Raw genomic sequence first — 49,179 nt, forward strand, 5'->3', positions numbered from 1 at the left:
CGCTTGAGCAGACTGCCGTTGACCAGCGACCATTCGGGAAAAACGATTGGCTGCGGATTTTCACCCACAGTTCTTAGGGAAAGGGCATCTCCATGCACGATATTTCGCTTGAGAATATAGCGCACCGTTTCGCGGCACTGCTCCTTGGTTTTTTCCTTGAAAAGCCGCGTGTAGGCTTCATCGAAAACCGCAAATAGCCTTTGTCGGCACTCCTGGGCGTTGTCTTCCAGAATCTCGATCCCGTAGAGGGACGAAACGGCCAGGACGGCGTAGCGCTCGTATTCCAATTGGCTCTTGCCGTAGCGCTTCTCAACGACTTTTAACTTGCGTTCTAGAATTTCCGTGAGAAAGTTGCCTGTCCCGCAGGCCGGTTCCAGAAAACGCGAGTCAATCCGCTCAGTTTCCTGCTTCACCAAATCGAGCATGGCATTGACAATGGGCCGCGGCGTCAGAACTTCACCGTAATCGGCTATACGTTGCTTTGATTTTATTTGGGGATTCATGACGTTTGAATATCCTTTTCACGAGGGCTAGCTGACTGCTCAGCGTTGCCATCAAGAACCAGCAGTGGCCGAATGGATAATTAAGTGGATAATTAAAAAATTTAGCCCATTTGCTGGTTGCTTCCTTTTGAGGTCCTAGGATGGGACTGTTGGGGACCTACGGCCTTTCTTCATGCCGCTCAACTTTGATCCATAGCGTCGAGGTTGATTTTCTAAGGACCCATACTGACTTGACGAGGACTTTATATGGTCAGCTCTCCTCCCTGTCCCACCCCACTCACCGAGGATATCCATGCTTTTGGTCTTGCTCGCGCCACAATTCAAGGACAGCCACTGAGTGCTGCTGAAGTTGAGGCCATGGATGCCTTCTTCCGCGCCTGTAACTATTTAGCAGCGGGCATGATCTATTTGCTGGATAACCCCCTGCTTAGGGAACCTCTCAAGCCTGAACACATTAAAAAACGTCTTCTCGGTCACTGGGGCTCCAGTCCTGGCTTGGCCTTTTGCTATTTGCATCTCAACCGCATTATCAAAAAGTATCAACAGGAGGTTATTTTTTTAGCAGGACCGGGTCATGGTGCCCCAGGCGTGTTGGCGCCAGTTTACCTTGAGGGTAGCTACAGCGAGATTTACCCCAACATCAGTGAGGATGCCGCCGGTCTCAAAAAATTCTTTAAGCAGTTTTCCTTCCCCGGCGGCATTGGTAGTCACTGCACCCCCGAAACCCCCGGCTCAATTCACGAAGGGGGAGAGCTGGGGTATGTGCTCTCCCATGCCTGTGGGGCGGCCTTCGATAATCCAGACTTGATTGTGGCAGCGGTTGTCGGCGATGGTGAAGCAGAAACAGGCCCCTTGGCGACCTCGTGGCACATCAATAAGTTTCTGAACCCGGCACGGGATGGGGCAGTACTGCCTATTTTGAACTTGAATGGCTACAAGATTAACAATCCCACTATTCTAGCGCGCATTTCCCATCAAGATTTGGCAAGCTACTTCCGCGGCTTGGGCTATGAGCCCTGTTTTGTGGAGGGCTCCGATCGCCCCTCTATGCACCAAGCAATGGCAGCAACCTTGGATGACTGTTTAACCAAAATCAAGGAGATTCAGCGGGCCGCCCGTGAGGAGGGTGTGACCACCCTTCCCCGTTGGCCGATGATTATCCTGCGCACTCCCAAGGGTTGGACTGGCCCGGCAGCAGTTAACGGCCATAGGATCGAGGGGTCGTGGCGATCGCACCAAGTTCCGCTGGCGGATGTGCACACCAATCCCGAAAATCTCCAGCTTTTGGAAAACTGGCTGCGCAGCTACCGCCCTGAGGAACTCTTTGATGAAAATGGCACCCTGCGTCCTGACCTCAAGGCTTTGGCGCCCACGGGTCACTACCGCATGGGCATGAATCCCCACGCCAATGGTGGGCTCTTGCGCAAAGATTTGAAAATGCCTGATTTTCGTCAATACGGTCTTACATTTGACAAGCCGGGGCAAATCGAGGCGGAAAATACCCGTCCCTTGGGGGTCTTTCTGCGGGATGTCATGCGCAACAACCCCACGAATTTTCGCATCTTTGGTCCCGATGAAACCACCTCAAATAAGCTCAATGCGGTTTATGAGGCCAGCAAAAAGTTTTGGATTGCCGAGTATTTTGATGAGGATGCCGATGGCGGTGAGCTGTCCCCGGAGGGGCGCGTCATTGAAATGCTGAGCGAGCACACGCTGGAGGGGATGCTGGAGGGCTATCTGCTCACGGGTCGCCATGGCTTTTTCGCCACCTATGAGGCGTTTGTCCATGTGATTGATTCGATGTTCAACCAGCATGCCAAGTGGTTGAGCATTTGCAATGAACTGTCGTGGCGGGCAGATATTTCCTCTTTGAACTTGCTGATTACCTCAACGGTGTGGCGGCAGGATCACAATGGCTTCACTCACCAGGATCCAGGATTTCTGGATATTGTCTGCAACAAGAGTGCCAAGGTGACCCGCATTTACCTGCCTCCCGATGTGAATTCGCTGCTGTCGGTGGCAGATCACTGCCTGCGAAGCAAAAATTATGTAAACGTGATTGTTTCAGACAAGCAGCGCCACTTGCAGTACCTGACGATGGATCAGGCCATTATTCACTGCACGAAAGGTGTGGGCATTTGGGACTGGGCCAGCAACGATCAAGGCTACGAGCCGGATCTGGTCATGGCCAGCGCTGGCGATATTCCCACCCAAGAGGCGTTGGCGGCGATCGCCCTCCTACGGCAGGAGTTTCCGGAGCTCAAGATTCGCTACATTAATGTGGTGGATCTCTTTAAGCTGCAACCGGAAACCGAACACCCCCATGGTCTGAGCGATCGCGACTTTGATAGCCTATTTACCCTCGATCGCCCGATTATCTTTAACTTCCATGGCTACCCGTGGTTAATTCACCGCCTTGCCTACCGCCGCCACAATCACCGTAACTTGCACGTGCGGGGCTACAAGGAAAAGGGCAACATCAACACCCCCTTGGAATTGGCCATCAATAATGAGATTGATCGCTTTAGTCTGGCCATTGATGCCATCGATCGCCTCCCTGAACTTCAGGTGGCGGGTGCCCATGCCAAGGAAAAATTCCGCAACATGCAAATTGCCGCCCGCAGCTATGCCTACGAGTATGGTGTGGACAAGCCAGAGTTTAGCCACTGGACATGGCCGTTCTAGCTGAATGCCCTAGCCCCTCTCTGGCTGGTTGAGGGAGGGGTTCTGCTTGGCGCACGGGCACTTGGTGCTGATGTAGATAGTCCTTGATCTGAGCGATCGTCAGTTGGCCGTAGTGCAGGAGCGAGGCTAAGAGGGCCGCCTCTGCTTTCCCTTCCACAAGGGCAGCGCGAATATGCTCACAGGTGCCTGCCCCCCCAGAGGCAATCACAGGAATCTCCACTCGCTCGGCGATCGCCCGCGTCAATTCAAGGTCATAGCCCGCCTGGGTGCCATCGGCATCCATACTGGTCACCAATAGTTCCCCAGCGCCCCGCTTGGCCATTTCCACGGCCCACTCTACGGCATCTAGACCCGTGGCTTCTCGTCCGCCGCGCACATAGACTTGCCAGCGGGGATTGTCAGGAGCACAATGGGCTTCGCGTCGAGCATCAATGGCAACAACAATACATTGGGCACCAAAGCGATCGCTGGCCCGATTCACAAGATCAGGTTGCCGCACTGCCGCCGAATTCAGGCTGACTTTATCTGCCCCGGCCCGCAATAGATCCTTGATCATCGTCAGGGACTGAATGCCACCCCCCACCGTTAGGGGAATAAACACCTGATCCGCGGTGCGATAGACAACATCAATGAGGATGTTGCGCTCTTCGTGGGTAGCTGTAATATCTAAAAACACCAGTTCATCGGCACCCGCTGCATTGTAGGCCTGAGCCAGTTCTACGGGATCGCCAGCATCCCGCAGGTTAACAAAGTTCACCCCCTTGACCACCCGCCCCGCCTTCACATCCAGACAGGGCAAAATTCGTTTGGCAAGCATCATCCCTCCTTGTGGCTACTGCACAGTAACACGGCGACCACCGCCACTGACAAAGACAATGGGACGCCCCTCCCCCATCGGTTCCCAACCCACATCAAAACCACTGCGCCAAGCAATCCCACGGGCAGCTCGAAAACAATCAAAGCCATCGGGACGCACAAAGAAAACCAAGGAATACCGCGCTGGTGAGAGGCGATCAAGAACACGGCGAAAGTTGGAGCTGGGCTTTTCCAGCGTGTTGAAAAACTCCCCACCAAGGCGATCGCGGGGCTCAAAGCGGGTTTGCAGAATGGGTTTCTCTCCTTGGAGAACCAGACTCAGGCGTACATCGTAGTAGCGGGTACTGTAGCGAAAGGACGCCAGTTCTTGCTGAATTTGATCGGGGGATGCAAAGGGGTTGTCACTAACGTGCCTTAGGTGGCGATCGATGGCCTCACTGGCTTGATCTGCCTCAAGGGGCAGGACGCGATTTTCGCGGCACTCAAAGAAATACACCTCCTTGCGGGTTTCGCGGGCAATGGGGGTGCGCACAAGAGCAGGAGATACTGCTGCCGTCAAGCTAGCAAAGAGGCAAACGAAGATCATCACCCCCACAGTATTCGTGAGGACATCGAGGAATGAGTCCAGATTTTGACTGGGGGCTTGGACTTGGGGACGGGGGCGCGATCGCTTCATGCAGCCGCAATACTTCAACTTCTTCTAGGTTATAGGTTATCGGAATTCTCCAACGCTGGTTTCAGCCCATCTGATAGAGTGGCAATTGAATAGACGCAGTGATCAACTCCTCCTGCCTATGGCAATGCTAAAACCACACCCCACTCGTTCCCTCACCTACCCAGCCTACGATCGCGGGGTTGGCAAACAGGGTCGAGTCTTGGTGTTGCTCTCAATCATGACGGTATTTTTGCTGGGGGGCATTGGCAGTCGCTTGGCTTACCTGCAAATTGTTGAAGGCGATCGCAACCGCCAGATGGCCGATGAAAACCGCATTCGCCTGATTCCCAAACCGCCGGAGCGGGGAAAGATTCTGGATCGCAAAGGGCGGATCTTGGCCGGAAATAAGTTCTCCTACTCCGTCTTTCTCTGGCCCCTTGCTGCTAAAAAGCCGGAGTGGCCGCAGACGGTGAGGATTCTCTCGCGGGTGCTCAATATCCCCGCCAGTGAGATCGAGGCGCGGGTCAAACAAGCGGGGGTGAATTCCCCTTCGTTGATTCGCATTGCCCAAGGGATTAACCAAGGGCAAATTGTTGCTCTCGAAGAACACCGCAATTTGCTGACGGGGGTCGAAATTGACCGTGAAGCCCTGCGCTTTTATCCCCATGGTGAAACGGCGGCCCACATCATTGGCTACATTGGGGAACTGAATGAAGAGGAACTGGCGGCGCGGCGAGATCAGGGCTATCGCCTTGGGGATGTTATAGGCAAAATGGGCGTGGAAGCCACCTATGAAAAAGTACTGCGGGGAACTTGGGGCGGTCAGCAGGTGGAGGTGGATGGCCAAGGCAAAGTCATTCGCATTCTTGGGCAAAAGGTGGCCCGCCCGGGGAATGATATTATGCTTTCGGTGGATTTAGACCTGCAAAAAGCGGCGGAAGCGGCCCTAGGGAGTCGACCGGGGGCGATCGTGGCGATGAATCCCCGCGATGGTTCGATTCTTGCTCTGGCCAGTTACCCTGCCTTTGACCCCAATTGGTTTGCTCGCCGTATGACCCAAGAGCAATGGGATGAGCTCCAGCGGCGGCAATTTCCCTTTGTCAACCGTGCCCTCCAAGGGTTTCCCCCCGCGAGTACGTTCAAAATTGTAACAACGGTGGCGGCTCTAGAGTCTGGGAAGTTCCGCCCTGATACTGTTCTCATGACCTATCCTGCTCTTTATACAGGGGGCTTTGCCTTCCACGATTGGAATCGGGCAGGCTTTGGGCCTTTGGGCTTTGCGGGCGCCTTAGCTTGGAGCAGTAACACCTTTTTTGGTCAAGTTGCACGTGCCATTGGTCCTGAAACGCTGATTGAGTGGGCACGGCGCTTTGGCATGGGCACCAAAACGGGCATTGACTTACCGGGAGAAGCAGCGGGCTTTGTCCCAGATCCCCAGTGGAAGCGGAAAACCTTTGGCGAAGGCTGGTACGACGGCGACACCTTAATCACGGCCATTGGCCAAGGGGCGTTGCAGGTGAGTCCGGTTCAAGCGGCGGTGATGTTTGCCGTGCCTGCGAATGGGGGCTACAAAGTGCGTCCGCACCTGATTGCTTCTGAAAATCCTGATCGCTGGCGACAGTCATTGAATTTGAAGCCTTCTACCGTACAAGTGCTCCGCCAAGGCTTACGACAGGTGGTGACCAATGGTACAGGAGCGGCTCTGAATATTGCCGAGGTGGCGATCGCCGGCAAAAGTGGTACAGGGGAAGATCCACCTCGGCCTAACCACACCTGGTTTGGCGCCTATGCCCCTGCCGAGAACCCGGAAATTGTTGTTGTGGCCTTTGCCGAAAACTCAGGGGGTGGCGGTGGGTCTGTCTGTGGCCCCATGGTCCTCAAGGTGATTCAGGCCTATATGCGGATTCGCGATCGCTAGAAGATTGTCATTCCCCAAGGTTGCGCCTAGAATTTGAAAGAATGGATGTGATGGGATGAATCATGATCGAGCAGCGCGTCATTGCCCTTGGGCTGACACTGGGTCTATTGACAGCGACCTGGGGAACTCGCCAGAGTGTTGCCGAAACTGTGCCAGTCGAACCAGAAGCGGCTGCACCGATCCTTGTGAATCCTGTTCAACCAGTGGATAGTGAGCCTCTTGTGTTCTCCACAGAACCCGTGGATCCACCCCCCGGTAGTGAACCCCTCGAAAACCTTCAGCCCACCCGCGCCATTCCCATCGTGATCCAAGAACGCTCCACAGGCTGTCAAGCCATCGTTAGCGAGAGCATTCCCCACAACATTTGCCAAGCCCCAGGTCCTCAACCCCCCACCACCCCTGCCACCCGCCAACCCTCTGCTCCAGTCTTCCATCGCCCTGTGGTTGCTGCCAACCCAAGAAATGTTTTGCCATCTGCCCAAGCGGCTGCGCCCGCCTATGTACGTCAGCCTTTTCCAGGAGCGAATCCCTTGCGTTGGCTGACCGTCAACCGCGGCCAACTGCTCTTTCCCTTGCCGTTTCCGGTGCCCATTACCTCAACCTTCGGCTGGCGCATCCATCCCATTTTTGGCGATCGCCGCTTCCATTCAGGAACAGATTTGGGCGCTCCCCAAGGAACACCCGTGCTGGCGGTTTTTGATGGCCGCGTGGTTGAGTCCAACTGGCTAGGGGGCTATGGCCTCACCGTCATTTTGCAACACCCGCCAGAACCGCACCAAACCCTTTATGCCCATCTCTCCCAGACTTTTGTCAATCCTGGCCAATGGGTGAAGCAGGGGGATGTGATTGGCCTGGTGGGAAGTACAGGCAACGCCACAGGGCCGCACCTTCACTTTGAAATTCAGGAAATGACCGCCCAAGGGTTGGTTCCCGTGGCTCCCGAAGCGCGGTTAGAATTGGCCTTAGCCCAATTAAAGCGGGCGATCGCCCAAGCGCGTCAGCAGTCGAATCGCACCTAGGTAGGACACCAATGGTTATTGCGACCTCCCCTCACACCGAGAATCCCCTATTGCGGGGCGATGGTTTTCCCCCCTTTGATCAGATTCAGGTGAGCCATGTTGAGCCCGCCCTGCGCCAACTGTTGCAGGAACTCACCCAAGAACTAGAAGCCCTTGAGCAATCCTTTACCCCCACGTGGGAAGGGTTAGTGGAACCCCTAGAACGCCTCAGCGATCGGTTGGATTGGACCTGGGGTATTGTTAGCCATCTTACAGGGGTCAAAAACAGTCCTGAGCTGCGTCAAGCCTACGAAGCAGTTCAACCCCAAGTGGTGGAATTCTACACCCGTCTGGGACAATCGCGCCCCCTCTATGAAGGCTTTAAGGCACTGGCTGCCAGTCCAGAATTTCAGAGCTATCCCCCCGCCCGCAAACGCATCGTTGAAGCAGCCATTCGCAATGCCGAACACAGTGGGGTTGGCCTCACCGGTGCCGCCAAGGAGCGCTTCAATGCCATTCAACTGGAACTGGCGGAGCTATCTACCCAATTCTCCAACAACCTTTTAGATGCCACCAAAGCCTTTCGCCTCAAGCTCACCCAACCCGATGAAGTGGCTGGACTTCCCCCCAGTTTACTGGCGCTGGCTGCCCAAACCGCTCGCCAAGATGGCATTGACACCGCAACTCCAGAAACAGGGCCATGGCACATTACCCTCGACTTCCCCAGCTTTGGCCCCTTTATGCAGCACAGCCAGCGGCGGGACTTGCGGGAACAGCTCTATCGTGCCTACATCTCCCGTGCCAGCAGTGGTGAGTGGGATAATCGGCCAATTCTTGAGCGCATCCTTGCCCTGCGCGTCGAAGAGGCCCAGCTTTTAGGATTCAACACCTATGCTGAACTCAGCCTTGCCAGCAAAATGGCAGACAGTGTGGCCAGTGTGGAACAACTCCTTGAGGAACTGCGCCAAGTCAGCTACAGTGCTGCTGCGCGGGAACTGGAAGAACTCAAAGCCTTTGCTGCTGCCCAAGGGGCACCCGAAGCCAATGCTCTGCAGCACTGGGATATTCCCTATTGGGCAGAACGTCAGCGGGAAGCCCGCTTTGACTTCAAGGACGAGGAACTACGCCCCTACTTTCCTTTACCTCAAGTGCTTGAGGGTCTATTTGGCTTAGTGAAGCGGCTCTTTGGGGTGACGGTTGTGCCAGCCGATGGCCAAGTCCCCGTTTGGCATCCCGATGTGCGCTTTTTTGCGATTCTAGATGAAAACAATCTAACGATCGCCCACTTTTACCTTGATCCCTATAGCCGTCCTGGCGAGAAACGCGGTGGTGCCTGGATGGATGACTGCCTGGGTCGCGCTAAATATCGCCTGCAGGGAGAATGGCGTACCCGTTTACCCGTTGCCTACTTAATCTGCAATCAAACGCCGCCTGTGGATGGCAAGCCCAGCCTGATGACCTTTAGTGAAGTGGAAACCCTCTTCCACGAATTTGGCCATGGTTTGCACCACATGCTGACACGGGTGGACGAAGCGGGCGCTGCCGGCATTAACAATGTGGAGTGGGATGCCGTCGAACTCCCCAGTCAATTTATGGAAAATTGGTGCTACCATCGCCCGACCCTTTTTGGCATGGCACGCCACTATGAAACCGGGGAACCTCTGCCAGAACACTACTACGAAAAACTGGTTGCCGCCCGTACCTATCGTGCAGGGAGTGCCCTATTGCGGCAGTTGCACTTTAGCTTGTTGGATTTGGAGCTGCACCACCGCTACCGACCAGAAGGGGGAGAAACCCCGCAACAGGTGCGCGATCGCCTAGCACAGACAACAACAATTTTGCCCCCCCTGCCAGAGGATGCTTTTCTCTGTAGCTTTAGCCACATTTTTGCCGGGGGGTATGCTGCGGGTTACTACAGCTATCTTTGGGCAGAAGTTCTCAGTGCCGATGCCTTTGCTGCCTTTGAAGAAGTCGGCCTAGACAATGAGCAGGCCATCGCTGAAATGGGACGACGCTACCGCGAAACCGTGCTTGCCCTTGGCGGCAGCCAACCCCCCCTGGAAATTTTCAAAGCCTTCCGAGGCCGCGCACCGAGCACCGAACCCCTACTCCGGCACCGCGGATTATCACCTTAGTAAGGAATCAACCGACTTGCGAATCTCTCGGATGTCGCCAATCACAAGGGTTTGCACCTCGGTATTCTTGAGGTTGGAAACAAGTCTTATCGTCAGCTTATGCTGCCTATCCTTGATTTGATTATTCAGCTTTGCCGATACAATGCCGATACAATTAAGCCTTTGCCTGGCTTCGTTTCAGGGTTTTCAACAAGGATTCACGTTGGTCACTTTGTTTATGTAAGATGAAGAGCTTATGTAAAAGGTGCGACTCATCCCGTATCTGAAGCTAGGGGCTTGCAGCGGCCTGTTTTTACTCAATCCGGTGGTTCTGTAACTGCTCCTGTGAGTGTCTGAGTCAGGAGCGTGATCTGTGCTAACTTCTGCTTGGCAAAGCTCAAAAAAGCTCAAAACATGATGCAATGGTTCCGGCAGGTTGGTTCCTCGCGTCACATCGTAGGGGACAAATTGCCAAGAAGCCGACGGCTGGAGGCACAGGTTAGTCATTGTCTTTTGAATGTCTTTTGAATGCCTCCAGTGTTGACAACACCGAGTCCGGGTGAATTTTCCAGAGGTTGCAGGCATCCTATGGGGTGCGCAAAGTGGATAAATCTTGAGTAGTCTTACCATGCTGCTTAGGATTAAGATATGGGGGCATGACTTGCAAAGGGGATGGAGGCATGAGAATTCTAATCGTAGAAGATGATGATCGCATTGCCAGATCCTTAGCTCGGGATTTACGCCACCAGCACCATATTGTTGATGTTGCTCGAGATGGGCTAGAAGGCTGGAGCTATGCTGAGGCGGGCAATTTTGATTTGATTTTGCTAGATCTGATGTTGCCAAAATTGGATGGCGTGACTTTATGCAAGCGCCTACGCCAAGCCCACTCTCCTGCATTGATTTTGATGCTCACAGCCAAGGACACAACGGAAGATAAGGTGATTGGCCTCGATGCCGGAGCCGATGATTACTTAGTGAAGCCTTTTACCTTAGAAGAACTCTCTGCCCGCATTCGCGCCTTAGCCCGTCGCTACCGTGAGCTGGCTCCCCCCTGTCTTGTGTATGGGGACTTGGTGTTGAATCCTGCGGCTCAACGGGTAACGGTACAGGGACAGCCCTTACATCTTACTCCTAGGGAATATGTTCTTTTAGAGTATTTTTTGAACCATCCCCACCATGTGGTGAGTCGTTCTGTCTTGAGAGATAAGCTTTGGGAATTTGACGAAGAGTCAGGGGAGAATACCATCAAAACTCACATTACCAACTTGCGCCACAAGCTCAAAGCTGCTGGTTGTAAGGCGATCGCCATCAAGAATGTCTATGGCATGGGGTACTGTTTAGAATTCCTAGATTAGGCGCAATAGCCATGTTTCGTTCCCTCCGCTGGCGCTTGCTGTTATCTAATTTACTGACCTTGGCGGTGGTGTTAGGCAGTTTTGCTGCAGCGGTGCGCGTTGCCTTTTGGCAGAGCCTACGCCAACAACTGACCGATCGGCTAACTGCACTTGGCCAAGGGGTCATGGCCAATGTTGAAATCGAAGATCGTCATTTTAAAGTAACAGATGATCTAGACTTGGCGCAGTTGCAGCGGCAACAACAAGCATTGCAGTGGTTTGATTTACGGGGTCGTTTAATTGCGCAGCAGGGAATCAACGTGCTAGCCTTGCCCCTCGATCCCAAGGCGACCGCGCAGACGCAAGTAGGAGATCCAGGCATTCAGGCAGTCACCCTGCCGATCCTCAATCCTGACACCGGTCAACAGGTGGGATATGTGCGCATCAGCCAATCGTTAACGGCCTTCGAGGATACCATGAGGCGCTTGGATTGGGGCTTAGGGGTGGGGGTAATGGTGAGTTTGGCCGTGAGTGGTTGGGGGATTTTGTGGCTGACCCGCCAAGCTATGGGACCCATTGAGGCCAGCTTTGAGCAACTGAAGCAGTTTACAGCCGATGCTTCCCATGAGTTGCGCAGTCCCCTAATGGCGATCGCCAGCAATGTGGAGGTTTCTCTTAAGTACGCTGAGGGGATGCGCCCAGAAGACCGTGAGGCGTTGATGGCTATTGGTAGCGCAACCCAACAAATGACTCGCTTGGTAGAAGATTTGCTGCTGTTGGCCCGTGGCGATCGCAATGCACCTCTCCCTACCAGTTCTGTGAATCTCTCCGATTTAGTGAGAGAACAAGTCGCTTTTTACCAGCCGCAAGCCGCAAGCCGTGGTCTGGTCTTAACCGCAACTATTGCCCCCAATTTGCAGGTGCGCGGTGACCGAGAACAGTTAGGGCGCGCTTTTGCGAACCTCCTGCAAAACGCAATTCAATACACACCTGCTATGGGACATGTCTACGTCGAAGTAAGGAGCGATCGCCACACCGTTTACATCCTAGTCAAGGACACTGGTATTGGCATTGCGGCTGAGGATCTGCCGCAGATCTTCAACCGCTTTTGGCGGGCAGATACAGCCCGGCACTACGATGAAGGCGGCTCTGGATTAGGTCTGTCCATCACTCAGGCCATTGTACAGCGTCATGGCGGCACAATTACTGTCAGTAGTCAACTGCAACGGGGCAGTTGCTTTACTGTGAAGCTTCCAAGACAGCAGAAAGTTCTGGACTGATTCCACCTACATAGCTATCACTCTTGATCCTCATGTTCCTCTAATGCCTGAGGCTGGCTGAAGTCCCTTTGCGAATGTTTGCGCCGCCGGTACCGTGTAGAAACAATTAAAAGAATGCCTAGCAACCCCAGGGTAACCAAAGAAGCAATGCTGCGGGATAAACTCAGCCCCCCCTGAGTAAGGGGCTTCGTCAGGAAATCACCAAAGGTGGCCCCAAATGGTCGGGTCAAGATAAAAGCTAACCAGAATAAAACAATATCATTAACCTGAGTGAAGTAATGTAATGCCATGATTACACCAATAATCGCCGCGGTTAGCATGGCACCTGACAGGTAACTCAGTCCTAGATTAGTGGTGAGATAATCTCCAAAAGCTGTACCCAAGCTATTGGAAAAAATAATGCATAGCCAGTACATTAACTCAATGTCTTGCCTGACAATGGGATAATAATTCAAATTGCGTTCCCGAAAGTACCAAATGCCAAAAGTCACTAGTAAACCCGTCACTAGGATGAAAGACCCCTTGGCATAGCCAAGACCAAAGGAGCGATCCATTAAATCAGAAACTTCAGTGCCAGCCGTTGTTGTTCCCACGATCGCTGCCCAATAAACTGCAGGATGATATTGCCTGAGTATGGATATTTGCAACCATAAAATGATTGCCAAAATTGAAAAGGTAATGGCAAAGCTTGTGTAATAGCCCAATCCAAGGGACATAGAGAGATAATCGCCAGCAGTTTCCCCCAGAGTCGTGGCCAAAATTTTCATGATCCAAAAATAGAGATTGACCTCGGCAACTTTATTGTGTTGTCTCATCACGGTTTCTCCGAGAATGATCTGAGTTTAACAATAAAGCAAAGAAAAGAGAGGAAAGCATCAGAAGCAAAAACTCTTTTCCTCTCTTCTCTCTTACTTGAGTAGCCTAGTTATTCTGCGGCACCCGAATACTGCCTGTGGGGGCAGTGTCGTGTGCAGCTTCCTGACCCAATGGCTCCGTCTCTAATACGCGGCCATTGCCGGCATCAACCATGACTTCCCGCTGGCCAATGATCACCTTGTAAACGACGCTCCCATCTTCGTTGTCTAGGGAGATACGACTCACATTGCCAGGAGTCACCTGGCGGGCGATCGCCTCTGCCTGTTGCGGGGTAATTTTGGCTAGGCTTTTCAGTTGAGCGTCTTCTTGTTGTTCTTTACGGGCCTCCTCCATTTCCTGATCTTCACCGCGCCCCAGTTGTGCAGTCATTGCTTGCGGCAAGGTTGCCATCTGGGGGTGGTTTTGGCGGGCAAGGACTTTAGTTGCCGCCATACCAGTTCCTGAAAGACCCAGCAAACCGAGGGTAAGTAAAGCGAGTAGCTGTTTCATGGGAATGATTCTCCAGTAGATCAACTTCAGCCTTCCTTAGAGAAGGTAAGCCTACTCTAGAAATCAAGTGTCAAGAAAGTGTCAAGATGCCAGACCAACTAGAGGGGCGATCGCTGATTGACCGCTCGTTAATCCTAATTCATGTTGCCTGAGATACAAATTTTCAAGTCACTGCAATAGAGCCACCTTGCCTAGAAATTATATTGTCCCCTGAGGGGGGATGTTCTAGGGGTCTCAATCTAGTTAAGGTAAGAAAGATGTTTTATCAATGGGGTGTACAAAAACAGAATTGGTAAATCTACTTACGATCTTGCTTAAAAGTTGGGATCTCCAGATTTCCTTAGACAAGCGGCGACAATCTGATCCAGCTATCTCCTGGTACGACCACTGCGAAGCGCCCAGTATGAGCGGTCTGGCTTGTTAGTTAGTCCCTGTAATCAGTTTACTGAGCAATTCGTCGGTAACGTCGTATTTTTTTTAGTAGGTTCAGGAGAAAGGCATGAATCGCGAGCTGTTGCTACAAAAAACTGTTCAACCCATTGACATTAAAACGTTGGATGTGGTGCCCTTAGTGGAGGCCATGAGTCACATGGCCTTCCAAGCACGCAACTTGGCACGGGCTGCCAAAATCTATGACGAAATGCTACGTGATCCGGATTGCGCGATTATCCTCTGTCTGGCAGGTTCTTTGTTTAGTGCAGGTCTAAAGTTAGTGGTCTATGATTTGATCTGCCATAACATGGTGGATGTGATTGTTTCCACTGGGGCCAATATTGTTGATCAAGATTTCTTTGAAGCATTGGGATTTTATCATTATGTGGGTGATCCGCTGGCGGATGATGAGCTGCTGCGCCAACACGGCATTGATCGCATCTATGACACTTACATTGATGAACATCAACTGCGGGTTTGCGATATGACCATTGCCGAGATTGCCGAATCGCTGGAAAAGCGCCCTTATTCTTCACGGGAATTTATCCAAGAAATGGGACGCTACCTGGAACAAGGCGGCACTGATACGCCCTCAGTGGTATTGGCGGCTTACCGGCATCATGTGCCCATTTTTGTTCCAGCCTTCAGCGATTGTTCCGCAGGTTTTGGCTTAGTTCATCACCAGTGGAATTCTCCGGATGCTCATCTGACGATTGATTCAGTGCGCGATTTTCGCGAGTTAACCCAATGTAAACTGGCGAGTCCATCCACGGGTTTGGTCATGATTGGCGGGGGAGTTCCCAAAAACTTTGCCCAAGATACGGTGGTTGCGGCGGAACTGCTGGGGTTCGATGTGACGATGCACAAGTACGCGATTCAGGTGACAGTTGCCGATGAACGCGATGGGGCGCTGTCTGGTTCAACCTTGCGGGAGGCCCATTCCTGGGGCAAGGTGAACAAGAATGTTGAGCAGATGGTTTTTTCGGAAGCAACGATTGCCTTCCCTCTGATTGCGGGGTATGCCTATGGCAAAGGTGGTTGGCGCGATCGCCCAGCCCGGCAGTTTGCCCAATTATTTAGCCAGCCGTCCGCCAATCTATTAGCTCTGTAGCAGTCCCCCGCGCTAATGCTATGGATATAGCAGAGGACCTCCAGCAGTTCCTCTGCTTTTTGTATAGTAAGAATAATTATTATTTTCACTACACGACTTACGCCGCGATCGCGACATGCTGACCGCCTCCCAACCCTTGCCTGACTCCCTTGAGCGGATTGTCCAGCGCTGCCAGTAGATGGCGGAACCGAAGCGGCGCTATGAATATTTGCTTTCGTTTGCCAAGCGCCTACCAGTGTTTCCCAATGAGCAAGCAGAAAATAAGGTCCCCGGCTGTGTGTCTCAGGTGTATCTGACTGCCAGTTTGCAGCAGGGAAAGGTGTTTTTTTGAGGGCGACTCCGACTCGCAACTAACCACGGGATTACTGGCGCTGTTGGTCGAAGGATTAAACGGGTTGGCTCCCGCAGAAATCATCCAGTTAAAGCCTGATTTCATTCGACAAACTGGGCTGGATATGAGCTTGGCTCCTTCTGGTGCCAATGGTTTTGACAATACTTTTCAAACCATGAAACAGAAAGCACTGGTCGATCATCTGGCTGAGACTTGCTCAGCAACTTGAGGATTTATTATCTCCAACCCAGTCATGTAGGTCTATCCAGAATTTAGTGGGCCTTTCTCAGCGTCCTATTCCTGTGCCACTGAAAAGTGCAGGGGAAACTTAGGCGGGCAGGGCAGCAATGACAATCTAAGACAATCTAAAGATGGGGGGAGTTTGAACAAATACTGCATTATTTCCTGAAACGGGGGCAAGGCTGATTGCCATGTTCCACAGTCTGCCCTTAAGATAATTAAAAAAGATATCGCGTTTGTAAATTTTTATTACGATGCCTCAACAACTTCGGCGCTGGTTTTGCCAAATTGGCTTGGTCGTGGTGCTTATTAGCTTCTGCTGGTTGGGGGCGATCGCTCCTGCCCATAGCTTCAACAATCCAGAGTTGTTGCCCGCTGAGCCTACCAATGTCGTTGACTTAGCACAGATTCTGACACCCGTTCAAAAAGAACACCTTGACAGCGAACTGGCAGAATTTGAAGCACAGACGGGCTGGAAATTGCGCGTCCTCACCCAGTACGATCGCACCCCCGGCTTGGCAGTGCGAGATTTTTGGGACTTAGACGATCGCAGTATTCTGCTAGTGGCCGACACGCGGGGCGGCAATCTCTTGAACTTCAATGTTGGTGACACTGCCTACCGCGTCCTCCAGCGCACCTTTTGGGTCGAATTGCAAACCCGCTTTGGCAACCAATACTTTGTCCGCGACAACGGCGAAGATCAGGCCATTCTACAATCTCTCCATGCCATTGAAACCTGCCTTGCCCAGGGAGGCTGTCGTGCTGTGCCGGGATTGCCCCAAGAGCAATGGCTCCTTACCCTCGCCACCTCGATCTTTGGCGGCATCATTTTGGGATTTGTGGCTCGTCCCCGCCGTGCCGATGCAAAAGTGGCTTGGAAATGGATTCTCCTCTTTTCGCCGCTGTGGGGGATGCTGTTCTTTGCCTTTGGCCTTGGTCCTGTTTTGGTGCGCACCCAAGAATGGCTACCCGTTCTGCGCAATGTTGCCGGTTTTGCCTTAGGTGCTATTGTTGCCTTTTTGATTCCTGCGCCCAGTGGGCCACCGCTAGTACCTGAGGAATAGGCACCTTTCAGTATCTGGATTGGAAAATCGCGTAGGATTGGGGTTAGCTACACTGCAATCTTGGTTGGGGAGCCCATCCTGTGCCATGAACAGTCATCATTCCTCGCGTCATCATCATATTGTCGGCATTGTCAAAGGCCCTGGCGACAGCGGTAACGAATACGTCTTTATTACTGCTGATATCCAGCCGGTGCGAATCGGTGAATTTGTCTATTACGAGCTGAGCCACTCCCCCAGTGCAACCTCAAACTCCCATGATGGTGCTGTTCGCCAAGTCTTGGGTAAAATTACTGGCTGCCGTCTGATTGAGCATCTGCCGGATCGGATGTTTGCCGATCACGAACTGAATCCTGGTGCTGTGGCTGCTCTCATTGGTTTTACCTGTGAACCGTCGGAACTCTATGAGATGACCGTAGAAGTTATCGGCGAATTTCATAAGGTCTTTGGCTTTAATAATTTGCGGCGGCTGCCCCTGCCCGGTGCCAAGGTCTATTTAGCGGAAGATCAACTGCTACAGGATGTCCTCAACAAGAAAAAGCCAGAGATGCCGGGGGCCGCTCATATCGGGTCGCTCTTGTTGCGCGAGGAGGGTGCGGTTCCCATTGCCCTTGATGTCAAAGAACTGGTGAGTACCCATGTGGCCATCCTTGCAGGGACAGGGTCAGGAAAATCCTATACCGCAGGTGTGTTGGTGGAGGAATTGCTGTCCCCCAAAAATCGGGCAGCGGTGCTGATCCTTGACCCCCATGGGGAATATGACACCTTGACCCAAATGAGGGGAAACTCAAAGTTTCAAGGGGAAGATGGCTATCAACCCCAGGTGAAGATCATTAGACCAGAAAACATTAAAATTCGGGTCTCCTCCCTTGAGTTTTACGATATTCTCACCCTCCTTCCCCAGATGAGCGATCGCCAGCAGGCCATTCTCAAAAAAGCCCACGATGAAGTACGCCGCCAGTATCCCGATCGCCATTGGAGTACCCAAGATTTGATTGCAGCGGTCTATGAGGTGGATTGCGTTGAAGATGAAGAGGGCAAGGTCAAGCACGGTTCCTCTGCCGATGCTTTGGCTTGGAAGCTGGAAAAAATGCAGCGCTCCGACTATTTCCATGCCTGGGAACACTTACCACCAAAGGAGTTATTCACCCCCGGCCAAGTGACTATTCTGCAAATGAATGAGATTCCCCTTGAGGAGCAGCAGGTCATTGCCACAGCAATTTTGCGCCAAACCAACCATGCCCGCATGAATACCCAAAAAGGCCGGGTCTGTGAAGACGATGAGCAATACCTACCTTACCCAGTGTTTATTTTGATTGAGGAGGCCCATCGCTTTGCCCCTGCCCATGAACCTTCGCAATGTAAGCGGGTGCTGCGCATGATTCTCAGTGAAGGCCGTAAATTTGGCCTGGGGGTGGGACTGATTACCCAGCGTCCGGGCAAACTCGATAGCGATGTTCTCTCCCAGTGTATGAGCCAGTTTATTCTGCGGATTGTCAACCCCGTGGATCAAGAGAGCCTCAAGCATGGCGTCGAGGCTGCTGGTCGAGATTTACTCAGAGAACTGCCCGCCCTCAGTAAGGGGCAAGTGATTATTGCGGGGGCCTGTGTGAATACCCCCGTCCTCTGCCGGGTACGGCAACGCTTGACGACTCACGGGGGTGACACGCTGGATGCTCCTGCCCTGTGGCAACAGTATTTTGATAAACACAAACAGTTGGAGCGTACAGTGGCCACAGCAGGCGCAGCACCCCGTCCTAAACCGCAAACCGCTGGCAGGAGGTCACTCGAATAACTAATAACTACCCGTTGTCAACTCTAAAAGAATGCGCTAGCTTAAAAGTAGCTCTTGCCAAGGGGCTGAAACGGCTTCGACGTCCTAGTGAAAGTTGGGCTGTGATGCAGGTCGAGAGTGGACTATCTCTCGTTAATCCAAAGTCCAACCTAAAAGTAACTGCGAACAATATCGTTCCTTTCGCTCGTAAAGCTGCTGCGGTAGCCTAAGACCTCTAAACAGGTTCGAGCACTCGTTGTCCGACTCCGTTAAGGGCAGCGGGTTAACCCCAACGGATGCGCTAGGCAGTTCTCTCTGGTGGACTGTTTAGCAAAGACTCTACCAGAGTATCCTACTGTTCGGGATAAGGAACAGTCCCCGCCTGAGGGTCAAAAAGGCTAAGCCTGTGAAGGAGCAGTCGATGAATAGCTAGGGCGGACACGGGTTCGACTCCCGTCAGCTCCATCATCTCCCATTCAAAAAATTCAGAATACCTTGGGCGATCGCCCGTGCCATTTGGGTTCGCCAGGTTGGATTCTGGAAATTGGCAGCATCCTCTGCGCCCGTCACAAACCCTGTCTCGACAAGGGCAGAGTCCATTGAGGTATTGCGGATAACGTAGAATCGGGCTGAGCGTACCCCGCGATCGCGAATATTCAAGGAACTGAGAATACTGTTGTGAATGGCAACGGCGAGGCGGCTGGAGCGTCCGGGGGCAAAGTAGGTTTCCAATCCACTCACATCGGAGCGAGCGATGCTAATGGCATTGGCGTGAATACTGACAAAGGCATTTGCTCGTGCCCGCTCGGCAATGGCCACCCGAGGCGCCAAGTCTAAATCAATATCTGTAGTGCGGGTCATAATCACCTGAACACCTTGCTGCTGCAAAAATTGCGAAACTTGCAGGCTGATATCAAGTACAATATCCTTTTCGCGAATGCCGCCAATGCCAATGGCGCCGGGATCGCTGCCGCCATGTCCAGGATCAATGACCACCACAAAACGACCCCGAGGTACGGGCTGACTGGGGGGCTGGGTTGTGGTTGTGGGGGGGATATCAATGGGTGTTGGGGCACTGGTGGGCGAGTCATTCACCCCTTGGATTTGCACCACAAAGGATTCCGCAGAGAGGGGACGAGGTCCAAGGATGCGAAAGTTGGGCGCTGGTGTCAGGAGAATAGAAACCGTTTGATCATCCTCTTGGCGAAATTCAATATTGCTCAGGGGGCTACCGGTGACAACCCGAGGTTCGCGCAGGTTACCGTCCAACTGTGCTTGCCGTAGGCGAATGCGATAGCGATTGCCTTCCCAGCCCACGCTATAGAAAACGGTGCGATCGCCCTGAATCAGCAACTCTCGTCCTCCCAAGTCAACGCGCTGGATGGTTGTGACCGGGGTTTGCGCACTGGCCGCCGGAATCACACTAGGTCGTTGGGGGCGTGGCGGAGCCGTCGGCGGGGTAATTGCCGTGCTTGAGGGCACAATCACGAAGCCATCATGACGGGGAGTCACTTGCCAATCGGCATCTTGGGCGTCAATATCGAGGGTGATTTGGACTTGGCGATTGCTCTGGGCACGGATTTCGGCGCGGATGCGATCCCCACCAAAGCGGCGCAGTTCCAAGCGCCGAGGACTAAAGTTGCGAATGAGTTCACTATTGCTAAGGAGGATTTCCATGCGATCGCGCCACGGCCGGCGAATGGTGTAACTTCCTTCCGCCAAGGGGCGATCGGCAAACACTAGAAAACCTATTCCATCGGCACGCCAACTCCGAATTTGCAGGGGCTCTGTGGGCGGTACCGAAGGGGTGGAAGGGGAAGACGGTGGGGGCGGCGTCGGTAGCGAAACGGGTTGTTGCTGGGGTGTGGGCAGTTGCACCAACCAGTTATTGGCTGTGACTCCCCGAAAGCGCACCTGCTGTGGGTCAATTGTAAAACCCGCCGCATATTCAACCACAATCCGCGTGGTTTGGGGGTCAAACTGGGCAACCCGCACTTGGCGAATGGCACCACCGTAGTTTTGACTGATTGGGGGGCTACCGAGAACGACACCAGGCAAGTCAATGACAAGGCGGGTTGGGTTATAGACCAACTCAGCACGGGGCTGAACAGCGCGTTCGGTGCGAATTTCCAGTTGATTAGTGGCAGGGTTGAGGCGCCACAATTGCAGATCCCTGGCTGTAGCTGGCTGAGCCATAACCCATGCGGCGGTGGGTGCCCATAGACAACTCACCACAGCTCGAAATTGCCAAGAATGCCACGGTTGCTCCATTCCCTTTCCTCCACCAGCGATGCGCAATCCCACGGTTCAGTTGGCTCGCCAACCCATGCCCTCAAACGTGCTCAGCATACCTGATCGGGGATAGGTGTGTGAACTGGCATACCCTGCGATTTAGTTTTGCGCGATCGCCCTGCATCAAATTCAAATTTCAGCCTAGTTGCTTCAAGCTCACTTAGACGCACACCGTCCTCAATAAGTTCTGCTATTGCATGATCCAGCGTACCTGTCCGTAGTTTCTCAGGGAAAGTGTGTTCGGAGGAGTGGATGCCCAGTGGTCGCACCCACGATCGCCTGACATGGATCGTTATGCCAATGGTTGGCTTTACAGTCAGTGCCCTGACCCGCGATTGGGTTTGGGGGGCAATTGCCAGTAGCAGCTTTGGCATTGGCGGCTTTCTCCTCAGCCCTGATCTAGATACAGTCTCATTACCCTACTACCGTTGGGGCTGGCTACGGATAATTTGGCTGCCCTATCAAAAGATGTTTTGCCACCGCTCCCTTTGGACCCATGGCCCAGTAGTGGGAACCCTTATTCGTTTGCTGTATCTCAGTTTTTGGCTGGGGTTAGGGCTGGGACTGATTGCTGGCGTAGCCGCCTGTACGGGTCATCTCACGGGACTACAGGAATGGCTGCATCACTGGTGGCGAGTGGATTGGCGCTGCGGAGTCGCGATCGCCCTTGGCCTAGAGCTATCGGCACTACTCCATGTCACAAGCGATTTGGTGGTTTCCCAGTGGCGACGCTGGCACCGCTAGTGGTGGTGTGTACGGCAGGGAGGTGGACTAATCGAGCGATCGAGCCAACCCACTGCCTGTTGGAGATGCGCCAGTGCCTCAGCATCATTTTCCTTGAGAAGATAGACCAGAGCGGCAGCCGCTTGTTCGAGGGCACGGGCACGGCGATTGCCTTTGAGGCGATGCCAATCTTCGGGAGCAATCCTAACCGCGTCAAAAAGAGCAGTAGCCAGTTCTTTTGTACTGAGAGTGGTTTGCACGATGACTTAAACGATATCCAAAGAGACAACTATTAGTTTAACTAGTTTAAGTTTAACTAGTTTAAGGAGTTGTCCCCTGCCCCTAACGCCCCTGGAAATGGAACCTTACCCTTGAATGGTCACGTCTAAAATAAAGGCAGGTGCATCCCGCCAAGGAGAGATCGTGATGGTAGCAAAAGTCACCCGCTCCCGCCCCGCATTGATTGTGCTGGCTGTTATTGGCCTTGCCTCGGCTAGTACAGCGGCATGGCTAACCTTGAATCCTCCTCGGCAGGGAGATCCAGTTCTCAATTCGGCGGAAGTTGCCCAGCAGCAGGAAACTCAAATCTTTTGGGTTAAAAATGAAGGGGACACCTTCATGTTAGTGCCTACAACAGTACGGATTAATACCTCGGCAACACGGCCAGAACTCTCTATCCGATCGCGTCTGGAGCGGCTTTTGGCGGGGCCTGCCAATCAAGATGTCACCACCGGCATTCCGGAAAATACCCGTGTCAATTGGGTAGAAGTCAAAGCCGATGGCATCCATATCGATCTCTCCCCAGAGTTTACCAAGGGCGGGGGGAGTGCTTCGATGCAAGCGCGCTTAGGGCAGGTCTTGTACACAGCAACGGCAAGTGATCCCAAGGCACCGGTTTGGATTTCCATTGGTGGTGAACCGCTCCGTGTCCTAGGGGGTGAGGGGCTAGAGGTGACGCAACCGATGACCCGTCAAGACTTTCAAACGGCCTTTGCCCTCCGCATCCAGTAGTGCCAAGCAAGTCCAAGAAGCATGAGATCACACCCCGCTACCCCCACTTGCACTTCGACCCAAAAGACCAGCCCGAGACAGCCAAGTAAACCCACAACCGCAAGCCAGCGGGGGAATTGTCGCTCCTTCAGTTGCAGTGCGGCAAGGTTGGTAAGGGCGTAGTCAATCAGCATGCTAAAGGGACTAAAGGACCATGTAGTTTTCACATTGCCAATGGGGATCAATAAGCCAATCCCCCCACTCCCAGTGAGAATGGCAGCGACAGGTTGTTTGCCTTGGGGTGGCATCTGAGCTCAAAAGGAGAATCCCCAGATTCACTTGAGCCGATCGGCGGAGCCCCAAAACCACCACGCCGGTCAAGACCGCCAGTAGCCCCAGAGCAGCCATCACTTGCCAGCGCCTGCTGCTGTCTTTTAGGCCCAACCTTGGAGGAGATAAGCCACAGACCCAAGGGCGGCAGTGCCGAGGGAACCGATTTGGCCACTAAAAACATCCACCCTGCTGTAAAGCCGAAAAGGGGAGTGGTACCCATAGTCGTCAGTGCCCCCCACTCACAGGATGGGAGACAGCCAATTGGGCACTCCTGAGGCCGTTACACAATCGCTGCTGCTAGGATGAGGGCTATCAACACCCAAGAGCCACTGAGGTCGGTGGCGATGCCTAAACTGACAAACAGGCCCGTACCAATCATTGAGCCTGGACCGTTAAAATTGCGCCCCAAAGTCCCAGTTCGCGTTTGAGGATGGAGGTAGCTTGAGAACTAACGAACGCCTTCTAGCCTAGAGGATAGGGACGGCGATCGCTATAATTGGAGCAATTCTTAGCACTCCCACAGGTATCCGGATCATGGCCAGTCCAGAATCCCCTAGCAACCAACCCGACGACCTATTAGAGAGCATCATCAGTGATTTGGGTGAGGTGGACGGCCCCCCTGCACAGGGTATTGATCTCAACTCCCTGACGGCTGAATTGGAGTCCCTCACCCTTACTGCACAACAGCGGGCGATCGCCCACAACCAATCCCTACAGGCGCAAATTAGCGAGCTCACTGCAGAACTCAACAATGTTCAACAGCAACGAGATCAACTGAGCCAAGACCTGGAGCGCCTTCAGCAGGCGCATGAAGCCCTCTTGGCTAAGATGAACGAACTAGGGGCACAGGTAGCAACCCCAGCGATAGAAACAGCCCCTCTAGAGGCGGAAATTGCCCGTCTTCGCGAAGAAAATGACACCTTGAGCGGCCTGCGGCAAAATCTTGAACAGGAACTGGCACAGGCTCTCATTCAGCAGGACGAACTGCAGCAGCAACTCGCGACGTTGCAACTTCAAGCCTCCCAAGTACAGGAACTGCAAGCTCAGCTAACTGCCCTGCAAACCGAAAAGGCGGCTCTGGAACAGCAAGTGCAAACTCTCCTAGCTGCTGCCCCAGCGGCGCCTTTGGAGGATACGGCACTCTTAGGGAAGTCTCCCAATGCAGACCTTGCTCAACGCTTGGTGGAGGTGACACGGCAACTCACCCAAGTGGAAGAAGAGCGCGATCGCCTGCACGAGGAACTTTCTCAAGTCCAAAACGAACTGCAGAGCCTACAGCAGGATTTAGAAGGATTGCGCAATCAATCCTCAACCGTTGTGCCCACCGACCTCACCCTTGCTGCCCAGGAAAATCACCGCCTGAAGCGACAACAACGGCGACGCGACACAGTGCTTTGGATCAGTGGCATTGCAGCAACTGTGGTTTCTGCCTTGAGCGTCAGCTTAAATCTCCCTCAACCCCTTGGCCGCATTCTTCCCCCTGTTGCTGCCTTAGCGGTTCCTGTGATCACAATGCTGGCCGGTGGGTCAACCCCTAGGGAAAAGACTGCTTAGGCGATCCCCCTCTGGGCTAAAATTTTAGGGCAGGGACGCTTTGCTTAGGAGTTTAGATTACCGTGGCCAATCTCAAAGCTATTCGCGATCGCATCAAAACAATTAAAGATACCCGCAAGATCACTGAAGCTATGCGCCTTGTGGCGGCAGCAAAAGTTCGCCGTGCCCAAGAGCAAGTAATGGCGAGCCGTCCCTTTGCCGATCGCTTGGCCCAGGTGCTCTACAGCTTGCAGACTCGACTGCGTTTTGAGGACGTGGACTTACCGCTGTTGGCAAAGCGCCCTGTGAAGACGGTGGCGTTGCTGGTGGTGACGGGCGATCGCGGGCTATGCGGTGGTTACAATACCAACGTCATTCGCCGAGCCAAGGAACGTATCCAAGAACTCGAAGCTGAGGGCCTCAAATACACCTTAGTGATTGTTGGTCGCAAGGCAGCTCAATATTTCCAGCGCCGCGACTATCCCATTGATGCAGTCTATTCTGGCCTAGAGCAGATCCCCTCCGCCAGTGAAGCCGGTCAAATTGCCAGTGAACTGCTCTCCCTCTTCCTTTCGGAAACGGTGGATCGGGTGGAGCTCATCTACACCAAGTTTGTCTCCCTCATTAGCTCAAAGCCGGTTGTCCAAACCCTGCTCCCCTTAGATCCTCAAGGGCTGGAAACCGCCGATGATGAAATTTTCCGCCTGACAACCCGGGCCTCCCATTTGGAAGTCAACCGCGAGAAAGTGACCTCGACCCTGCCTGCTCTACCCCCCGATATGATTTTTGAGCAGGATCCGGTGCAAATTCTCGATGCCCTACTGCCCTTGTACTTGAATAACCAGTTGCTACGGGCACTGCAAGAGGCCGCCGCCTCAGAATTAGCAGCACGGATGACGGCAATGAACAACGCCAGCGATAATGCTCAAGCCCTGATTGGTACCCTGACCCTCTCCTACAACAAAGCGCGTCAAGCCGCCATTACCCAAGAAATTCTCGAAGTGGTGGCCGGTGCTGAGGCTCTGCGCTAGGAGTTGACTTTTGAAGCTCCTTTTTGTTTCCACTTCGGTTGGCCCCCTAGGCACAGGAAAGGGGGGCGGCGTTGAATTGACGATCCTCAATATGGCTCAGGCCTTGGGCGATCGCCAGCACACCCTACACATCCTTGCCCCCAAGGGTTCTCACTTGCCAGTAGCGGCAACCATTGAAGAAGTAGCGGGAAACCTGCAAGTGCCAGCGCAGCATCAAACCCGCGATCAACCGATTCTCCTGCCCCCCAATAGTGTCTTAGCCAATATGTGGGCACGGGTGCGGCAGCTTCAACAGGACTTTGATGTCATTGTCAACTTTGCCTACGATTGGTTGCCCTTTTACCTGACACCGTTTTTAAGCCGTCCTGTGGGGCATCTGGTAAGTATGGCCTCAGTCTCCGAGGTCATGGATCAGGCGATCGCCAGTGTCATTGACAAGTATCCGGGAACCATTGGTGTCTATACCCGTACCCAAGCGGCCACCTTCCCCTTTGGCGATCGCTGTGTGTGTTTAGGCAGTGGCCTTGATCTTTCGCTTTATGACTTTTGTACAGAACCAGAGGATGCCCTTTGCTGGCTGGGGCGGATTGCTCCCGAAAAGGGACTCGAAGATGCGGTTGCCGCTGTCAATGTCACTCGCACCCCCTTAAAAATTATGGGACAGTTGCAGGATATAGATTATTGGCAGCGCATCCAAGCTGACTACCCCAATGCCCCGATTGAATATCTGGGATTTTTCCCCACCCGAGAAATGCAAGCCCATCTGCGGCGGTGTCGCGCCCTGTTGCTCACCTCCCGTTGGGTTGAGGCCTTTGGCAACGTGGTCATTGAGAGCCTTGCCTGTGGCGTTCCCGTCATTGCCTACAATCGTGGTGGGCCGAGGGAAATTATCCGCGATGGCCAAACGGGGTTTCTCATTACCCCAGATTCTGTTGAGGCTTTAATTGCCGCCATTGGCAAGATTGATCAAATTGAGCGGGCCGCCTGTCGGCAGCAGGCAGAGCAGGAGTATAGCTTAGCTGTTTATGGGGATACGGTGGAGCAATGGCTCCAGCGGATCGCAGCTTCCTTCCGTCCTAAATCAATAAATGTTGCATAGCAAATTCCGTGCTCCCCTATACAATAGGCAAGGTGCTAGCGGAGATGACACCTGAATGAGCTGGGTTCTGTTCCAAGGGACAAAACGGGGACGCTCACCCTTGCTCATTTCCTTTACGATGGCCACGATCGCCAGTGGGGGTCTGGGAGTCTGGTTTTTGCGGAGTTTATCACCGACACCTATTGCGCTGTCAGAACCAATGCCTTTACCGAATGCCGTTCAGCTCGAACGACCGCTACCCCGGCGGATTTTGGATGGCCGCGATCCCCTACTGGCAACTGTCCCGAAGACAGCCCCTCAGCCACCGATGGCTGCCTCTACCCATGCCAAGGCAATGTTGCCCCCAGTGGCTTTGCAACCCGTGCCTCCGAGCCAAGGCCCTGCCCCTCAAGTACGGGTGGCGATCGCCCGCGATCAAAGTCAACTCATTGTTGGCACCGCAGTCGCCACTACCGTCACCAATGATCAACAGCAGGTGATAACGCACCTTGCTCCTTCCCAGGGAGTTGTGGTAACGGCCCGCGAGGGTATGTTGCTCTGGAATGGTCAACCCCTTGCCCCCTCCCTGTGGCTTCGCCCCAGCAATCAACTCACCTTTGTTGGCGATAAATGGTATCGCGGTATTGTCCGCCTCATTGCCCAGGGCAATGCCATCACGGCTGTCAATCAAGTGGACTTAGAAGAGTACTTAGTGAGTGTGGTCGGTTCAGAGGTCTATCCCGACTGGCCAATGGAGACCCTAAAGGCCCAGGCGATCGCCGCCCGTTCCTATGCCCTTGCCCACATGTTCCAGCCCGCTAGCCGCTTTTTTGATCTGGGGAACGACGAACGCTGGCAAGTGTATCGCGGCATTGAGACGGAGTGGAACACCACTCAAGCGGCAGTGCAAGCGACGCGGGGTATTGTTCTCACCAAAAGCGGCCGCATCATGATTTCGATGTATGCCGCTACCGACGATATTGTGCGGGAGGTCTTTGGCGGGCGTGGCATGAGTCAGACAGGCGCCTATGAGTTGGGCAAGCGCGGTTACAACTATCTGCAAATCTTAGGCGCCTACTACCCAGGGGCAGGTTTGTCCCAAATTCGAACCCAATAACGATTTTTCACCGCAGTAGAGGGTGCCTATTTTGAATGTCACTCAGGAACGTGCCAAGTCGGGCGATCGCCAGGGTGCCCGCTCCTGTGGCAGCACAAGAAAACACAAATAGAATAGTGCTCGGAGTGGGTGCGCAGTGTGGCAAGCTGTAAAACGGATAGGCAAAAATCTACAACCATAGTGAGATTGTCTCCCAAAGCAAGGAAGAGCATTCCTAAATTTGGACCAATACCGTCGTCATTGCTAGGCTCTCAATTATGGGGTGTATCGAGGAATTTATTCAACAAACTGCTGCGCAAAAAACCCATCCTGCCTTTGTCCAGGGATGGCAAAAACTGGCGCTGAATCAATGGAAGTACAAAAACCATCAAGCAGCCATCTCCGCTCTCAATCATGCCCTAGCAATAGATCCTAACCTAGCAGAAGCTTGGTATCGTTTGGCACTGCTCAGTGGTGCTGATAGCGATTTGCAACAGTGCCTTAGGGCCTACGAAAGAGCCATTGAACTCAGACCCGACTGGCAAATTGGCATTGATTTTCTCAAATCTCTAAGTTATCTCCTCTACGTTTACAAAGATGTAGAAGAGCTAAATGAATGTCGCCAAAAAATTAGGGAATCGATATCCGATTTCTATCAACGGTTTCAAAGCTTCCCTTTGGATCAGAAGAAATATCTGTATCAGTGGTTGGGGATGCTGGGGACATTTTTACTGCCCTATCAGGGGGATGAAACCCGCGATCTGCAACAAAAATACGGCCGGATGGTCCATGAAGTCATGATGAGTGTTATTCCATCTGCCCAGGAACGGCCACAGATGCCAGCCCTTAAGGCCAATGAGCCACTGCGGATTGGGTTCGTCTCCGGTCACTTTTTTGAGCATACGGTTTGGAAACTGATGCTCCATGGCTGGCTCAAACATCTCGATCGAGAAAAGTTTCAGATGTACGGTTACTATGTGAGGGATTTTAGCGATCGCTGCACGGAGCAAGCAAAAACCTACTGTCATCGTTTTGTCATGGGCAGCAAATCCCCTCAAGAATGGTTTGAGGAGATCCGCGCTGATCAATTGCATTTAGTGATTTTTCCCGAACTGGGGATGGATTTAGAAGTGATTCAGATTGCCGCTTTAAGATTGGCCCCTATTCAATGTATGTCTTGGGGGCATCCCGACACCTCTGGCCTGCCCACAATTGATTATTTCCTCAGTAGTGAGCTGATGGAACCAGCCGATGGCGAAAAGTATTACGCTGAAAAACTCATCAGGCTAAAAAACTTGGGGATTGCCTTTAGTCCTATGCCGCCAGACTCGCGATCGCCCATTACCCGCGAGGAATTTGGCCTCAAAAGTGATGCGGTTATCTACGGCTGCCTCCAGAGTGTCTTCAAGTATCTGCCACAGTTTGACTATGTCTATCCAGAAATTGCCGCAGCTGTGGAAAATTGCCAATTTGTCTTTATTACCCACTTTATGACTAAAAAGAGCCGCCAACGGTTTGAACAGCGCCTAGAACGGGCCTTTGCTGCCAAAAATCTTGACTATAGGGAGTACTGCTTTTTCTCTCGCCCCTTAAACCTCTATGGCTTCACCTCAATGTTGCACTGTCTGGATATTTTCTTAGACAGTTTAGAATGGTCAGGGGGCAATTCAACCCTAGAAGCGCTGTACTATGCCCAAGTACCGATGGTAACCACACCGGGACGCTTTATGCGGGGGCGGCATACAGCTGCTATTCTGACGCTGTTGGGGATACCCGAGTTAATTGCCCCAGATGCGTCTGCTTATGTTCAAAAAGCGATCGAACTGGGTCAAAATGCTGACTATCGCCAGTGGATTCGCGCCAAAATCCAAAACAATCTCCCAAACGTGTTTGAGGATCAGGCGGGAGTGCGCTCCCTTGAGGAGTTTATTTGTGCTGCGGTGCAGGCGTTTTCCACCTCTGGCCGCCTCCTATAGGTGCTTCCGATTGAGAGCAAGATAATCAACCTAAGACAGCTTGGGCGTCCCTTGTAAGGCGGTGACAATCGCGAAGATTAAAAATAAAGCACCACCGCCCAAAGTCAGTGTCCGTTCTGAAATGCGCCCAGCTAGCAAGCCGCCACCCAAGACAGCGATCGCGGTACAAATCCCGTGGCCAGCAATGGCACCGAGGGCAACACCGAAGGCCTGGCTAGCGGCAGCAAGGGTAATTGTGGCAATTTGGGTGCGATCGCCCCATTCAGCCATAAAGGTTAAACTAAAGGCTTCCACAAATGCTGCCCAAGCAGGGTTACTGCCCCAACGGCTGAGATTGGCTTCCGCTTTTTCCACTGTTTCCACTGCCGCTTCACACTCGTCCTCACAGGGACTATTCCCCATCCGCCAGCCTTGAATCAGCATCTTGAGACCAAAAATGGTGAAGAGCAAAATCGTGGCGGAAACGGTGAACTCTCGGGGTAAAAGTTGAAAGACCTTGCCCACGGCCACTGAAAGCACTGTCATCACAATTAGAGCTGCCCATGATCCTAGGAAGACCCACCGCTTGCTATGACGAGTTGCCAAAATCATGGCAATAAAGAAGGTCTTGTCTCCTAGCTCAGAAATTGTGATTAGGGTTAGCCCCGCAGTAAAAGCCGTTAGCATAGGAAAAGATTCAAACTTTACCATCCCCTACAGTACCACGCTGGCATGACTGCACCGAACTTGACTGCTATTTTGAATCAGATTGATTTACCCCTCGATTGGCTAGGCCTACGTTACGTTGAGGAAATTGTCACGACTCGCAGTGCTCGGGATGGACATCCTGAAATGAACCAGCGATCGCGCCAACGGGGTGTCATGGTAGAGGTCCTTGTGGATGGTCAATTTGCCTATACAGCAACCCCAGATTTGCGCCCCAGCGCCATCCATGGGGCGATTCGGCGGGCCTATCAACAGGCGAAAACGGCCGCCCATTGGCGGGTCTTTAACTTTACACCAGCCGCGCGGGGCAAGGGCAAGGGGCACTACCGATCGCCCCAACAGCAACCCTTTGATAACCTTTCAGCGGCGGAGTTGAATTACCTACTTCAGGATATTTGCCATAGCCTGAAGGTGAGTGACGAGATTATACAAACCCGCGCCTTTGTCCAAACCGTAGAGACCACTAGCCAGTGGTTCAGCAGTGATGGCGGTCAAATTGAACAGCAGTTTTATCAAGTGCTCACGGACATGAGTGCTACGGCTCAGGGGCCAGGGGTCGTGCAGCAACGGACAGATCACGGTTGGTTAGCCCGCTGCTATCAAGGAGGGCTAGAGTGGCTGAGTGCTGATCAGTTGAGGGATCGCGCCCGTCACATTGGCGAGCAGGCCGTTGAACTCCTCAGGGCCCAAGAGTGCCCAGAAACAACCACAACGCTGGTCCTTGCCCCCGACCAAATGATGCTGCAAATCCATGAGAGCATTGGCCATCCCCTAGAACTGGACCGCATCTTGGGGGATGAGCGCAACTACGCCGGCGGCAGCTTTATTCGCCTTGAGGACTTTGGGCAGCGGCAGTATGGTTCCCCCCTCTTGAATGTGACGTTTGATCCCACCGTTAGCGGTGAACTGGCCAGCTATGCCTTTGATGACTTGGGGGTGCCGGCGAAACGCCTCTATCTGATCAAGGAAGGACGCCTGCTGCGGGGTCTAGGGAGCCTTGAAAGCCAGCAGCGCGCAGGGGTTGATGGTGTGGCCAATGCCCGTGCCTGTTCTTGGAATCGTCCCCCCATTGATCGTATGGCCAACTTGAACATCGAGCCGGGGACACAATCCTTTGATGAGATGATCAGCAACATCGAGTCAGGGGTATACATGGCATCCAATCGCTCTTGGTCAATTGACGATTATCGCCTCAAATTTCAGTTTGGCTGTGAATATGCCAAGCTGATTGAAAATGGCCGCCTGACCCGCACACTGCGCAATCCCAACTATCGCGGCACGACGCCAGAATTTTGGCAGAGTTTGATTGCTGTGGGAGATGTCTCCACCTTGGGCCTCTTTGGCACACCGTTTTGTGGCAAGGGCGAACCCAATCAAGCCATTCGTGTCGGCCATGCTTCACCGGTATGTGCCTTTGCCAATATCCAAGTCTTTGGTGGTGGCTAGGGAATGGGCGAGGTCAGACTCGAACTGACATGGGGAAACCCCGCTACATTTTGAGTGTAGTGCGTCTACCATTTCGCCACTCGCCCTCAGACTTATTACTATACCATGCTTTACCATGCTTTAGGACGACTCAGCCAGCTCCAGAGTGTGACAAGCGCGATCCACAAGGGTCTGTAGGGCGCCGAGTTGCTCAGTGTGCTCTGAGTAGTATAGGTTGGCATTGCCGCGATCGGTGTCCTCCCAAAACCTTGGCTCAGCTTGGCGCAGGCGATCGCAATTTTGATGAAAGAGGCGCTTGAATTCCGACAGGCCCAAAACCACTGCATCCTCCACCATGTCCTCAACAATCCGCTGGGCAAACTGGGGTTGCTGCCGTGCCAAGTAAAAGAGAGCGAGCCCCATTTGCAGTAGGCGCACGCCTGTACTTTTGCCATAGGGGCGATCGCCATTTTGGGGTAGGCGCAGTTCCGGCGGATTATCCAAACGAAGCATTTCCTCAAGGAGTTCCAGTTGTAGTCGCTCCTCCCACCGCTGCTCATTCACGAGGATTAAGACCTTTTTGAGCTCAGCGGCAAAGACATCCACAATGAAATAAAGGGCAGGACTACTTTGCGCCAACTCATACACTTCATTGCCGTAAGCCCGCAGATGATTCACACATTTTTGGGTGAGGTGGGGGCGCTGGTAATGTACCAGACTCTCAATAAACCGCCGATAGTGAAAGGCTAAGTTATAGAGGTTGCGTGCCTCATTGTGACGATTACCGTGTTTAATGGCAAAGCGCATCATGGTATTGAAGCGAATAATGATTAAGTCCAGCAAAATGTCATCGCCTCTACTGAGAATGTGTTGGGCGATCGCGCACATCTGGGAGCCACACAACGATGCTAGGGGAAACTGCCCCTCCTCCAAAAAGCGCACATAGGCATTCCCTAGGAGCCGGAAACACTTTTGCTCGTAGAAGGTGTGGTTCTCTTCAATCTGGCTAAATTGATCAAACATGGTCTTGAAGGCAATATCCCCCTTCACCGCACCACTCAAGCGAAAGAAATAGTCTGGATAGTTCGGCTTGCAACTGATATAGTCCTGAAGCAGTTCACTGACAGCGCTAATAATTTCTGCTTGCGTCCCACGAAATGCCACATAGGCCAGCAAATCGTCCAATTGGTTTAGGCCGGCAATGAGGTAGGCGTGACTACGGCGCAGAAACTGGGGTTGATAGGAGAATCTATCCCTGAAGATGACGGCAAGTTGACTCATGTAGCGAGACTGGTGGCGGTAAATTTGCTGCACCACGCTTTCCGGTTGGATCGACTGCAGGATATAGAAAATGTAGGGCAGCGCCGTCAAAATGGCTAAGGGCAACAGTCCATACAAATTCAAGAGAATGCTGCCAACGGGCTGCCTCCCCAAGTCTTGCAAAACCTTGATGTAGAAGATATGAGCACCTCCCAAAACTAGGCTCCAGACATAGATCAGGCTGATCCAGTCCTGCATGTACAGTTCAGTAATCTTGGGGATATTTTGGGCGGCAATGGAAATCACAATAATCAACGTGCCAAGGGTGAGGCCGATGACTGACAGCCACACCTCTGGGGCAAAACTGGTGTCAAAGGTGCCCGCAACTGACCAAGCAAAGAGGGTTGGAGCAGTGCGTTTGAGGTGAGCTACGACGACCTGAGCACCGCTATCTAAAAGGGTAAGGGCGGCCAGACTGACAGCAAAGGCCACCAGCGATCGCGGCAGATGAGGAGTGGTCAAGCACCAGCGGTGGAGTTTCTTCAGCATCTATCTCTTTGGGTCAATGGCCTCCGCTCCCGACTATGGCACACCAGTGGGCAAATTTTTTGTTCCCCTTTGAGATCTTGGAAAATTCATGCTAGTATAGTGTTCCTGACTTGGGCTTGTAGCTTAGTGGATTAGAGCGGCTGACTACGGATCAGCAGGTCGGGGGTTCGAGTCCCTCCAAGCCCGTTGAGTGAAACTATACTAAACATTGATAACTATAGAAGCATCGTTTTTTTATTGATATTCAAATGAAAAAGGGTGACCGTAGCCACCCTCCGTTACATGACTTATCGTTTCTTAGCGATCGCAGAGTTCCTAAACCACCACGGTTTTCTGAGTTACTTGCTTCAGTTCACCCTTGGCGTATTTGGCGGCATAGTCATCGAGGCTGAGTTGCTTGATTTTACTGGCGTTACCCGCGGTACCAAATTGCTGATAGCGATCGGCACACACTTTTTGCATGTATTTAATAGATGGCTTGAGGAAGTGACGAGGGTCAAATTCCTTGGGTGCCAAGGCCAGAGCTTCGCGCACCGCGGCGGTAATGGCTAGGCGATTGTCGGTGTCAATGTTGATTTTGCGCACACCGCTTTTGATGCCTTTTTGGATTTCTTCCACGGGCACCCCGTAGGTTTCGGGAATTGTACCGCCGTACTGATTGATGATGTCAATCAATTCTTGGGGCACCGAGCTAGAGCCGTGCATCACCAAGTGGGTGTTGGGCAAGCGGCGGTGGATTTCTTCCACGCGGCTGATGGCGAGGATTTCGCCGGTGGGTTTGCGGCTAAATTTATAGGCACCGTGGCTGGTTCCAATGGCCACTGCAAGGGCATCCACTTGGGTGCGCTCAACGAAGTCCACAGCCTGATCGGGGTCGGTGAGGAGCATCGAGTGATCGAGGGCACCTTCAAACCCGTGACCATCTTCAGCTTCCCCTTTACCGGTTTCCAAGGAACCAAGGCAGCCCAGCTCGCCTTCCACAGAAACACCAATGGAGTGCGCGACTTTTACCACTTCACTGGTGACAGCCACATTGTACTCGTAGCTGGCGGGGGTTTTGGCATCGGCTTCGAGGGAGCCATCCATCATCACACTGGTAAAGCCATTGCGAATGGCGGAGTAGCAGGTGGCAGGCTCGTTACCATGGTCTTGGTGCATCACGATGGGAATGTGGGGGTAGGTTTCCACCGCAGCCAAAATCAGGTGACGCAGGAAGTTTTCCCCAGCATATTTACGGGCACCCCGCGATGCTTGCAAAATCACGGGACTGTCGGTTTCGTGGGCCGCCTGCATGATGGCCTGGATTTGCTCCATGTTGTTGACGTTGAAGGCGGGGATGCCGTAGCCATTTTCGGCTGCGTGATCTAGCAGCAAGCGCATGGGTACGAGTGCCATAGGGTGATGTCCTCCTTAGTAGAGCGGATGTATCGCTTCGTTAACCTTACCGATAATCTTATGCTATGTTTGCTCGTTTATGTTACAGGGCAGCGATCGCCGGCCTATTGAGAATACAACCTTTTTCTATAGATAAGCGGTATCCAAAGAGGCTAGGGCTCAGAAAGTCTCGCGTACGGGAACTTCAATGCCGTTAATTACCGGTACCGGAATCCCCCGCGAGACATGGAAATAGATCCAATCCTCCAAGAGTTCGGCAAGACGCCCGCGGCATTCAAGTACGGTCTTGCCATTGGTCTTGACCCCCTCAAGGTCAGGAATTTCACCGTAAATCAGACCATCCTCTGCATTGAAGTGATAAACCGCCCGCTCCAGAGCCGCATTCATATAGTTCGACAGCGACATCCCTAGGATTAACCTCCTGAAAGGTAGGCAGCAACAGCAGCAGCGGTTCGATTGCCATGTTCGACGCGATCGCCCAAGGCCACCCCCTCCGCATAGTTACTACACAGGAAAAGCCCAGGGGTGTGGCTGAGGGCATGGGTCACCTGCTGCCACTGCTGAGGGTAGCCCACAAGATATTGGGGAATCGCCCGTCGCCAAACTTTCATACCGAGTAATCGTGCCTTGGCGGCGGGTAAATCAAGGAGGCGGGTCAAATCCTGCTGCACTTGCTGGACAATGGCTTCTTCCCTAAGGCTAGCCAAATCAGGATCCGTGGCACCGCCAATAAAACTTGTAAAGACTTGCCAGCCGGCGGGGGTGCGTTGGGGAAAAAGACAGGACGACCAAATGGTGCCAAGGGTACGGATGCCCTGGCCACGAGGAATCAGTACGCCAAATCCGGGGCGTACACTGCGTCCCAGTCCCGCGGGGTAGGCCAAGACCACACAGGCCACGGTGGGATAGGGGATGGCAGCCAAAACACGGGCGATCGCTGGCTGAAAGGGCGCTACCAACGCCGCGGTTTGATAGGCAGGCGTTGCCAAGACCACACTGCGGGCCTGCCACGTTTGCTCACCACTGCGCAGCAGATAGCCACCATTGGGTTCTGGGGTGATTGCTTCAACGGGGGTTTGCAGGTGAACCGGTGCCTTCAATTGTTGGGCGATCGCCCGCGGCAGAGCAGCCAAGCCTTCCTTAAAGGAGCCCAGTTCCCCTGGTCGCATTTGCACCTCTGCAGGTGGCCTTGGTTTAGGAGGTTGTTGGCGCCGCAGGCGCAGGGCGCCGGCAATGAGCCCACCCCCTAGTTTTTCCAGTTGGGCAATACGACGAAAAGCAGCAGCGGCACTCAATTGTTGCGGATCACCGGCGTAAACCCCAGAGACAAAGGGGGCCACCAGTCGTTCAGCCACCTCTTGCCCCAAATGGCGACGGAAAAATGAATTAACCGACTCATCCCCACTGCCCAGATAGGGGGGCACAAACCCCAAGGCACCAAGGGCTGCCCGCACTTTTCCCCAAGGGCTGAGTAAATTTGAGGTGGCCAAAGCAAGGGGACGGGTGGGTTCGAGGGGGTAGAGTTCCCCCCGCCAGTAGATGTAGCGCGGTAGGTGGCGATCGCCCCGAATTAGCTCTGAGTGCAAGCCCACCTCAGCAATGAGTTGTAGGAGGGCAGGGGTGGGTGCAAAGCTATTGGGACCCAGTTCCCAGACAAAACCCTCCGCCCCTTGGGTCGTGATATTCCCCCCCAGGCGATCGCTAGCCTCTAAAAGAACCCCACTGTACTGCGGGGCGCTCTGCTGCAACCGCCAAGCAACACTCAGGCCACTGAGACCACCCCCAACAATTGCGACATCTACCTCCATCACCCGTTTTGCTACCCTCCAAAGTGTTTAGGATCGCTTAAACAACGAGTCGAGATAGACCCGTGCCGTGCGGCGATCGCATTCTCCATTTTGCAGCAAAAAGAGTGACAGTGCGGCCACAAATACGCGATCCTGATCCCAATCGGGATGCCGCTCGAGGTAGTATTTCAGGGTTTCGTGTAGCTCCTCTGGAATCTCGGCAAGAATACTAATCGTGGCTTGCGCGTTCATACCGTCAGTTACCTCAATAAAAACAAAATTGCAGGCACAATCAGCTCGCCCTGGGTAAACCTGTGGAAAACTCCCATAAAAGTTCTGACCAAATCCCCAAACCGCTGACTCAGAGCGGGATTTAGCCCTACACTCCCAAGGTTTCAGAGCAAGTGAATCTCTATCGGTGGAACTCCATTGTCTGGGTTATCCTAGGGGCTGTCAATCCTTGTTTTCACCCATCTTGGCGATCACAATCCACGACAGAATGGGCATTTCCAGACTTTTGGCGCTCCTCACGTTTTCCCCAAGGCGCCAGCGGCAGTTATCCCCAGAAATGTCTTGAACCCTAGTCACAGCGCAAAGGCCTGTGGAAAACTTTACCCCCATCTGTGGAAAACCTTGGGAAAATTGGGGCATTTTTGGGGAAAGTTAGGGGAAAATTAAGATTCTATTAAGCTTTGCTTCAGAGAAAATAAAAGTGGCAAAAGTTATGAATTCCTGACTTTATGAACTTTTGCGGCGATTCGTCCTGCCCTGTACCCGCTGGAGTGAGATGTTACAGACGGGCTTCGGGGGGCGGCCAGTCACTGTCCTCAGTAGGTTCTGGATTTTCAATGGTTATCCCCTCTGCCATTGCCTCGTCCTCAGCATCCTCAACATCACTATTTTCAGGAATATCCCCTAGGAGATCGGCGGCAGAGGTGCGCGATTGCGGTGCTGGGGGCATCGTTTCTGTGGGTTGAGCATCGGCAGCAGCTTCAGAGACTAAAGGCGGCTCTGCCCCTGCCTTAGGGGTTGCTGTGGGTTCTGGAGCATTGACAACTGTTTCAGGAGATGCGGGTTCTTCTGGTGCTGCGGCGGTCACTGTGGCTTCTGGAGCCTCAACCCCTTTTTCAGGAGGGGCTGGCTCTTCCGAGGGGGCCACCGCTGCTTCTGAAGCAGTAATTGTTGCTGGTGCTGGCTCTTCTGGGGTACTAGCAGTTGGCGGCTGTAGCGTTTCAACACTTGACTCTTCTGGGGCGATAGTTTCGGCCCCTTCGTGATTAGCCGGTGTGTCTGCAGTTGGGCTGGCCGTTGGTTCAGCTTCCGCAGATTCTGCTGGGACTGCGGCAGCTGCCGCAGTGGCTGGAGTGGGTTGTTCAGCAACGGTAGTGGGGGTGCTTGCTGTCCACAGATCTGCTTTGATGTTGCCAGTATCCATCGGCGGTGGCGGAGTATCCACGGCAGCCTGGGGGCGATCGGGCTGCTTCCGGAAGCCCCTGCCCAAGCGACTCACCAGGCCTTTCAGTGGCTCACTGATTTTCGCAAAGGTACCTTCGGGCAGCAGAGACTGGACTTTTTGCCAAAGGGCTTGGGCTTTTTGGGTATCGGTGCGATCGCCGGGGTGGGTCAGTTGCCAGCGATAGCTGAGGGTCTGCCCGCCAAACCAAAGGATTAAAGCCACTGCAGCTGTCATTCCTAGGAGCAAGCCACCGCCAATGCGATCGCCATAGATCCACAGGGTCAAGGCAAAGAATAATCCCGCGCCACTGGCCACCAGATCAAACCTACGGTACAGTTCCGGCAGAAAGAAGCCCAACAGATACAAGCCTAAACTGGCGATCGCCATACTCCAAGCTAGCAAGTTCGTCAGCATTCCCAGTCCTCAGCAAGATAACGACACACCGACAAGGCGGTATCAACCTTCTACCATACACCCCGCTGAATTTATCTTCGCTAGAGTTTATTCTTTGTCGAACTCTTGAGCCACTCCTGAAATCAACCCTAGACTGAGCTATGCTCAATAAACTGCCTGCAAAAAATTTTTTCGCTCAAGATGACATATTCACCCCAGATCTGCCAGTATTAGCCCATGGAGCTTCAAGGTAACCTGCTATGATTAGCCTAAGAATTTATACCTAGTTCATGCCTAAGTTGATATTCAATTCATTGACTTGAGTCTATTGACACTACTATTTTTGGTTCTAAAAATTTTCTTTTGGCGGAGTAAAGGAGTTGCTTGTGGCAAATCGGCCAGTGATGGAGTTTAGCGGACGTCCATTCCACTTCATTGGCATTGGCGGTATTGGGATGTCAGCCCTTGCCTACATTCTGGCCAAAAAGGGCTTTAGGGTGTCTGGATCCGATTTGCGTCCCAATCGTTTGACCCAGCAACTGGCTGAGTTAGGCGTGCGGATTTTTATTGGCCAGAGTGCTGCTAACTTTGAAACGTATCCCTTCACCCCACTCCCTCAGGTCATTTGCTCCACCGCCATTCGCAGCGATAACCCTGAATATCAAGCGGCTCAACACTTAGGCTGTCCAATCTTTCACCGTTCCGATGTACTGGCGGCACTGATGCACCGCAGCCAAAGTATTGCCGTTGCCGGTACCCACGGTAAGACAACCACCAGCAGTATGATTGCCTATTTGCTGTTACAGGCTGGGCTAGATCCAACAATTATTGTTGGGGGGGAAGTGGCGGCATGGCAGGGCAACGCCCGTGTGGGTCAAAGTCCTTACCTTGTGGCTGAAGCTGATGAGTCTGATGGCTCCCTGCGCAAATTCCATCCCCATATTGGCGTCATTACTAATATTGAACTTGACCACCCCGATCACTACAATTCCCTTGAAGAGGTGGTGGCCACGTTTCAGCAGTTTGCTACTCAAGCAGACATTGTGATTGCCTGTGCCGATTGTCCAAATATCCGCGATCGCCTGCATCATCCGCGCCTGTTGACCTATAGTCTGCAACGGCAAGCAGGGGTGGACTACTGTGTGGATCATATTCAATACACCTCTGAGGGGACGACGGCACGGATTTGGGAGCGGGGCACCTCCCTTGGAATTTTGCAACTGAATGTTTTGGGTGCCCACAACCTGCAAAATGCCCTAGCGGTGATTGCAGTGGGACGGTATCTCGGCATTGACTTTGCCACCATTGCTGCTGCTCTTTTAGAGTTTCGCGGTGCCCGCCGCCGCTTTGAAGAACGGGGACAGGTGAATGGAATTCGCTTCATTGATGACTATGCCCACCATCCCAGTGAAATTATGGCTACCCTAGAGGCAGCCCGCCTCCAAGTGGGTACTCAAGCCCCTTGGCAACGGATCGTGGCGGTGTTTCAACCCCACCGCTATAGCCGTACCCAAATCTTTCTCGAGGCCTTTGGCCAGTGCTTCAGCGCCGCGGATCACGTGATCTTCACGGATATCTATAGTGCCGGCGAACCCAATCCCGGCACCATTAGTGGTGCCGATGTTGCCACCTGCGCCCGTCAGTATCATGCTTCAGTGGATTACTGCCCCACCTTTGAAGCGGTACAAACTCGCTTGGCGCATCTGCTGCAGCCGGGCGACTTGGTCATCTTCCTTGGGGCTGGCAACCTCAATCAACTGATTCCGTCTGTCATGGCGGATCAGGAACAATTCAGTGTCTCTTCCCTCACTGAGGCGATCGCCCTATGACCTTGGCCTGCTTGCCCCAAACCCAGTGCCCCCTACAACGTCAAGTCTCCCTAGCGGGCTTAACCACCCTCAACGTCGGTGGCTGTGCCGAATGGTTTGTGGAACCGCGTACGATTGCTGAACTGCAAGCGGCCTATACTTGGGCACAGGAGGAGGCACTGCCGATTACGGTTTTGGGGGCAGGGTCTAATCTGCTGGTGAGCGATCGCGGTGTGCCGGGGCTAGTGATCTCCACTAAGCATCTGCGCTATCTCACAACTGATCTAGAGACGGGACAACTGACGGTGGGTGCAGGCTATCCCTTGCCCAAGTTGGCTCACCAGAGTGCCAAACTCGGCTGGCGTGGTCTGGAGTGGGTTGTTGGCATCCCCGGCACCGTTGGAGGGGCAGTGGTGATGAATGCCGGTGCCCATGGCGGCTGTACAGCGGAGCGGCTGGTGTCAGTAGTGATTTTAGAACCCGATGGCACGTTGGCAGTGGTGTCGGCACGGGAGTTGGGCTATGGCTACCGCACATCGAGTCTTCAGGATACGCAGCGCTTGGTCCTGCAAGCCACATGGCAGTTGGAACCCGGCCATGATCCTGCCCAAGTGAAAGCAGATACCCAAAAACACCTGAGCGATCGCCTGCGGACGCAGCCCTACGATTTCCCCAACTGTGGCAGTGTCTTCCGCAATCCCCAAGGGTGGACAGCGGGTTGGCTAATTGAGCAAACGGGCCTGAAGGGCTACCAGATTGGACATGCCCAAGTTTCCCAAAAACACGCCAACTTTATCCTTAACTGTGGTGGTGCAACGGCCATGGATGTCTATCATCTGATCCGCTATGTGCAAACTGCTGTGGCCGATCGCTGGGCGGTGTGGCTGCACCCGGAAGTAAAGCTGATTGGCGACTTTGCCTAGGGTCTATGGCCATTACCCTCTGCATGATTGTGCGGGATGAGGCGGCACGCTTACCCCAGTGCCTAGCCAGTGTTGCCGGCGTTGTTGATGAGGCAGTAATTGTGGATACGGGGTCGCAGGATGAAACGGTGGCGATCGCCCGCGCTTGGGGGGCACAGGTCTATGAAATTCCTTGGCAAGATGATTTTGCCGCTGCCCGCAATGTTGCTTTAGGGTATGTGACCACTGAGTGGGTCTTAGTTTTGGATGCTGATGAAACCCTCACCCCTGCCTTTGCTGCTTTGCTGCCCCAAATTTGCCAGCAACCCAACTGGCTGGTGGTGACCTTGCTGCGGCAGGAACTGGGTGTCATTCCCCCCTATACGCCCGTAGCGCGTCTCTTTCGCCGTCATCCCGCCATCTCCTTTCAGCGCCCCTACCACGAAACCATTGATGACAGCGTTTTGGCGCTACAACAGCGAGAACCCCATTGGCAAATTGGTCATGTCAATGGTGTTGCCATTGTCCACAGTGGCTATCTGGGCGACCAGCGGCAGCAAAAGCAGGAACGGGCTGAGCGGATCATGCGTCACCACCTTGAGCAGCACCCTGAGGATGCCTACCTGTGGAGTAAATTAGCCGGTGTATATCTGGCTAGGGGCGACTGGGAGCAGGCTCAGCAGTGTTTAGAACAGGGCTTAAAGACTGAGATACTTCCGCCAGCGATCGCCCATGAACTTTACTATCAGCAAGGGAATCTCTACGCTGAGCGCGGGGAGTGGCAAGCGGCAATTGCCGCCTATGAAATGGCTCTAGGGACGCCCACCCCTGAGGTGATGCATCTTGCTACCTATCTGCGGCTGGCGGAAGCCCAAAAGCAATTAAAACGCTGGGGGCATGCCCTGGCCACCTACGATCGCCTGCAAAGGTTAGATCCGACCTGTGCCTTGGCCTATCAAAACCAGGGGGCACTGCTGCTGCGTCTAGGACAGGTCAGTGCCGGCCTTGACAAACTACGTCAAGCCATTGTCCTGCTGCGGGATCAAAATCCGGCGGAAGCCCAGCGCCTCACCCAAGAACTCCAAGCAATGGGATTCCTCTCACCCAGCTGGAAGAGTTCATAAAGTCTTTTGGATGAGGGGAGTTGTCCGTACCCGTTGCTGAATTGCCTCATCCCAAGGTTCTTGACCGGTCAACGACAGGCGCTCAATCAGGAGTCTCTGACCACCAGAGCGCAGAATCACATTGCCGCAGGTAATACAGGTCATACATTGACAAATTTGGCCCTAGGGCAGGGAACAGGAGGAGGGGTTTGGGTGGAGAGTGCAAATTACGCCAGAGGCTCCGAAGAGCTGCGGCTCAACTTTGACAAACCGGGATTTTGACAAAGTGGGATGGCAATAGGACCCTATCAAACATCCTGCGTACCATTGCGCCAATCATTCCTTTGGCGGTAGGCACAGACACCAAAATCCAGGGCTCAGTGGGGAAAGGCTGGGCGATCATCCCAACCAGATGGGCCAACCAGATGGGCGTTGTTCTCAGATAGCCAGCAGCGGGCCGTCAATGGGGCGAGAATAGGCTTGCTCAAGGGTTCCTGCATAGCCGGAGGGTGGCTTTGCGCTCGCAGAGGTAGGGATCAGTGGTCTCGATCCATGTAAAACCCAAGGGGAGTAACACCTCCTTAAGGGGGTTCGCGATTCCAGGATGCGGTTGGCAATTGGCCAACAAAAAGACAAAGACGAAAATACCCACCGCAACAGCGATGCTCATCGGATCCACCACCATGATTTTTCCCGCTGCTGGGAGTGCTACCCTCGGCCTACCACTGGGCTGCGATCGGCATGCGCCAACCGGAACCAAAGGCGCGATCGGTAATTTTTAAGCCCGGTGCTGCCTGCTGGCGCTTGAATTCTGCCCGTTGAACCATGCGCCGCACTTGCTGCACAAGGTCGAGATCGTATCCTGCAGCGGCAATTTCTTGATCCGACTGGTGGCGATCAATCATCCGTGCCAAAATGCCATCAAGAATGTCGTAGGGTGGTAAGCTATCCTGATCCCGTTGGCCGGGTTTGAGCTCAGCACTGGGGGCTTTGCTGAGAATGTGGGGGGGAATCACCACGGGGCCAGCGATTGGCAGATCGGGAATAGGACTGCCCTGCGCTGCCTGCTGGTTCAGCCAATGGCACAGCTCATAAACACGGGTTTTGGGGACATCGGCAATGGCGGCGAGCCCGCCACTCATGTCGCCGTAGAGGGTGCAGTAGCCCACCGCTAGTTCTGATTTATTGCCGGTGGAAAGGAGCAAGTGGCCAAACTTGTTGGCGATCGCCATCAGCAGGGTACCGCGAATGCGGGCTTGGATATTTTCCTCAGCCACGCCGCTGGCAGTGCCGGCAAAAAGGGGAGCCAGCACCTCGCTGTAGGTCTGCATCAGGGGAGCAATGGGTAAAACCTGCGTGGCAATGCCCAGGTTCGCTGCCAAGTCCTTGGCATCCGTAATCGAGTGCTCGGAACTGTAGGGGGAGGGCATCAGCACCCCCAGCACCTGTTTGTTGCCAACAGCAGCGGTGGCGATCGCCGCCACCAAGGCTGAGTCAATACCGCCACTGAGACCAATCACCACCTGCCGAAAGCCACATTTACGGGCATAATCCCGCACCCCCAAAACCAAGGCTTGCCAAATTTCCGCCGCTTCACCTCTGGCCAAGGGAGCAATCATAGCGGTGGGTTGCAAATCGCCATCTCGCCAGCGCACGGCTAGGTAGTCCTCACGAAACCCCTTGGCGCGGCTCACCACTTCCCCCTGCCGATTTACCGCTAAACTGGTGCCATCAAAAACCAAGTCATCATTGCCCCCGACCTGATTGGCATAGATCAAGGGACAGTTATATTGCCGCGCTGTGTGCTCAATCAACGCCTGCCGCAACTTGGGTTTGCCCACACAGTAGGGGGAGGCCGAGAGATTCACAATCAAATCCGCTCCCTGAGCCACCAATTCCGCAACGGGATTGCGCTCGTAGTGCCGCTGCCCCCAAAACTGCTCATTGTTCCACAGGTCTTCACAAATTGTGACGCCAATTTTGAGCTGATCGGTGGCCGTCGTCAATGTCAAGAGATTCTCTGTACTGCCGGGGGCAAAGTAACGGCACTCATCAAAGACATCGTAGGTGGGCAACAACTGCTTGGCGAAGACCTGTTGCACCTCACCTGCCCGCAGGAGAGCAGCGCCATTGTAGAGGGGCTTTTGACCCTTGAGGCCAGCGTCAGGGTTGGGCAAAACGGTTCCCACCAGTACAGCCACCGCTGGGGGCAGGGCACTGGCCAGGTGGTGCAGTTCCTGCTGCATTGCCTCAACAAAATGGCGGTTGAGCAGCAGATCCTTGGGGGGATAGCCACAGAGGGCCAGCTCCGGGGTAATGACCAAATCCACAGGGTGCTGGCTGCGGATCTCCTGGACGGCGGTGGCGATCGCTGCCGCATTGGCTCTGAGACTGCCGACGGTGGGGTTCAGTTGTGCAATCCACAGATGCACAGCCATAGACAATTCCTCAAAGGTTAGACAAAAACAAGGGGCTTATCCTTCAGGGGTGCAAAGGCCTCGCGATCGAAGCGGTAGAGGGTTGCCGGTCGCCCCGCCCCGCGGATGACTTTCTGGTGCGTATCTTGCAAGATGCCCAATTTCAGAAGCCGGGAGCGGAAGTTAGAGTAGTCGGAAAAGTTAGCCCCTAGGACGGTGCTGTAGAACTGATAGAGATCGTTGAGGGTGAAATACTCCGGCAGCACATCAAAGGCCACAGGGCTATACTCCAGCTTATTGCAGAGGCGGCGGTGACCATAGGCCAAAATTTTGCTGTGATCAAAGGCCAGATCAGGACAGGCACTCAGGGCAAACCACTGCACTGGCAACTCCCCAGGAGCAATGAGTTCGGCATCGGCAAAGCGCACCAAGGCAAAGTAACTCACAGACAAATAGCGTTTGCCATAGGTGGGATTCCGGTCCGATTCGCCAAAGGTGTACAGTTGCTCCAGATAGAGGTTACTGACGCGAATTTTTTCCGCCAAGGTGCGGTAAGCAGCGGCTTCAAGGGATTCCCCCTGCCGTACGAGGGTGCCGGGCAGGCTCCAATAACCGGCAAAGGGGGGCTGTTGTCGCTGCACCAGTAGCACCAGGAGGCGATTTTGATCCGTATCCACGGAGAAAATGACGTTGTCCACGCCAACGACAAATTCTGCCAGGGGCAAAGGGGAGACCGTCATGGGTGCGAGTAAAGTCCTTGCTCCTGAATATACTGGGCGATCGCTGGCAGGAGTTGTTGGGTATCCCCCTGTTGCCGATAGGTTGTCGAGGAAACCGCTGGCCCGCAGTAGTTCGCCAGTTCTACGTGGGGACACAGCCGCTGCACCACTTGCCAATCCTTAGGGGCAATGACAACGCCAGGGCGCTGCAGGACCAACAGTTGCACCTGGCCGAGGAGTTTTTCCGCCTGGTACCACTGGGGTAGCTTCGCAAGGACATCACTGCCCACCACAAGGGTGAGGAGTTCCCCTGGCCACTGCTGCTTCACCTGCTCAACGGAATAGAGGGTGTAAGGGTGGCTGAGTTCGGGGTGATGCTCGACATTGGGGCGGTTGAGACTGCGCACCAGTAAATTCAGCATGGCTTGGCGATAGGGCAAGGGGGTTTGTTGCCCCTTAAAGGGGTTATCGGCTGCCCACACCAAAATGCGGTCATAGCGATCGCTCAACCACTGGAGAATGTCCCCGTGGGCGGCTGTGGGTGGATCGGCACTGGTACCAAAAAGGGCAATGGTCATGGGCGCTGTCGTAACTGTTGGATCAAGGCGGCAAGGGCAGGGGAATAGACGACAGGCTGGGTCACATCCAAGAGAGTCTCTGGCAATTCCGCGAGGCTGGCGCGGTGGCGATCGCGAATGGTCATCAATGACTCCGGCGGATAAAGGGGGCACCCTTCCCTCATAACTGGTTCAAGGAGCGGTTTACCCCAAACCTGTTCCTCGCTGGCAAGGGCAAGGCAATCCCCACTGGGGCGGCGATAAATTTGCTTGCGTCCGGGTAGGGTCATTTTGCCACTGGAGATCTTCATTACCCCCTGACCATTGATCTCCACCAGCTTATAGACACCGTTGACCGGTTCTCCCGTAACCAGCTTCGTGCCGATGCCATAGGCATCAATACAGGCACCCGCTGCCCGCAGGCGGCGAATTTCCCCCTCATCGAGATCGCCACTGGCAATGATTTTGACGTGGGGCAACAGTTGACGGATTTTCTGGGAGAGGCTCAAGAGATCCCCGGAATCAATGCGCACCGCCTTGACCAAAATCTCCCCAGCGGCTTGGCGATCGGCAAGGGTGCCAATGGCGGCAAGGCTGTCATAGGTATCTACCAAGAGTGCCCCTTCGGGATAGTAGCGCAAGAAAACCGTAAAGGCCTCCTGTTCCGTACCCTTGAGGGTCGCGATCGCCATGACTAGGGAATGGGCCATGGTGCCTACGGGAACCATCCCCAACTGCTGCGCAGCAAGGACATTGGAAGTGGCCGTAAATCCTGCCGCTAGGGCAGAGCGGGCTGCCCACAGGGACGCTTGCGGACTGAAGGCGCGCCGCGTGCCAAATTCCAGGAGATCCACCTCTTCCCCCACCAGCTGTCGCAGCCGGGAAGCACGGGTGGCCACAAGGGTTTGGTAGTTGACGATATTGAGCAGACAAGTTTCTATCCACTGGCCTTGCCAGAGGGGGGCGTCAATGCGCAGCAGGGGCTCCTGGGCAAAGACGACTGTGCCTTCCGGAACCGCCCAGACATCGCCGCGGAACTCACTCTGGCTCAATAGCTCCCAAAATGCTGCCGGTGCACGTTCAAAAACCGCCAGACCTCTGAGGTAATCAATTTGCTGAGGCGTAAACCGCAGCTGTTGCAAATACTCCAGTACCTGAGCCAACCCCATCGCCACCAGATACGTATAGCCTCGGGGCAATCGCCGCACACTGAGTTCAAAACTGGCGGGTGTCCAAGCCAAATCTTCGCCGGCGTAGGTGGCCACCATTGTCAGTTGATAGAGATCCGTCAACAAACTGTAGTCACTGGTGGCCAAGGTGAAGCCTGTCATTGTTCTGGGATGTCGAGGATGTTTTACTTATAGTAAGTTTTACCATAATTGTCAAGGCGATGCCATTCTGCGTCGTACTCAGCCAAGGTGGTCAGCAGGGGTGCCGATCGCCAGCGGTCAACACCAAAGCCGAGGGCATAACAGGGTTGCCATGTTTCCAAAAGATGAAAAATTGCCGTGCGGGCGATCGCCCCTTCGAGGGCAGAGGAAAAGACTAGCTGCTGCGGTTCTAAACCCCGACGCAACAAGAGACTCAGCGCTTCTGGAGGACCAAAGAGAACCGGCTTAATCACAAAGAGTCCCGGCCAGCCGCGATCGACCCAACGCTGCAATTGCGCAGCATTGACCACACTTTCATCGAGAGCGATCGCTGTTGTCACCGCTTGGGCAAGGCTCAATAGAGCTTGCCATTGGTCAGGGGGTAGCGGTTGCTCCACATACTCAATTTTGCCGTTCCCATGGCGATCGAGCCAAGTCAACCAGCGGGTTGCAGTTGCCACATCCCAGCCGCCGTTGGCATCAAGGCGCAATTTTGCCCCTTGGGGCAGGGCTGCCAGTAACGCCTTGAGAATTTCTTGCTCCGCCTCTGGGCACAGGACACCCACTTTCCACTTGAAGGTGGTTTGTCCCCGCTGCCAAGGCTGCTGCCACTGCTCAAGGGCGGCCTGACCACTCCCTAAAAGTGCGCAGATTGGCCAAGGACGCACTCTATAGGGCAATCGCCCCACACTCTGCCATGCGGTGGCAAAACCAAACTGGGCAGCCGGTAACGCCTCTGGAATCGTGGCCATGATCTCTGGGGTCAGGTAGCCAGGGAGTTGCTCACACAGGGCAATATCAGCATTGAGGGTTTCGCTGCCCCAGCCGGGGAGGGGGGCAATTTCACCGTAGCCCACTTGACCCTGTTCATCTTCCAGACGCAGATAAATCCCTGAGCGCGATCGCCAGATCCCCTGCGCCGTTGTCAAAGGTTCCTGCAGAGGTTCCTCATAGATACGCCATTGCCAGCGCATCCCTAGCCCCCACTAAACCCGCTCGAGGGTGGCCTCAAGCAAATGTTTGAGCTTATGGTTGTTGTGAATGCCGCTAAGAAGGGTGTAGTGATTGGCATCCAACTGCCAGTAGTGCTCAAAACCCGTACAGCGGTTGACATCCCCCAGCAAAATAAACTGCTGCACGATCGCACGGGGGGTAATCCAGCCCTCCCCTTCTAGCCGACCCAAGAGGCTGTGTTGGAGCACATAGGTAAACACCTGCTCATCCAGTTCCAACTTTCCCCGTGACTGCAACACTAATTCTGGCTTAACTTGATCGGGAAATGTGATCTTGGCCGCCATTGAAAACCAGTCATCTTGGCCGTAGGAGACAAGAATCCTCCCCGTCACTGGAAGGGGTTCTTGATTGGCCTCTAGCCAGGTGCCCTTGAGCAGCCACCGTCCCCCATCCACTAAAAATGTATGATTCACGTTTCTCATACCCCCAATGGCTGTCCTGATTGTATCGTTACCCTATGGGTGGGGGTAGAGATCAGCAGAAATTTTTGTGACATACTTCCAACGCCCATGCTGACGCCTAAAGTGCAGGCTTCTTCGTGACCTCTGCTCCTGCATCGGGGCTTTCCTGAGCTTTAAGGGCGGGATGCCCGACCGCCCCCTGTCTCATAGGGGTTACCCCATTAATCAATCAGCTCTAGTGGAAAA

The 49,179-nt window shown here is 53.7% G+C and carries 42 protein-coding genes, 2 tRNA genes, 1 other RNA gene and 1 pseudogene; 23 read left to right on the forward strand and 23 right to left on the reverse strand.

The annotated features are described in order from the left end of the window. A partial coding sequence (locus IGQ16_RS08320; protein WP_297061018.1) for a DNA methyltransferase occupies positions 1-503 on the reverse strand: 503 nt, incomplete at its 3' end. 246 nt (positions 504-749) lie between these two features. On the opposite strand from IGQ16_RS08320, the gene IGQ16_RS08325 reads away from it, so the two are divergent. Further along, a complete protein-coding gene (locus IGQ16_RS08325) occupies positions 750-3,188 on the forward strand; it encodes a phosphoketolase (protein ID WP_297061020.1) in 2,439 nt (812 codons plus the stop codon). Here the strand turns inward: IGQ16_RS08325 and hisF are convergent. Together hisF and IGQ16_RS08335 are read right to left on the reverse strand one after the other, a co-directional pair. Continuing rightward, positions 3,163-4,005, reverse strand: a complete 843-nt coding sequence (gene hisF / locus IGQ16_RS08330) for an imidazole glycerol phosphate synthase subunit HisF (RefSeq protein ID WP_297040937.1) — start codon at positions 4,003-4,005, stop codon at positions 3,163-3,165. The two genes, IGQ16_RS08325 and hisF, sit on opposite strands and share 26 nt — an antisense overlap. Positions 4,006-4,020: 15 nt before the next feature. Beyond that, positions 4,021-4,680, reverse strand: a complete 660-nt coding sequence (locus IGQ16_RS08335; RefSeq protein ID WP_024124488.1) for a hypothetical protein — start codon at positions 4,678-4,680, stop codon at positions 4,021-4,023. A 118-nt stretch (positions 4,681-4,798) separates the two neighbouring features. Between IGQ16_RS08335 and mrdA the strand changes: the two genes are divergently transcribed. The 5 genes from mrdA (at position 4,799) to IGQ16_RS08360 (ending at position 12,306) form a co-directional block, all read left to right on the forward strand. Further along, entirely contained in the window at positions 4,799-6,577 is a 1,779-nt protein-coding gene (mrdA, locus tag IGQ16_RS08340; RefSeq protein ID WP_024124487.1) for a penicillin-binding protein 2, read from the forward strand. Between the two features lie 62 nt (positions 6,578-6,639). Continuing rightward, positions 6,640-7,596: a peptidoglycan DD-metalloendopeptidase family protein gene (locus IGQ16_RS08345; RefSeq protein WP_297061027.1), complete on the forward strand. Its 957-nt coding sequence runs from the start codon at positions 6,640-6,642 to the stop codon at positions 7,594-7,596. 11 nt (positions 7,597-7,607) lie between these two features. Then, a complete protein-coding gene (locus tag IGQ16_RS08350) occupies positions 7,608-9,710 on the forward strand; it encodes a M3 family metallopeptidase (protein ID WP_297061029.1) in 2,103 nt (700 codons plus the stop codon). A gap of 659 nt (positions 9,711-10,369) precedes the next feature. Continuing rightward, positions 10,370-11,047, forward strand: a complete 678-nt coding sequence (locus IGQ16_RS08355; protein ID WP_297061031.1) for a response regulator transcription factor — start codon at positions 10,370-10,372, stop codon at positions 11,045-11,047. Between the two features lie 11 nt (positions 11,048-11,058). Beyond that, positions 11,059-12,306 (forward strand): HAMP domain-containing sensor histidine kinase, encoded by a 1,248-nt coding sequence (locus tag IGQ16_RS08360; protein ID WP_297061033.1) that lies wholly within the window; start codon positions 11,059-11,061, stop codon positions 12,304-12,306. A 17-nt stretch (positions 12,307-12,323) separates the two neighbouring features. Here the strand turns inward: IGQ16_RS08360 and IGQ16_RS08365 are convergent, their stop codons facing one another. Both IGQ16_RS08365 and IGQ16_RS08370 read right to left on the reverse strand, forming a co-directional pair. Next, the gene (locus tag IGQ16_RS08365) at positions 12,324-13,121 is read right to left on the reverse strand and encodes a hypothetical protein (RefSeq protein WP_367116120.1); all 798 of its coding nucleotides are present in this window, start codon (positions 13,119-13,121) and stop codon (positions 12,324-12,326) included. Between the two features lie 106 nt (positions 13,122-13,227). Then, positions 13,228-13,671, reverse strand: a complete 444-nt coding sequence (locus IGQ16_RS08370) for a PepSY domain-containing protein (protein ID WP_024124481.1) — start codon at positions 13,669-13,671, stop codon at positions 13,228-13,230. A 499-nt stretch (positions 13,672-14,170) separates the two neighbouring features. Here IGQ16_RS08370 and IGQ16_RS08375 point away from each other — a divergent pair, with 499 nt between their 5' ends. The 5 genes and pseudogenes from IGQ16_RS08375 to ssrA all read left to right on the forward strand — a co-directional run bounded on the left by IGQ16_RS08375 (position 14,171) and on the right by ssrA (position 19,088). Further along, the gene (locus IGQ16_RS08375) at positions 14,171-15,214 is read left to right on the forward strand and encodes a deoxyhypusine synthase (protein WP_024124480.1); all 1,044 of its coding nucleotides are present in this window, start codon (positions 14,171-14,173) and stop codon (positions 15,212-15,214) included. 178 nt (positions 15,215-15,392) lie between these two features. Next, positions 15,393-15,774 (forward strand): annotated as a pseudogene (locus IGQ16_RS11755) (SufE family protein). A gap of 265 nt (positions 15,775-16,039) precedes the next feature. After that, positions 16,040-16,849, forward strand: coding sequence for a TPM domain-containing protein (locus IGQ16_RS08390; RefSeq protein ID WP_024124479.1), 810 nt, complete (start codon positions 16,040-16,042; stop codon positions 16,847-16,849). 85 nt (positions 16,850-16,934) lie between these two features. Further along, positions 16,935-18,641 (forward strand): DUF87 domain-containing protein, encoded by a 1,707-nt coding sequence (locus IGQ16_RS08395; RefSeq protein ID WP_297061043.1) that lies wholly within the window; start codon positions 16,935-16,937, stop codon positions 18,639-18,641. 61 nt (positions 18,642-18,702) lie between these two features. Further along, positions 18,703-19,088, forward strand: a transfer-messenger RNA (tmRNA) gene (gene ssrA / locus IGQ16_RS08400). Here ssrA and IGQ16_RS08405 read toward each other — a convergent pair. Then, positions 19,086-20,891: an N-acetylmuramoyl-L-alanine amidase gene (locus tag IGQ16_RS08405; RefSeq protein ID WP_297061046.1), complete on the reverse strand. Its 1,806-nt coding sequence runs from the start codon at positions 20,889-20,891 to the stop codon at positions 19,086-19,088. The genes ssrA and IGQ16_RS08405 overlap by 3 nt on opposite strands. 273 nt (positions 20,892-21,164) lie before the next feature. Between IGQ16_RS08405 and IGQ16_RS08410 the strand changes: the two genes are divergently transcribed. Continuing rightward, positions 21,165-21,656, forward strand: a complete 492-nt coding sequence (locus IGQ16_RS08410; protein WP_024124476.1) for a metal-binding protein — start codon at positions 21,165-21,167, stop codon at positions 21,654-21,656. Here the strand turns inward: IGQ16_RS08410 and IGQ16_RS08415 are convergent. Beyond that, positions 21,653-21,898 (reverse strand): DUF6439 family protein, encoded by a 246-nt coding sequence (locus tag IGQ16_RS08415; protein ID WP_041429045.1) that lies wholly within the window; start codon positions 21,896-21,898, stop codon positions 21,653-21,655. The genes IGQ16_RS08410 and IGQ16_RS08415 overlap by 4 nt on opposite strands. Before the next feature lie 163 nt (positions 21,899-22,061). Between IGQ16_RS08415 and IGQ16_RS08420 the strand changes: the two genes are divergently transcribed. Next, positions 22,062-22,646, forward strand: coding sequence for a GerMN domain-containing protein (locus IGQ16_RS08420; protein ID WP_297041414.1), 585 nt, complete (start codon positions 22,062-22,064; stop codon positions 22,644-22,646). Here IGQ16_RS08420 and IGQ16_RS08425 read toward each other — a convergent pair. Beyond that, complete coding sequence (locus tag IGQ16_RS08425) at positions 22,616-22,933, reverse strand: hypothetical protein (RefSeq protein ID WP_041429044.1); 318 nt, start codon at positions 22,931-22,933, stop codon at positions 22,616-22,618. The two genes, IGQ16_RS08420 and IGQ16_RS08425, sit on opposite strands and share 31 nt — an antisense overlap. Positions 22,934-23,492: 559 nt before the next feature. Between IGQ16_RS08425 and IGQ16_RS08430 the strand changes: the two genes are divergently transcribed. The 5 genes from IGQ16_RS08430 to IGQ16_RS08450 all read left to right on the forward strand — a co-directional run bounded on the left by IGQ16_RS08430 (position 23,493) and on the right by IGQ16_RS08450 (position 29,672). Beyond that, on the forward strand, positions 23,493-24,512 hold the full coding sequence (locus IGQ16_RS08430) for a hypothetical protein (protein ID WP_024124473.1): 1,020 nt from the start codon (positions 23,493-23,495) through the stop codon (positions 24,510-24,512). Between the two features lie 62 nt (positions 24,513-24,574). Further along, positions 24,575-25,522: a F0F1 ATP synthase subunit gamma gene (locus tag IGQ16_RS08435; protein ID WP_024124472.1), complete on the forward strand. Its 948-nt coding sequence runs from the start codon at positions 24,575-24,577 to the stop codon at positions 25,520-25,522. A gap of 10 nt (positions 25,523-25,532) precedes the next feature. After that, on the forward strand, positions 25,533-26,621 hold the full coding sequence (locus tag IGQ16_RS08440; RefSeq protein ID WP_297061049.1) for a glycosyltransferase family 4 protein: 1,089 nt from the start codon (positions 25,533-25,535) through the stop codon (positions 26,619-26,621). A 55-nt stretch (positions 26,622-26,676) separates the two neighbouring features. Continuing rightward, a complete protein-coding gene (locus tag IGQ16_RS08445) occupies positions 26,677-27,717 on the forward strand; it encodes a SpoIID/LytB domain-containing protein (protein ID WP_024124470.1) in 1,041 nt (346 codons plus the stop codon). Between the two features lie 257 nt (positions 27,718-27,974). Then, positions 27,975-29,672 carry a hypothetical protein gene (locus tag IGQ16_RS08450; protein ID WP_297061052.1) on the forward strand — a complete coding sequence of 566 codons (1,698 nt, stop codon included), beginning with the start codon at positions 27,975-27,977 and terminating at the stop codon, positions 29,670-29,672. 30 nt (positions 29,673-29,702) lie between these two features. Here IGQ16_RS08450 and IGQ16_RS08455 read toward each other — a convergent pair whose 3' ends face one another. Next, the gene (locus tag IGQ16_RS08455) at positions 29,703-30,338 is read right to left on the reverse strand and encodes a TMEM165/GDT1 family protein (RefSeq protein WP_297061055.1); all 636 of its coding nucleotides are present in this window, start codon (positions 30,336-30,338) and stop codon (positions 29,703-29,705) included. 45 nt (positions 30,339-30,383) lie between these two features. On the opposite strand from IGQ16_RS08455, the gene IGQ16_RS08460 reads away from it, so the two are divergent. Further along, a complete protein-coding gene (locus IGQ16_RS08460; RefSeq protein ID WP_297061057.1) occupies positions 30,384-31,823 on the forward strand; it encodes a TldD/PmbA family protein in 1,440 nt (479 codons plus the stop codon). 4 nt (positions 31,824-31,827) lie between these two features. Here IGQ16_RS08460 and IGQ16_RS08465 read toward each other — a convergent pair. Both IGQ16_RS08465 and IGQ16_RS08470 read right to left on the reverse strand, forming a co-directional pair. Continuing rightward, positions 31,828-31,909, reverse strand: a tRNA-Leu gene (locus IGQ16_RS08465). Between the two features lie 34 nt (positions 31,910-31,943). Continuing rightward, entirely contained in the window at positions 31,944-33,611 is a 1,668-nt protein-coding gene (locus IGQ16_RS08470) for a hypothetical protein (RefSeq protein ID WP_297061060.1), read from the reverse strand. A 112-nt stretch (positions 33,612-33,723) separates the two neighbouring features. Between IGQ16_RS08470 and IGQ16_RS08475 the strand changes: the two genes are divergently transcribed. Next, positions 33,724-33,797: transfer RNA gene (locus IGQ16_RS08475), tRNA-Arg, on the forward strand. A 129-nt stretch (positions 33,798-33,926) separates the two neighbouring features. On the opposite strand, the gene fba is transcribed toward IGQ16_RS08475, so the two are convergent. From fba to IGQ16_RS08500, 5 genes are all read right to left on the reverse strand, one after another. Beyond that, positions 33,927-35,006 carry a class II fructose-bisphosphate aldolase gene (gene fba / locus IGQ16_RS08480; protein ID WP_011056231.1) on the reverse strand — a complete coding sequence of 360 codons (1,080 nt, stop codon included), beginning with the start codon at positions 35,004-35,006 and terminating at the stop codon, positions 33,927-33,929. A 159-nt stretch (positions 35,007-35,165) separates the two neighbouring features. Next, positions 35,166-35,411, reverse strand: coding sequence for a type II toxin-antitoxin system HicB family antitoxin (locus IGQ16_RS08485; RefSeq protein ID WP_297061063.1), 246 nt, complete (start codon positions 35,409-35,411; stop codon positions 35,166-35,168). 8 nt (positions 35,412-35,419) lie between these two features. Continuing rightward, on the reverse strand, positions 35,420-36,814 hold the full coding sequence (gene hemG / locus IGQ16_RS08490) for a protoporphyrinogen oxidase (protein WP_297061065.1): 1,395 nt from the start codon (positions 36,812-36,814) through the stop codon (positions 35,420-35,422). A gap of 27 nt (positions 36,815-36,841) precedes the next feature. Next, positions 36,842-37,045: a DUF2811 domain-containing protein gene (locus IGQ16_RS08495; RefSeq protein ID WP_011056228.1), complete on the reverse strand. Its 204-nt coding sequence runs from the start codon at positions 37,043-37,045 to the stop codon at positions 36,842-36,844. Positions 37,046-37,583: 538 nt separating this feature from the next. After that, positions 37,584-38,663, reverse strand: a complete 1,080-nt coding sequence (locus tag IGQ16_RS08500) for a Ycf66 family protein (protein WP_024124462.1) — start codon at positions 38,661-38,663, stop codon at positions 37,584-37,586. 383 nt (positions 38,664-39,046) lie between these two features. On the opposite strand from IGQ16_RS08500, the gene murC reads away from it, so the two are divergent. The 3 genes from murC to IGQ16_RS08515 are packed head-to-tail and all read left to right on the forward strand — an operon-like array spanning position 39,047 to position 42,476. Then, positions 39,047-40,471, forward strand: coding sequence for a UDP-N-acetylmuramate--L-alanine ligase (gene murC / locus IGQ16_RS08505; protein WP_367116121.1), 1,425 nt, complete (start codon positions 39,047-39,049; stop codon positions 40,469-40,471). Further along, the gene (gene murB, locus IGQ16_RS08510) at positions 40,468-41,373 is read left to right on the forward strand and encodes a UDP-N-acetylmuramate dehydrogenase (RefSeq protein ID WP_024124460.1); all 906 of its coding nucleotides are present in this window, start codon (positions 40,468-40,470) and stop codon (positions 41,371-41,373) included. Before murC ends, murB begins: the two co-directional genes overlap by 4 nt. 5 nt (positions 41,374-41,378) lie before the next feature. Continuing rightward, the gene (locus IGQ16_RS08515; RefSeq protein WP_024124459.1) at positions 41,379-42,476 is read left to right on the forward strand and encodes a glycosyltransferase; all 1,098 of its coding nucleotides are present in this window, start codon (positions 41,379-41,381) and stop codon (positions 42,474-42,476) included. Here IGQ16_RS08515 and IGQ16_RS08520 read toward each other — a convergent pair. From IGQ16_RS08520 to IGQ16_RS08550, 7 genes are all read right to left on the reverse strand, one after another. Further along, positions 42,471-42,620, reverse strand: coding sequence for a hypothetical protein (locus tag IGQ16_RS08520; RefSeq protein WP_157869651.1), 150 nt, complete (start codon positions 42,618-42,620; stop codon positions 42,471-42,473). The two genes, IGQ16_RS08515 and IGQ16_RS08520, sit on opposite strands and share 6 nt — an antisense overlap. A gap of 554 nt (positions 42,621-43,174) precedes the next feature. Then, positions 43,175-44,893 carry an NAD+ synthase gene (locus IGQ16_RS08525; RefSeq protein WP_024124458.1) on the reverse strand — a complete coding sequence of 573 codons (1,719 nt, stop codon included), beginning with the start codon at positions 44,891-44,893 and terminating at the stop codon, positions 43,175-43,177. Positions 44,894-44,910: 17 nt separating this feature from the next. Further along, positions 44,911-45,612, reverse strand: a complete 702-nt coding sequence (locus IGQ16_RS08530; protein WP_024124457.1) for an NUDIX domain-containing protein — start codon at positions 45,610-45,612, stop codon at positions 44,911-44,913. Next, positions 45,609-46,169, reverse strand: coding sequence for a nicotinate-nucleotide adenylyltransferase (locus IGQ16_RS08535; RefSeq protein ID WP_024124456.1), 561 nt, complete (start codon positions 46,167-46,169; stop codon positions 45,609-45,611). Before IGQ16_RS08535 ends, IGQ16_RS08530 begins: the two co-directional genes overlap by 4 nt. Next, positions 46,166-47,479 (reverse strand): nicotinate phosphoribosyltransferase, encoded by a 1,314-nt coding sequence (locus IGQ16_RS08540; RefSeq protein WP_024124455.1) that lies wholly within the window; start codon positions 47,477-47,479, stop codon positions 46,166-46,168. Before IGQ16_RS08540 ends, IGQ16_RS08535 begins: the two co-directional genes overlap by 4 nt. A 23-nt stretch (positions 47,480-47,502) precedes the next feature. After that, complete coding sequence (locus IGQ16_RS08545) at positions 47,503-48,492, reverse strand: o-succinylbenzoate synthase (RefSeq protein ID WP_297040893.1); 990 nt, start codon at positions 48,490-48,492, stop codon at positions 47,503-47,505. Between the two features lie 12 nt (positions 48,493-48,504). Next, positions 48,505-48,954, reverse strand: coding sequence for a hypothetical protein (locus IGQ16_RS08550; protein WP_051372774.1), 450 nt, complete (start codon positions 48,952-48,954; stop codon positions 48,505-48,507). Between the last annotated feature and the right edge of the window lie 225 nt (positions 48,955-49,179).

The organism is Thermosynechococcus sp. M3746_W2019_013 (assembly GCF_015296045.1).
Classification (GTDB): domain Bacteria; phylum Cyanobacteriota; class Cyanobacteriia; order Thermosynechococcales; family Thermosynechococcaceae; genus Thermosynechococcus.

Excerpts from the sequence above, each read along its gene's own strand:
- IGQ16_RS08350 (WP_297061029.1), top strand. The coding sequence starts at position 7,608 with ATGGTTATTGCGACCTCCCCTCACACCGAGAATCCCCTATTGCGGGGC.
- IGQ16_RS08355 (WP_297061031.1), top strand. The coding sequence starts at position 10,370 with ATGAGAATTCTAATCGTAGAAGATGATGATCGCATTGCCAGATCCTTA.
- IGQ16_RS08460 (WP_297061057.1), top strand. The coding sequence starts at position 30,384 with ATGACTGCACCGAACTTGACTGCTATTTTGAATCAGATTGATTTACCC.
- IGQ16_RS08495 (WP_011056228.1), bottom strand. The coding sequence starts at position 37,045 with ATGAACGCGCAAGCCACGATTAGTATTCTTGCCGAGATTCCAGAGGAG.
- IGQ16_RS08405 (WP_297061046.1), bottom strand. The coding sequence starts at position 20,891 with ATGGAGCAACCGTGGCATTCTTGGCAATTTCGAGCTGTGGTGAGTTGT.
- hemG (WP_297061065.1), bottom strand. The coding sequence starts at position 36,814 with ATGGAGGTAGATGTCGCAATTGTTGGGGGTGGTCTCAGTGGCCTGAGT.
- IGQ16_RS08520 (WP_157869651.1), bottom strand. The coding sequence starts at position 42,620 with ATGACCTGTATTACCTGCGGCAATGTGATTCTGCGCTCTGGTGGTCAG.
- IGQ16_RS08550 (WP_051372774.1), bottom strand. The coding sequence starts at position 48,954 with ATGAGAAACGTGAATCATACATTTTTAGTGGATGGGGGACGGTGGCTG.
- IGQ16_RS08470 (WP_297061060.1), bottom strand. The coding sequence starts at position 33,611 with ATGCTGAAGAAACTCCACCGCTGGTGCTTGACCACTCCTCATCTGCCG.
- IGQ16_RS08370 (WP_024124481.1), bottom strand. The coding sequence starts at position 13,671 with ATGAAACAGCTACTCGCTTTACTTACCCTCGGTTTGCTGGGTCTTTCA.
- IGQ16_RS08540 (WP_024124455.1), bottom strand. The coding sequence starts at position 47,479 with ATGACAGGCTTCACCTTGGCCACCAGTGACTACAGTTTGTTGACGGAT.
- IGQ16_RS08365 (WP_367116120.1), bottom strand. The coding sequence starts at position 13,121 with ATGAGACAACACAATAAAGTTGCCGAGGTCAATCTCTATTTTTGGATC.
- IGQ16_RS08425 (WP_041429044.1), bottom strand. The coding sequence starts at position 22,933 with ATGCCACCCCAAGGCAAACAACCTGTCGCTGCCATTCTCACTGGGAGT.
- IGQ16_RS08545 (WP_297040893.1), bottom strand. The coding sequence starts at position 48,492 with ATGCGCTGGCAATGGCGTATCTATGAGGAACCTCTGCAGGAACCTTTG.
- IGQ16_RS08430 (WP_024124473.1), top strand. The coding sequence starts at position 23,493 with ATGGCCAGTCCAGAATCCCCTAGCAACCAACCCGACGACCTATTAGAG.
- IGQ16_RS08335 (WP_024124488.1), bottom strand. The coding sequence starts at position 4,680 with ATGAAGCGATCGCGCCCCCGTCCCCAAGTCCAAGCCCCCAGTCAAAAT.
- mrdA (WP_024124487.1), top strand. The coding sequence starts at position 4,799 with ATGGCAATGCTAAAACCACACCCCACTCGTTCCCTCACCTACCCAGCC.
- IGQ16_RS08445 (WP_024124470.1), top strand. The coding sequence starts at position 26,677 with ATGAGCTGGGTTCTGTTCCAAGGGACAAAACGGGGACGCTCACCCTTG.
- IGQ16_RS08525 (WP_024124458.1), bottom strand. The coding sequence starts at position 44,893 with ATGGCTGTGCATCTGTGGATTGCACAACTGAACCCCACCGTCGGCAGT.
- murB (WP_024124460.1), top strand. The coding sequence starts at position 40,468 with ATGACCTTGGCCTGCTTGCCCCAAACCCAGTGCCCCCTACAACGTCAA.
- IGQ16_RS08325 (WP_297061020.1), top strand. The coding sequence starts at position 750 with ATGGTCAGCTCTCCTCCCTGTCCCACCCCACTCACCGAGGATATCCAT.
- IGQ16_RS08345 (WP_297061027.1), top strand. The coding sequence starts at position 6,640 with ATGATCGAGCAGCGCGTCATTGCCCTTGGGCTGACACTGGGTCTATTG.
- IGQ16_RS08455 (WP_297061055.1), bottom strand. The coding sequence starts at position 30,338 with ATGCTAACGGCTTTTACTGCGGGGCTAACCCTAATCACAATTTCTGAG.
- IGQ16_RS08395 (WP_297061043.1), top strand. The coding sequence starts at position 16,935 with ATGAACAGTCATCATTCCTCGCGTCATCATCATATTGTCGGCATTGTC.
- murC (WP_367116121.1), top strand. The coding sequence starts at position 39,047 with ATGGAGTTTAGCGGACGTCCATTCCACTTCATTGGCATTGGCGGTATT.
- IGQ16_RS08515 (WP_024124459.1), top strand. The coding sequence starts at position 41,379 with ATGGCCATTACCCTCTGCATGATTGTGCGGGATGAGGCGGCACGCTTA.
- IGQ16_RS08500 (WP_024124462.1), bottom strand. The coding sequence starts at position 38,663 with ATGCTGACGAACTTGCTAGCTTGGAGTATGGCGATCGCCAGTTTAGGC.
- IGQ16_RS08450 (WP_297061052.1), top strand. The coding sequence starts at position 27,975 with ATGGGGTGTATCGAGGAATTTATTCAACAAACTGCTGCGCAAAAAACC.
- IGQ16_RS08360 (WP_297061033.1), top strand. The coding sequence starts at position 11,059 with ATGTTTCGTTCCCTCCGCTGGCGCTTGCTGTTATCTAATTTACTGACC.
- fba (WP_011056231.1), bottom strand. The coding sequence starts at position 35,006 with ATGGCACTCGTACCCATGCGCTTGCTGCTAGATCACGCAGCCGAAAAT.
- IGQ16_RS08410 (WP_024124476.1), top strand. The coding sequence starts at position 21,165 with ATGCCCAGTGGTCGCACCCACGATCGCCTGACATGGATCGTTATGCCA.
- IGQ16_RS08420 (WP_297041414.1), top strand. The coding sequence starts at position 22,062 with ATGGTAGCAAAAGTCACCCGCTCCCGCCCCGCATTGATTGTGCTGGCT.
- IGQ16_RS08485 (WP_297061063.1), bottom strand. The coding sequence starts at position 35,411 with ATGTCGCTGTCGAACTATATGAATGCGGCTCTGGAGCGGGCGGTTTAT.
- IGQ16_RS08390 (WP_024124479.1), top strand. The coding sequence starts at position 16,040 with ATGCCTCAACAACTTCGGCGCTGGTTTTGCCAAATTGGCTTGGTCGTG.
- hisF (WP_297040937.1), bottom strand. The coding sequence starts at position 4,005 with ATGCTTGCCAAACGAATTTTGCCCTGTCTGGATGTGAAGGCGGGGCGG.
- IGQ16_RS08375 (WP_024124480.1), top strand. The coding sequence starts at position 14,171 with ATGAATCGCGAGCTGTTGCTACAAAAAACTGTTCAACCCATTGACATT.
- IGQ16_RS08535 (WP_024124456.1), bottom strand. The coding sequence starts at position 46,169 with ATGACCATTGCCCTTTTTGGTACCAGTGCCGATCCACCCACAGCCGCC.
- IGQ16_RS08530 (WP_024124457.1), bottom strand. The coding sequence starts at position 45,612 with ATGACGGTCTCCCCTTTGCCCCTGGCAGAATTTGTCGTTGGCGTGGAC.